At 68.2% G+C, this 53,507-nt stretch carries 50 protein-coding genes, 1 tRNA gene and 1 pseudogene; 33 read left to right on the top strand and 19 right to left on the bottom strand.

Features of this window, described 5'->3' with window-relative positions; genetic code table 11:
- A partial coding sequence (locus tag ACTJI2_RS14180) for a fumarate hydratase (RefSeq protein ID WP_440842530.1) occupies positions 1 to 1,157 on the bottom strand: 1,157 nt, incomplete at its 3' end.
- A 112-nt stretch (positions 1,158 to 1,269) separates the two neighbouring features.
- Here ACTJI2_RS14180 and ACTJI2_RS14175 point away from each other — a divergent pair.
- From ACTJI2_RS14175 to ACTJI2_RS14150, 6 genes are all read left to right on the top strand, one after another.
- A complete protein-coding gene (locus tag ACTJI2_RS14175) occupies positions 1,270 to 2,166 on the top strand; it encodes an RNA polymerase sigma-70 factor (RefSeq protein WP_183642176.1) in 897 nt (298 codons plus the stop codon).
- Between the two features lie 36 nt (positions 2,167 to 2,202).
- A complete protein-coding gene (locus ACTJI2_RS14170; RefSeq protein WP_183642180.1) occupies positions 2,203 to 2,649 on the top strand; it encodes a carboxymuconolactone decarboxylase family protein in 447 nt (148 codons plus the stop codon).
- 81 nt (positions 2,650 to 2,730) lie between these two features.
- Positions 2,731 to 4,626, top strand: a complete 1,896-nt coding sequence (locus ACTJI2_RS14165) for an ABC transporter ATP-binding protein (RefSeq protein WP_440842529.1) — start codon at positions 2,731 to 2,733, stop codon at positions 4,624 to 4,626.
- Between the two features lie 24 nt (positions 4,627 to 4,650).
- Positions 4,651 to 5,850, top strand: a complete 1,200-nt coding sequence (locus tag ACTJI2_RS14160) for a PQQ-dependent sugar dehydrogenase (RefSeq protein ID WP_203322535.1) — start codon at positions 4,651 to 4,653, stop codon at positions 5,848 to 5,850.
- Positions 5,847 to 6,227: a hypothetical protein gene (locus ACTJI2_RS14155; protein ID WP_440842528.1), complete on the top strand. Its 381-nt coding sequence runs from the start codon at positions 5,847 to 5,849 to the stop codon at positions 6,225 to 6,227. The genes ACTJI2_RS14160 and ACTJI2_RS14155 overlap by 4 nt, the downstream gene beginning before the upstream one ends.
- Positions 6,224 to 6,664: a PaaI family thioesterase gene (locus tag ACTJI2_RS14150; RefSeq protein WP_440842527.1), complete on the top strand. Its 441-nt coding sequence runs from the start codon at positions 6,224 to 6,226 to the stop codon at positions 6,662 to 6,664. The genes ACTJI2_RS14155 and ACTJI2_RS14150 overlap by 4 nt, the downstream gene beginning before the upstream one ends.
- Positions 6,665 to 6,819: 155 nt before the next feature.
- Here ACTJI2_RS14150 and ACTJI2_RS14145 read toward each other — a convergent pair whose 3' ends face one another.
- From ACTJI2_RS14145 to ACTJI2_RS14135, 3 genes are read right to left on the bottom strand one after another with little or no spacing between them, the layout of a single operon-like run.
- Complete coding sequence (locus tag ACTJI2_RS14145; RefSeq protein WP_318288860.1) at positions 6,820 to 7,374, bottom strand: DUF488 domain-containing protein; 555 nt, start codon at positions 7,372 to 7,374, stop codon at positions 6,820 to 6,822.
- Complete coding sequence (locus ACTJI2_RS14140) at positions 7,367 to 8,164, bottom strand: amidohydrolase (protein WP_440842526.1); 798 nt, start codon at positions 8,162 to 8,164, stop codon at positions 7,367 to 7,369. Before ACTJI2_RS14140 ends, ACTJI2_RS14145 begins: the two co-directional genes overlap by 8 nt.
- Positions 8,165 to 8,194: 30 nt before the next feature.
- Positions 8,195 to 9,343 (bottom strand): pyridoxal phosphate-dependent aminotransferase, encoded by a 1,149-nt coding sequence (locus ACTJI2_RS14135; protein WP_183642198.1) that lies wholly within the window; start codon positions 9,341 to 9,343, stop codon positions 8,195 to 8,197.
- Positions 9,344 to 9,411: 68 nt separating this feature from the next.
- Between ACTJI2_RS14135 and ACTJI2_RS14130 the strand changes: the two genes are divergently transcribed.
- The 21 genes from ACTJI2_RS14130 (at position 9,412) to ACTJI2_RS14030 (ending at position 27,452) form a co-directional block, all read left to right on the top strand.
- Positions 9,412 to 9,888, top strand: coding sequence for a DUF3293 domain-containing protein (locus ACTJI2_RS14130; protein ID WP_440842525.1), 477 nt, complete (start codon positions 9,412 to 9,414; stop codon positions 9,886 to 9,888).
- A gap of 94 nt (positions 9,889 to 9,982) precedes the next feature.
- Entirely contained in the window at positions 9,983 to 10,627 is a 645-nt protein-coding gene (gene ccmA, locus ACTJI2_RS14125) for a heme ABC exporter ATP-binding protein CcmA (RefSeq protein ID WP_203322529.1), read from the top strand.
- Positions 10,624 to 11,307: a heme exporter protein CcmB gene (ccmB, locus tag ACTJI2_RS14120; protein ID WP_440842524.1), complete on the top strand. Its 684-nt coding sequence runs from the start codon at positions 10,624 to 10,626 to the stop codon at positions 11,305 to 11,307. The genes ccmA and ccmB overlap by 4 nt, the downstream gene beginning before the upstream one ends.
- A 13-nt stretch (positions 11,308 to 11,320) precedes the next feature.
- Positions 11,321 to 11,998, top strand: coding sequence for a TetR/AcrR family transcriptional regulator (locus ACTJI2_RS14115; protein WP_183642210.1), 678 nt, complete (start codon positions 11,321 to 11,323; stop codon positions 11,996 to 11,998).
- Positions 11,999 to 12,199: 201 nt separating this feature from the next.
- Positions 12,200 to 13,234 (top strand): DmsE family decaheme c-type cytochrome, encoded by a 1,035-nt coding sequence (locus ACTJI2_RS14110; RefSeq protein ID WP_225562219.1) that lies wholly within the window; start codon positions 12,200 to 12,202, stop codon positions 13,232 to 13,234.
- 13 nt (positions 13,235 to 13,247) lie between these two features.
- On the top strand, positions 13,248 to 15,779 hold the full coding sequence (locus tag ACTJI2_RS14105) for an MtrB/PioB family outer membrane beta-barrel protein (protein WP_440842523.1): 2,532 nt from the start codon (positions 13,248 to 13,250) through the stop codon (positions 15,777 to 15,779).
- Positions 15,776 to 16,600: a c-type cytochrome gene (locus ACTJI2_RS14100; RefSeq protein ID WP_440842522.1), complete on the top strand. Its 825-nt coding sequence runs from the start codon at positions 15,776 to 15,778 to the stop codon at positions 16,598 to 16,600. The genes ACTJI2_RS14105 and ACTJI2_RS14100 overlap by 4 nt, the downstream gene beginning before the upstream one ends.
- A 36-nt stretch (positions 16,601 to 16,636) precedes the next feature.
- The gene (azu, locus tag ACTJI2_RS14095; RefSeq protein ID WP_183642222.1) at positions 16,637 to 17,095 is read left to right on the top strand and encodes an azurin; all 459 of its coding nucleotides are present in this window, start codon (positions 16,637 to 16,639) and stop codon (positions 17,093 to 17,095) included.
- 140 nt (positions 17,096 to 17,235) lie between these two features.
- Entirely contained in the window at positions 17,236 to 17,985 is a 750-nt protein-coding gene (gene ccmC / locus ACTJI2_RS14090; protein WP_183642238.1) for a heme ABC transporter permease CcmC, read from the top strand.
- Positions 17,982 to 18,152: a heme exporter protein CcmD gene (ccmD, locus tag ACTJI2_RS14085; RefSeq protein WP_183642241.1), complete on the top strand. Its 171-nt coding sequence runs from the start codon at positions 17,982 to 17,984 to the stop codon at positions 18,150 to 18,152. The genes ccmC and ccmD overlap by 4 nt, the downstream gene beginning before the upstream one ends.
- A complete protein-coding gene (ccmE, locus tag ACTJI2_RS14080; protein WP_440842521.1) occupies positions 18,149 to 18,616 on the top strand; it encodes a cytochrome c maturation protein CcmE in 468 nt (155 codons plus the stop codon). Before ccmD ends, ccmE begins: the two co-directional genes overlap by 4 nt.
- A gap of 107 nt (positions 18,617 to 18,723) precedes the next feature.
- Positions 18,724 to 20,658 carry a heme lyase CcmF/NrfE family subunit gene (locus ACTJI2_RS14075; RefSeq protein ID WP_440842520.1) on the top strand — a complete coding sequence of 645 codons (1,935 nt, stop codon included), beginning with the start codon at positions 18,724 to 18,726 and terminating at the stop codon, positions 20,656 to 20,658.
- Positions 20,655 to 21,248: a DsbE family thiol:disulfide interchange protein gene (locus tag ACTJI2_RS14070; RefSeq protein WP_183642250.1), complete on the top strand. Its 594-nt coding sequence runs from the start codon at positions 20,655 to 20,657 to the stop codon at positions 21,246 to 21,248. The genes ACTJI2_RS14075 and ACTJI2_RS14070 overlap by 4 nt, the downstream gene beginning before the upstream one ends.
- Complete coding sequence (locus ACTJI2_RS14065) at positions 21,245 to 21,700, top strand: cytochrome c-type biogenesis protein (protein ID WP_440842519.1); 456 nt, start codon at positions 21,245 to 21,247, stop codon at positions 21,698 to 21,700. Before ACTJI2_RS14070 ends, ACTJI2_RS14065 begins: the two co-directional genes overlap by 4 nt.
- On the top strand, positions 21,700 to 22,725 hold the full coding sequence (locus ACTJI2_RS14060; protein ID WP_440842518.1) for a tetratricopeptide repeat protein: 1,026 nt from the start codon (positions 21,700 to 21,702) through the stop codon (positions 22,723 to 22,725). Before ACTJI2_RS14065 ends, ACTJI2_RS14060 begins: the two co-directional genes overlap by 1 nt.
- Before the next feature lie 43 nt (positions 22,726 to 22,768).
- Complete coding sequence (gene metX, locus ACTJI2_RS14055; protein ID WP_440842517.1) at positions 22,769 to 23,881, top strand: homoserine O-acetyltransferase MetX; 1,113 nt, start codon at positions 22,769 to 22,771, stop codon at positions 23,879 to 23,881.
- A gap of 74 nt (positions 23,882 to 23,955) precedes the next feature.
- Positions 23,956 to 24,546, top strand: a complete 591-nt coding sequence (locus ACTJI2_RS14050; RefSeq protein WP_203322521.1) for a cysteine dioxygenase family protein — start codon at positions 23,956 to 23,958, stop codon at positions 24,544 to 24,546.
- Positions 24,547 to 24,590: 44 nt separating this feature from the next.
- Positions 24,591 to 24,676 (top strand) — tRNA-Leu (locus ACTJI2_RS14045).
- Between the two features lie 299 nt (positions 24,677 to 24,975).
- Entirely contained in the window at positions 24,976 to 25,608 is a 633-nt protein-coding gene (locus ACTJI2_RS14040; protein WP_183642265.1) for a TetR/AcrR family transcriptional regulator, read from the top strand.
- Between the two features lie 48 nt (positions 25,609 to 25,656).
- A complete protein-coding gene (locus ACTJI2_RS14035; RefSeq protein WP_440842516.1) occupies positions 25,657 to 26,874 on the top strand; it encodes an NAD(P)/FAD-dependent oxidoreductase in 1,218 nt (405 codons plus the stop codon).
- Positions 26,875 to 26,939: 65 nt separating this feature from the next.
- Positions 26,940 to 27,452: a HupB gene (locus ACTJI2_RS14030; protein ID WP_440842515.1), complete on the top strand. Its 513-nt coding sequence runs from the start codon at positions 26,940 to 26,942 to the stop codon at positions 27,450 to 27,452.
- Between the two features lie 106 nt (positions 27,453 to 27,558).
- Here the strand turns inward: ACTJI2_RS14030 and ACTJI2_RS14025 are convergent, their stop codons facing one another.
- The 7 genes and pseudogenes from ACTJI2_RS14025 to ACTJI2_RS13995 form a co-directional block, all read right to left on the bottom strand.
- Positions 27,559 to 27,975, bottom strand: a complete 417-nt coding sequence (locus tag ACTJI2_RS14025; RefSeq protein WP_440842534.1) for a hypothetical protein — start codon at positions 27,973 to 27,975, stop codon at positions 27,559 to 27,561.
- A gap of 50 nt (positions 27,976 to 28,025) precedes the next feature.
- Positions 28,026 to 28,229: a PspC domain-containing protein gene (locus ACTJI2_RS14020; RefSeq protein ID WP_141453235.1), complete on the bottom strand. Its 204-nt coding sequence runs from the start codon at positions 28,227 to 28,229 to the stop codon at positions 28,026 to 28,028.
- 40 nt (positions 28,230 to 28,269) lie between these two features.
- The gene (locus tag ACTJI2_RS14015; RefSeq protein WP_440842514.1) at positions 28,270 to 28,659 is read right to left on the bottom strand and encodes a DUF5329 domain-containing protein; all 390 of its coding nucleotides are present in this window, start codon (positions 28,657 to 28,659) and stop codon (positions 28,270 to 28,272) included.
- Between the two features lie 104 nt (positions 28,660 to 28,763).
- Positions 28,764 to 29,831 carry a class III poly(R)-hydroxyalkanoic acid synthase subunit PhaC gene (locus tag ACTJI2_RS14010; protein ID WP_440842513.1) on the bottom strand — a complete coding sequence of 356 codons (1,068 nt, stop codon included), beginning with the start codon at positions 29,829 to 29,831 and terminating at the stop codon, positions 28,764 to 28,766.
- Complete coding sequence (phaE, locus tag ACTJI2_RS14005) at positions 29,828 to 31,126, bottom strand: class III poly(R)-hydroxyalkanoic acid synthase subunit PhaE (RefSeq protein ID WP_440842512.1); 1,299 nt, start codon at positions 31,124 to 31,126, stop codon at positions 29,828 to 29,830. Before phaE ends, ACTJI2_RS14010 begins: the two co-directional genes overlap by 4 nt.
- 52 nt (positions 31,127 to 31,178) lie before the next feature.
- On the bottom strand, positions 31,179 to 31,775 hold the full coding sequence (locus tag ACTJI2_RS14000) for a CDP-alcohol phosphatidyltransferase family protein (RefSeq protein ID WP_440842533.1): 597 nt from the start codon (positions 31,773 to 31,775) through the stop codon (positions 31,179 to 31,181).
- A 128-nt stretch (positions 31,776 to 31,903) separates the two neighbouring features.
- A pseudogene (locus ACTJI2_RS13995) lies at positions 31,904 to 33,645 on the bottom strand (3-hydroxybutyrate oligomer hydrolase family protein).
- Between the two features lie 198 nt (positions 33,646 to 33,843).
- On the opposite strand from ACTJI2_RS13995, the gene ACTJI2_RS13990 reads away from it, so the two are divergent.
- The 3 genes from ACTJI2_RS13990 (at position 33,844) to ACTJI2_RS13980 (ending at position 35,884) form a co-directional block, all read left to right on the top strand.
- Positions 33,844 to 34,608, top strand: a complete 765-nt coding sequence (locus tag ACTJI2_RS13990; protein WP_183642283.1) for a 3-hydroxybutyrate dehydrogenase — start codon at positions 33,844 to 33,846, stop codon at positions 34,606 to 34,608.
- Between the two features lie 130 nt (positions 34,609 to 34,738).
- Complete coding sequence (locus ACTJI2_RS13985) at positions 34,739 to 35,404, top strand: response regulator transcription factor (protein ID WP_183642286.1); 666 nt, start codon at positions 34,739 to 34,741, stop codon at positions 35,402 to 35,404.
- A 33-nt stretch (positions 35,405 to 35,437) separates the two neighbouring features.
- A complete protein-coding gene (locus ACTJI2_RS13980) occupies positions 35,438 to 35,884 on the top strand; it encodes a GNAT family N-acetyltransferase (protein ID WP_183642289.1) in 447 nt (148 codons plus the stop codon).
- Between the two features lie 454 nt (positions 35,885 to 36,338).
- On the opposite strand, the gene ACTJI2_RS13975 is transcribed toward ACTJI2_RS13980, so the two are convergent.
- The 3 genes from ACTJI2_RS13975 to ACTJI2_RS13965 all read right to left on the bottom strand — a co-directional run bounded on the left by ACTJI2_RS13975 (position 36,339) and on the right by ACTJI2_RS13965 (position 42,655).
- Entirely contained in the window at positions 36,339 to 36,827 is a 489-nt protein-coding gene (locus ACTJI2_RS13975; protein WP_318288847.1) for an NUDIX hydrolase, read from the bottom strand.
- 76 nt (positions 36,828 to 36,903) lie between these two features.
- Positions 36,904 to 40,260, bottom strand: coding sequence for a hybrid sensor histidine kinase/response regulator (locus ACTJI2_RS13970; RefSeq protein ID WP_440842511.1), 3,357 nt, complete (start codon positions 40,258 to 40,260; stop codon positions 36,904 to 36,906).
- Positions 40,261 to 40,435: 175 nt separating this feature from the next.
- Positions 40,436 to 42,655 carry a TonB-dependent receptor gene (locus ACTJI2_RS13965; RefSeq protein WP_440842510.1) on the bottom strand — a complete coding sequence of 740 codons (2,220 nt, stop codon included), beginning with the start codon at positions 42,653 to 42,655 and terminating at the stop codon, positions 40,436 to 40,438.
- Positions 42,656 to 42,847: 192 nt separating this feature from the next.
- Between ACTJI2_RS13965 and ACTJI2_RS13960 the strand changes: the two genes are divergently transcribed.
- The 3 genes from ACTJI2_RS13960 (at position 42,848) to ACTJI2_RS13950 (ending at position 47,825) form a co-directional block, all read left to right on the top strand.
- Positions 42,848 to 44,245, top strand: a complete 1,398-nt coding sequence (locus ACTJI2_RS13960) for a GntP family permease (protein WP_183642299.1) — start codon at positions 42,848 to 42,850, stop codon at positions 44,243 to 44,245.
- Positions 44,246 to 44,621: 376 nt separating this feature from the next.
- On the top strand, positions 44,622 to 46,343 hold the full coding sequence (locus ACTJI2_RS13955) for a DUF1800 domain-containing protein (RefSeq protein WP_203322513.1): 1,722 nt from the start codon (positions 44,622 to 44,624) through the stop codon (positions 46,341 to 46,343).
- A 9-nt stretch (positions 46,344 to 46,352) separates the two neighbouring features.
- Positions 46,353 to 47,825: a DUF1501 domain-containing protein gene (locus tag ACTJI2_RS13950; protein ID WP_440842509.1), complete on the top strand. Its 1,473-nt coding sequence runs from the start codon at positions 46,353 to 46,355 to the stop codon at positions 47,823 to 47,825.
- 109 nt (positions 47,826 to 47,934) lie between these two features.
- Here ACTJI2_RS13950 and ACTJI2_RS13945 read toward each other — a convergent pair whose 3' ends face one another.
- The 5 genes from ACTJI2_RS13945 to rbfA all read right to left on the bottom strand — a co-directional run bounded on the left by ACTJI2_RS13945 (position 47,935) and on the right by rbfA (position 53,481).
- On the bottom strand, positions 47,935 to 49,086 hold the full coding sequence (locus tag ACTJI2_RS13945; RefSeq protein WP_440842508.1) for an NAD-dependent epimerase/dehydratase family protein: 1,152 nt from the start codon (positions 49,084 to 49,086) through the stop codon (positions 47,935 to 47,937).
- A 234-nt stretch (positions 49,087 to 49,320) separates the two neighbouring features.
- Positions 49,321 to 51,429 carry a polyribonucleotide nucleotidyltransferase gene (pnp, locus tag ACTJI2_RS13940; RefSeq protein WP_183642313.1) on the bottom strand — a complete coding sequence of 703 codons (2,109 nt, stop codon included), beginning with the start codon at positions 51,427 to 51,429 and terminating at the stop codon, positions 49,321 to 49,323.
- Between the two features lie 184 nt (positions 51,430 to 51,613).
- The gene (gene rpsO / locus ACTJI2_RS13935) at positions 51,614 to 51,874 is read right to left on the bottom strand and encodes a 30S ribosomal protein S15 (RefSeq protein ID WP_183642316.1); all 261 of its coding nucleotides are present in this window, start codon (positions 51,872 to 51,874) and stop codon (positions 51,614 to 51,616) included.
- 147 nt (positions 51,875 to 52,021) lie between these two features.
- Entirely contained in the window at positions 52,022 to 52,969 is a 948-nt protein-coding gene (gene truB / locus ACTJI2_RS13930) for a tRNA pseudouridine(55) synthase TruB (RefSeq protein WP_318288841.1), read from the bottom strand.
- 140 nt (positions 52,970 to 53,109) lie between these two features.
- A complete protein-coding gene (gene rbfA, locus ACTJI2_RS13925) occupies positions 53,110 to 53,481 on the bottom strand; it encodes a 30S ribosome-binding factor RbfA (RefSeq protein ID WP_183642322.1) in 372 nt (123 codons plus the stop codon).
- Positions 53,482 to 53,507: the final 26 nt, after the last annotated feature.

Genomic DNA, 53,507 nt, shown 5'->3' with positions numbered 1-53,507 from the left:
CCCACCACTTCGTCGCGCACCGGATCGACCGGGCCGACGTAATAGATGAGGCGCCCCTTCAGATCCACCGGCAGCGGCTCGCCCTTGTTGAGCATGTCGACCATGCGCTTGTGCGCGGCGTCGCGACCGGTCAGCAGCTTGCCATTGAGCAGCAGTACTTCGCCGGGCTTCCAGTTGGCGACGTCCTCGCGGGTCAGCGTGTCGAGATCGACCCGGCGCCCCTTGGAGGCGTCGTAGGTCAGTTCCGGCCAGTCTTCCAGCGACGGCGGATCCAGCATCACCGGGCCGCTGCCGTCGAGGGTGAAATGGGCGTGGCGGGTGGCCGCGCAGTTGGGAATCATCGCCACCGGCAGGTTGGCGGCGTGGGTCGGATAATCCTTGACCTTGATGTCCAGCACCGTGGTCAGGCCGCCCAGTCCCTGCGCGCCGATACCCAGCGCATTGACCTTCTCGTACAACTCCAGGCGCAGTTCCTCGGCGCGGTTGGAAGCGCCGCGAGCCTGCAGGTCGGTGATGTCGATCGGTTCCATCAGCGCTTCCTTGGCCAGCAGCATCGCCTTCTCGGCGGTGCCGCCGATGCCGATGCCGAGCATGCCCGGCGGGCACCAGCCCGCCCCCATGGTCGGCACGGTCTTGAGCACCCAGTCGACGATCGAGTCGGACGGGTTGAGCATGGCGAACTTCGACTTCGCCTCCGAGCCACCGCCCTTGGCGGCGACGATGACCTCGACCGTATTGCCCGGGACAACCTTGACGTTGACCACGCCCGGCGTGTTGTCCTTCGTGTTGGTGCGCTTGCCGGCCGGATCCGCCAGCACCGAGGCGCGCAGCTTGTTGTCCGGGTGGTTGTAGGCGCGGCGCACGCCTTCATGGACCATGTCCTCCACGCCCATCGTGGCGTCGTCCCAGCGCACGTCCATGCCGATTTCCAGGAACACGGTGACGATGCCGGTGTCCTGGCAGATCGGGCGGTGGCCCTCGGCGCACATGCGCGAGTTGATCAGGATCTGGGCGATGGCGTCCTTGGCCGCCGGCGACTCCTCGCGCTCGTAGGCGGCGGCGAGGTTCCTGATGTAATCGACCGGGTGGTAGTAGCTGATGTACTGCAGCGCGTCGGCGATGGACTGGATGAGGTCTTCTTGCTTGATCGAGGTCATGGAGCTTGGAGCCGGGGGCTGCCGGTGGGTAGCGGGCGGAGCCTGCCATTTTAGGCCAAAGTGGCGGCCCGGCCGGTTGTCACGCCGTGCCGCCCTGCCCCGTCCTGGCCCCATGAACGCCGAAACCACCTTCCAGAGCCACCGTTCCCGCCTGTTTTCGCTCGCCTATCGGTTGCTGGGCAGCCGCAGCGACGCCGAGGACGTGGTCCAGGACACCTGGCTACGCTGGCGCCAGGCCGATACTGCCGCCATCCGGGATCCGGAGGCCTGGCTGGTGACCGCCGCCAGCCGGCTGGGCATCGACCGCCTGCGCGCCGCCAAGCTCCAGCGCGAACGCTACCCCGGCCCCTGGCTGCCTGAACCGGCCGAAATCGACGACCGTCCCGGTCCGGAACATGGCGCCGAACTGGCCGAGCAGGTCTCGCTGGCATTCCTGGCCGTGCTGGAGCGGCTGGGACCGGAGGAACGTGCAGCGTTCCTGCTGAAGGAAGCCTTCGACTACGACTACGGCCATATCGCCGAACTGATCGGCCACAGCGAGGCCAACTGCCGCCAGATGGTGCATCGCGCGCGCGAACGTCTGCAGGCCGCGCGGCCACGTTTCGATGTCGCGCCGGAACGCCACCGGCGCCTGCTGGAACGGTTCATGCACGCCGCGCGGGTGGGCAACCGGGAGGCGATCGCCGCGCTGCTGCACGAGGATGCGCGGCTGGTGTCCGACGGCGGCGGCAAGGCGACCGCGGCGATCCGCCCACTGCACGGCAACGAACGCATCGCACGCCTGTTCTGGGCTGCGTATCGGCGTCCGCAGCCCGATACCGAATGGCGCATGGGGCGGGTCAACGGCGAGCCGGCGGTGCTGCGCTACCGCGATGGCCGGCTGGTGTCGGCAATGGTGGCGATCAGCGATGGCGAACGCATCGCCGAACTGCTGACCGTCATGAATCCGGACAAACTTCCAGCCCACGGAAGTGTCACGCCCGCGAACAGACCACCGTCCCTGGGGTGAAGCGCGACATTCCGTCCGCGCATTCCGGAAACACCGATGTCGCTCCCCCGCGTCGATTACACCACCCTGGCCAATGAAGCCTACAAGGGCCTGTTGAAAGTCAGCCACGGCCTGCACCACGGTTCGCTGGACGCCGTCCTGCTGGATCTGGTCAAGCAGCGCGCCTCGCAGATCAATGGCTGCACCTTCTGCCTCGACATGCACGGCAAGGCCTTGCGCGAAGCCGGCGTCGAGCCGCGCAAGCTCGACACCCTCGCCGCGTGGCATGAAAGCCCGTTCTACGATCCGCGCGAACGCGCCGCGCTGGCCTGGACCGATGCCCTGACCCGGGTCGGCGAGACCCATGCGCCTGATGAGGTCTACGCTGGCCTGCTGCCGCATTTCGACGAAACCCAGATCGCCGAACTGACCTTCGTCATCGCCATCATCAACGCCTGGAACCGGATGGGCGTCGGACTGCGTTCGCCGCTTCCGGGAACCTGAACACCCGCCAGGCATTCCACGCGACGTGGCCACGCGGCCACGTCGTTTCCCGCGGGCCGGGCCGAGCAGGCACAATGCGCCATGGCTTCCGCCCCCGTTCCCCCCACCGCCGCCGGCACCAAGCCCCGGCGCGGTGAAAAGTCCGGCCCCAGCCTGCGCGATCGCTTCAACGCGATGCGCAACCTGCCGCCTTTCCTGAAACAGATCTGGGCGACCAGCCCCGGCCTGACCCTGGCCAGTCTCGGTCTGCGCCTGATCCGCGCGCTGCTGCCGGTCGCCACGCTGTATGTGGGCAAGCTGATCATCGACGAAGCGATCCGCCTGGTCGGGCTCGGGCTGCCGCAGGCCGGACTGGTCGAGGTTTGGCGCGATGGACAGCTCGACACCTTGCTCGGCCTGCTGGCGCTGGAGTTCGGCCTGGCGATCCTGTCCGATCTGCTGGGCCGGTTCGTCAGCTATGCCGATGCGCTGCTGTCGGAACTGTTCACCAACGCCACCAGCATCCGCCTGATGGAACACGCGGCGCGGCTGGACCTGGAGGACTTCGAGGATCCGGACCTGCAGGACAAGCTGGATCGCGCGCGCCGCCAGACCATGGGGCGGATGAACCTGATGAGCCAATTGTTCGGGCAGGCCCAGGACGCGATCACGGTGATCAGTTTCGCCGCCGGCCTGCTGGTGTACGCGCCCTGGCTGATCCTGCTGCTGGTGGTGGCGCTGGTGCCCGCGTTCGTCGGCGAGGCGCATTTCAACGCGCTGGGCTATTCGCTCAACTTCCAGTGGACGCCGGAACGGCGGCAACTGGAATACATCCGCCAGACCGGCGCCAGCGTGGAAACGGCCAAGGAGGTGAAGATCTTCAACCTCCACCGCTTCCTGATCGATCGCTACCGGCAACTGGCCGAAGGCTTCTACCGTGCCAACCGTGCGCTGGCCCGGCGCCGCGCGTTGTGGGGCACGCTGCTGGCCGGCCTCGGTACGCTGGGTTACTACGTGGCCTATGCCTACATCGCCTGGCGCACCGTGCGCGGCGATTTCAGCATCGGCGACCTGACCTTCCTGGCCGGCAGTTTCCTGCGCCTGCGCCAGTTGCTGGAAGGCTTGCTGATCGGTTTCTCGCAGGTCGCCGGGCAGGCGCTGTACCTGGACGATCTGTTCTCGTTCTTCGAAATCCGCCCGGAGATCGTCTCGCCGCCCGAGGCCGCGCCGGTGCCGCGTCCGATCCGCGAAGGCTTCCGTTTCGAGAACGTCGGCTTCCGCTATCCCGGCGCCGAGCGCTGGGCGGTGCGTGGCCTGGACTTCCAGCTGCGCGCCGGCGAGGTGCTGGCGCTGGTCGGCGAGAACGGCGCCGGCAAGACCACCCTGGTCAAGCTGCTGGCGCGGCTGTACGACCCGGACGAGGGCCGCATCCTGCTGGACGGGCGCGATCTGCGCGAGTACGACATCGACGATCTGCGCGCCAGCATCGGCGTCATCTTCCAGGACTTCGTCCGCTACCACCTGACCGCCGGCGAGAACATCGGCGTGGGCCAGGTCGACGCGATGGACGACGACGCGCGCATCCGCGAGTCCGCGCGCCGTTCGATGGCCGACGAGGTGATCGCCTCGCTGCCGAACGGCTACGACCAGTTGATCGGCCGCCGCTTCAAGACCGGTGTGGACCTGTCCGGCGGACAGTGGCAGAAGATCGCCATCGCCCGCGCCTACATGCGCGATGCGCAGGTGATGATCCTGGACGAGCCCACCGCGGCGCTGGACGCACGCGCGGAGTTCGAGGTGTTCCAGCGCTTCAAGGAACTGTCCAGCGAGCGTACCGCGGTGCTGATCTCGCACCGCTTCTCCAGCGTGCGCATGGCCGATCGCATCCTCGTGCTCAATGAAGGCCGGCTCGAGGCCAGCGGCACCCACGATCAGCTCATGGCCGAAGGCGGCCGCTACGCCGAACTGTTCGAACTGCAGGCCGCCGGTTACCGTTGACCCCAACCCCCAGGGAGATTTCCGATGCCCCATCGTTCCGCCCTCGCCCTTGCCCTGTTCGCCGTCACCGCGCTGTCCGCCTGCCAGGCGCGCGATGGCGATTCCCAGCCAGCCGCCGCCGCGAAACCCGCGCCCGCGCAACCGCCGGCCGCGCGTGCCCTGTCCAGCGCACTGGGCAACATCCAGGTCAGCGTGCTCGCGCAGGGGCTGGATCATCCCTGGGGCCTGGCGCTGCTGCCGGAAGGCGGCTTCCTGGTCACCGAGCGCTCGGGGCAACTGCGCCGGGTCGGCGCCGATGGCGCGATCTCCGCGCCGCTGGCGGGCGTGCCGAAGGTGTTCGCCGAAGGCCAGGGTGGCCTGCTGGACGTCGTCCTCGCGCCGGATTTCGCCACCAGCCAGCGCATTTACCTGAGCTACGCCGAACCGGGCGACAACGGCACCGCCGGCACCGCGGTGGCCACCGCCACGCTGGGCGCCGATGCGCTGACGGAGGTGAAGGTCATCTACCGGCAGGAACCCAAGCTGGAGGGGCCCAACCATTTCGGCTCGCGGCTGGCTTTCGACGGCCAGGGCCACGTGTTCATCAGCCAGGGCGAACGCAACCATCGGCCCACCTCGCAGGAACTGGGCAAGCTGCAAGGCAAGCTGGTCCGGCTGAACCTGGACGGCAGCGTGCCGCAGGACAATCCCTTCATCGGACAGGCCGATGCGCGTCCGGAGATCTGGAGCTACGGCCACCGCAACATGCAGGGCCTGGCCATCGATCCGCGCACCGGCAAGCTGTGGGAATCCGAGCATGGTCCGCGCGGCGGCGACGAGATCAACCTGCCGCAACCCGGCCGCAACTACGGCTGGCCGATCATCACCCACGGCATCAACTACTCCGGTCTGCCGATTCCGGAAGCGCAAGGCCGCGAAAAAGCCGGCTTGGAACAGCCCTATCACGTGTGGGAGAAGTCGCCGGGCCTCAGCGGCATGGCGTTCTACACCGGCCATGCCGGCTCGCCCTGGAACGACAGCCTGTTCCTCGGCTCGCTGGCCGAGCGCAACCTGATCCGCCTGAGCCTGAAGGGCGATGCGATCGTGTCGGAGGAACGCCTGCTCAACGAAATCGGCGAGCGCGTGCGCGACGTGCGCGTTGGGCCGGACGGCAGCGTCTATGTGCTGACCGACGAGAACGACGGCAAGCTGCTGCGGCTCGCGCCGCCGGAGGCCAAGCCATGACCCGTGCCGGCCTGTTGCTCGCCCTCGCCCTGCTGCCGTTCGCCGGACCCGCGCAGACACCGCAGGGTTTCGGCGATGCCAAGGCGCAGGCGGATCGCGACGAGGCCTCACTGGATCCGGTGAAGCGCGCGGCCTTCCAGCAGGCGCAGTCGCGGCAACTGGAAACCAGCGTCGCCAACTGCGCCGATCCTCGCCACGATACCGCCGCGTTCGTGATCGTCGTCGAGGTGGACGCGCGCGGCCGCATCGTCCGCACCTGGCGCCAGGGCGACACCGCGCTGGCGGTCTGCGTGGAGAAGGAACTCAACGGGCGCTTCCTGGAGCCGCCGCCGCGCGCGCCATTCCTGGCCGCGTTCGAACTGAGCTTCACCCCATGAGCGTGGTCGACATCAATGCGTTGTTGCGCGCGCGGCTGCCGACGGGCGCGCCGTTGCAGATCCCGCCGCCCTGCCTGCTGGACATGCAGGGCGAGGTGGTCGAGTACGTCGAAGGCGAATTGCTGCGCATGCGCTTTCCGGTCCTGGCGCGCTACCAGAACCCGATCGGCCACATGCAGGGCGGTTTCATCGTCGCGGCGCTCGACAACACCCTGGGTCCGTTTTCCTACCTGATCGCCCCGCCCAGCGCGACCACCTCGCTCAATACCCAGTACCTGCGCCCGGTGACGCCGGAAATCGGCCACATCGTCTGCACGGCACGCCTCGTCGAACGCACCCGCGGCCAGTTGCACCTGGCCGGCGAGGTGCGTGGTCCCGACGGCAAGGTGCTGGCGCTGTGCCAGGCGGTGTGCCAAATCCTGCCGGAACGCACATGATGTCGCGCTGTAGGAGCGACGTCAGTCGCGACCGGAAATCCTGAACACCCGTTCTAGATTCCTGGCCGTTCCTGGACAGGCCATGAGAAATCCCTGTGTCCGGCGTCGGTGACCATCCGGTCGCGACTGACGTCGCTCCTACAGTGGTGCCGGGCTCAGAACAACTCGCCCTGTGGCGGCACCGGCAGGGAGTAGTCCAGATGGCCGTCCACCAGGCGCGCGGCGCGGGTCAGCGGATGGATTTCGTGTCGTCCATCGTCGAGCAGATGGCGGACTTCCCAGCCATCGGCGGTGAAGGCGTCGGCGATCAGGCCGCGATGGCAGTTGCGCCAGTCCGCTTCGGCGCACAGGAACGCGGTCGGCCGGCGCCCGGCGACTTCGGCCAGCGCGGCGCGGGCATCGATGAAGGCCGCCGTCTGCATGTAGTCCGCATAGCCGCGGAAGCCCGGCTGTCGCCAGGCGGTGTTCACCGAGTCCGGGCGCGGTTCGCGGCGTCCGCCCAGCGAAGGCATCGGCCGGTAGTCGATATCCAGATCCGACAGGCCACGCATCAGCGCGGCGCCTGCGAACTGCGGATACCGTTGCGAGGCGGCGTAGCGGCGCACATCCGCCACGACCTCGATGCCCGCGGCAGTGAGTATCGCCGCGAAGGCATGCCAGTCGCGGCTGGAATGCCCGATGGTCCAGATGCGGCGCGGCGCTTCAGGCAAGCTCGAACCGGTCCGCGTCGAGCATCGCCGGGAAGCGCTCGCGGTGCGTCGCCAGCGCGTCGGCCGAGATGGTCGTGGTGGTGACGCTCTCGCCGGGCCCCAGCTCCACCTGCGGTTGGCCGAGGAAATCGATCACCGCGCTGTCGCCGGAATAATCGAGGTTGTTGCCGTCGGTGCCGGCGCGGTTGACCGCCGCGACGAAGCACAGGTTCTCGATGGCGCGCGCGCGCAGCAGCGTGCGCCAGGCATGGGCGCGTGCCGCCGGCCAGTTGGCGACGAAGATCTGCAGATCGAAATCCAGCTGCCCCGGCCGCTCCACGTCGTAGCGGTTGCGGCAGAACACCGGGAAGCGCAGGTCGTAGCAGACCTGCGGATTGATCCGCCAGCCCTTCCATTCCACGGTCAGGCGCTCGCGGCCGGCGGCGTAGCGCTTGTGCTCGTTGGCGTAACGGAACAGGTGGCGCTTGTCGTAGCTGCGCAGTTCGCCATCGGGCGTGGCCCACAGCAGGCGGTTGAACACGCCCTCGCCGGTGCGCAGCTGCACGCTGCCGGTCACCGCCGCATCGAGCTTGCGCGCCTGCGCGCGGATCCAGGCGACGGTTTCACCGTCCATGCCTTCGGCGCGGTCGATGGCATCGTTGCTGAAGCCGCTGGTGAAGGTCTCCGGCAGGATCACCAGATCCGTCTGGCCCGCCAGCGGCGCGATCAGGTCGCCGTAATACGCGCGGTTGCCGGCCGGGTCATGCCAGCGGGTGATGCCCTGGACGAGGGAAAGGCGCAGGTCCTGCATGTCGGTCTGGATCCGTCTGGTGATGGAAAACTACAGCTTCTTCAGGCGTTCGATGGCCGCGTCCAGCGTGGCCGCATTCTTGGCGAAGCACAGGCGCGCCAGGCGCTGATCCGCCGGCGCGTTCTCGTAGAACGGCGACAGCGGAATCGCGGTGACGCCATGTTCGATGGTCAGCCAGCGCACGAACTCGGTGTCCGGCAGATCGCTGACCGCCGAATAGTCCACCAGTTGGAAATATCCGCCCGGCACCGGCAGCGGCTTCAGGCGGGTTTCCAGCAGCTGCGCGCGGAAGCGATCACGCTTTTCCTGGTAGAACGCGCCCAGTTGCTCGTAATGCTCCGGTTCGTCGCGGATCATCGCCGCGAACGCATGCTGGGCCGGCGCGAACGTGCAGAACACGTTGTACTGGTGGACCTTGCGGAATTCGGCGCTCAGCGCGGGCGGCGCGATCGCGTAGCCGATCTTCCAGCCGGTGCAGTGGTAGGTCTTGCCGAAGCTGGACACCACGAAGGCGCGCTCGGCCAGTTCCGGGTAGCGCAGCACCGATTCGTGCCGGCGACCGTCGAACACGATGTGCTCGTAGACCTCGTCGGAGATCAGGAAGATGCCGGTTTCGCGCAGGATCTCGGCCAGCGCCTTCATGTCCGTTTCGCCCAGCATCGCGCCGGAAGGATTGTGCGGGCTGTTGATGATCAGCAGGCGGGTGCGCGGCGTGATCGCGGCGCGGATCTTGTCCCAGTCCACCGCGAAGCTGCGCGGATCCAGCGCGACATGGACCGCGCGCGCACCGGCCAGTTCGATCGCCGGCTCGTAGCTGTCGTAGGCCGGATCCAGCACGATCACTTCCTCGCCCGGGCGCACCACCGCGTGGATGGCATTGAACAGGGCCTCGGTGGCGCCACTGGTGACGGTGATTTCGGTGTCCGGATTGACCTGGCGACCGTAGCAGCGCAGCACCTTCCCGGCGATCGCCTGGCGCAGCGGCGCCACGCCGGTCATCGGTGCGTACTGGTTGTGGCCCTCGCGCATGGCGCGGTCCAGTTCGTCGACCAGCCGTTGCGGCACCGCGAAATCGGGGAAGCCCTGCCCCAGGTTGACTGCCCCGTGCTCGGCGGCCAGTTGCGACATCACGGTGAAGATGGTGGTGCCCACCTTGGGCAGCTTGGTTTCGAGAGGCATCCGCCGGTCCGGTCTCACAGGGGGACTGCGGAGTGTACGCAATGAAGGTGTCCGGCGATGATGGGGCCATGAACGGATACAGCGTTCCCGATCCGGAAAAATGCCGGCTGGCGCGGGCCTGGTCCGCGGCCCGCTACGAGGTGCTGCTGGACGAGCGCGTCTGGCCGCTGCGGATCGGCAAGCCGGCGGCGGCGCTGGAGGCGCGCCTGCCGGCCCGCGACTACCTGTGGATCACAGCCTGGAACCCGCCCCTGACCACGCGCACCGACGAGGACAACTGCGCGGCCGATCGGCACCTGCGGGCCCGCTTGGGCGAGGCCGGACATGTCCATGTGCCGGCCCGGGCCGGCGACGACCGCGGCGGCTGGCTCGAACCCGGCTGGCTGGTGCTGGATCTGGCACGCGAGGACGCCGATGCGCTCGCGCGCGCCTTTTCCCAGGGCGGCATCCTGCACTGGCGGCAAGGGCAACCGGTCCGGCTGAGGCTGATGTGGACGCGACCAGGCGATGCGCCGGATCTTCCGGCGGTGGAATGGGCCGGCTGAGCGCCAGCCGCGCAAGGAGCACCGCGTGGGGGCTCGCATACAATAGCCGGCTGATTGCCGCCCGAGACCCGCCTTCTTCGAAGGCTTCCGCCTGATGATCGATTCCGTTCCGACCCCTCCGCCGCTGCTGGCCGCCCGTGGCCTGGCTTTTTCGCGCAACGACGAACCGGTGTTCGGCCCGCTGGAATTCGCCGTCAATGCCGGCGAGGCATTGCTGGTGCAGGGCGGCAACGGCGCCGGCAAGACCACCCTGCTGCGCGTGCTGGCCGGCCTGCTGCGCGCCGACCGCGGCGACATCGAGATCGATGGCCGCCCCGCCAGCGCCATCCAGCGTTCGCGGGCGATCGCCTACCTGGGCCACCTGCCCGCGCTGAAGGCGGACCTGGACACGCTGGAGAACCTCAATTTCCTGTGCGGCCTGCACGGTCGCCGCGCCCGCCAGATGCCGGGCAACGCGCTGGCGATGGTCGGCCTGGCCGGTTACGAGGACGCGCTGGCGCGGCAACTCTCCGCCGGGCAGAAGAAGCGGCTTTCGCTGGCCCGGCTGTGGCTGTCGCCGGCGCCGCTGTGGCTGCTCGACGAGCCCTACGCCAATCTAGACCTGGAGGGCATCAACCTGGTCAACCGGATGATCTCCGCGCACCTGCGCAGCGGTGGCGCCGCGCTGGTCACCACGCACGGCGCCTACGCGGCGCCGCCGGTGCAGACCCGGATGCTGATGCTGGGAGGTGCGGCATGAGCACGCCCGGCCTGTGGTCCTCCGCGTCGGCGCTGGTCGTACGCGACCTGCGCCTGATGTGGCGCCGTCGCGGCGACGCGCTGCAACCGGCGCTGTTCGCTCTGCTGGTGGTGGTGGTGTTCGCGCTCGGCCTGGGCGGCGAACCCGAAGCGCTGGGCAAGGTCGCCTCGGCGGTAATCTGGGTGGCGGTGCTGCTGGCCGGCCTGCTGTCGCTGGACACGCTGTTCCGGGGTGATGCCGAGGACGGTTCGCTGGAACAATGGATCCTCGCGCCGGTGCCGCTGGCCTGGCTGGTCGCGGTACGCGTGCTGACCCACTGGGCGACCACCGCGCTGCCGCTGATCCTGGTGACCCCGCTGCTGGGCGAACTGCTGCACCTGCCGCGCCCGCAACTGCCGGCCCTGCTCGTCTCGCTCGCGCTGGGCACGCCGTTGCTGAGCCTGCTCGGCGCCGTGGTCGCCGCGTTGACGGTCGGCATGCGACGCTCGGGCATTCTGGTCGCGCTGCTGGCACTGCCGCTGTACGTGCCGATCCTGGTGTTCGGCGCCGGCAGCGTCGCCGCCAGCGCGCAGGGCCTGGACGGCAGCGGCGCGCTGCTGCTGCTCGGCGCCGGTCTGGTGATGGCGCTGGTGCTGGCACCGCTGACCGCCGCCGCCGCGATCCGCATCGCCCTCAACTGATTCCTCGCCGCCCATGACGGATTTCCCCGAACCGCCGCACCATCCGTCCGACAAGTCCTCGCGCCCGCGCACCGATGTGTCCGGGCGGATCGAACTGCGCATCGAGCGATTCATCGAGGCGGCCACCGAAGTGTTCCTGGAAAAGGGCTACCGCAATGCGCGCCTGAACGACGTGGTCGCGCGCTCGGGTGGCTCGCTGTCCACGCTCTACAACGCGTTCGGCGACAAGCACGGGCTGGCGCTGGCGATCATGAAGCGCAGCATCGCCGCCTTCGGCGAGGGCCTGGAAATGCTGTACCGCTCCGACCTGCCGCCCGAGCAGGCGCTGCCGCTGGCGGCCGAGCGCATGGTCGAGGAAATCCTGTCGCCGGGCCGCATCGTCACCCACCGCATCGTGGTCGGCGAGGGCTTGTGCTTTCCGGAGTTGCGCGACTGGTTCATGGAACATGGCGTGACGCCGGCCGAGCGCCTGCTCACCCAGTACTTCGAGCGCGAGAAACTGAGCGGACGGCTCATTCTGGAGCACCCCGCCATCGTCGCGGACCGCTTCTACATGATGGTGTTCGGCGGCGTGATCCTGCGTTCGGTCAACGGCCGCATCGGCGTGGCCGACAAGCCGCGGGTCAAGGTGGAAGCCCGCGAAGCGGTATCGATCTTCCTGGAAGGCGTCCTGCCCCGCCCACGGGCCTGATCCGGCATTCGTAGCGGAAAATCCCCTTCGCGTCCCGCCGGCCCACCGGGTCGCGCGCCGGCAAATGCTGCACCGCAGCTTGATCTCCATCACGCATTCATTCAGCGTTTATCGTAATGAACGTTACAAGCCCTGCGGCTAGCCAGCCTTGGCCAGCCAGGCGCAAGGGAGAACAGGATGCGGCGCGCATTGTTGGCTCTGATGTTTGTTCTGGCGGCGGCGGCCATGCTCGGGGCCAGTTGGCTGGCGCCGGTGATGGCGCAGAGCGCCCCGGCCGGTTTTGATCCCTCGAAGCTCCCCGCCACCCATTTCGGCAGCCAGGACGGCAAGGCCCACGATTTCGCCGACGCGCCGGGTTTCGCCTTCGCCACCGTACCGGCCAACCCGTTGCAACCGACCGCCAAGCCGATCGGCGAGGCGACCTGCACCGCCTGCCACGGCAAGGAACAGGCCAACTTCGCCCACAGCGTGCATGCGCTCGGCATGCAGGCCGCGCAGCAGGCCAATCCGGCCACCCCGACCTGCGAGGCCTGCCATGGTCCCGGTTCGGCGCACGCCCAGAACCCGACCGCCAAGGGCAGCATCATCGCCTTCACCCACGACGGCGGCACGCCGGTGTCGGCGCAGACCGGCAGTTGCCTGGGTTGCCACGCCGGCGGTCCGCGCGACAGTTGGCTGGGCTCGGTGCACCAGCGCAACGATCTGTCGTGCAGCGATTGCCACAATCCGATGGCGCGCCTGTCCGCCGAAGGACTGACCGCGCGCCAGTCGGTCAGCGAGACCTGCGCGACCTGCCACAAGGACGTCCGCCAGCAGTTCAACCGCCGCTCGCACATGCCGTTGCCGGAAGGCGAGATGACCTGCGCCGATTGCCACAATCCGCATGGCACCCTCAACGCCTCGCTGCTCAAGACCGACACCGTCAACGAGACCTGCTACCAGTGCCACGCCGAAAAGCGCGGACCGTTCCTGTTCGAACACGCGCCGGTGCGCGAGAGCTGCCTGAACTGCCACACCCCGCACGGCTCCAACCAGCATGCGCTGCTGGTGGCGCCGGTGCCGATGCTGTGCCAGCAGTGCCACTCGCACACGCGCCACCCGAACGATCTGCTGACCAGCGCGTCGCTGGGCACCGGTCCCGCGCCGGACGAGCGCCTGATGGGACGCGGCTGCCTGACCTGCCACGCGCAGATCCACGGTTCCAACCACCCGTCCGGTCCCCGTCTCCACAAGTAGCGGAGGGAGCATGATGGTCTCGACGTTCCGCACGCCCCGGTTGCCGCAAGTGGCCGCGCTGGCCATGGCGCTGTCGTTGGCCGCCACCGCGCGGGCCCAGGACAGCGGCCTGGGCACCGACCTGCATTTCGGCAACGCGCTGGACACCACCGGGATGCATGGCATCGGCTGCGATGCCGACGGCATGAGCTGGCTGCACGCCGGTTCCCGGCGCACGCCGACCGGTTTCCTGTATCCCTGCGCGCCCGCGTGGCCCGAGCTGAAACCGCACGGCGAATGGGCCTACGAAGGCAGCGTGGGTTTGGGTTACCTGCACGTGTCCGGCGACGAACGCGCGACCCAGTGGCGCCGCTTCAACGATTTCGATGATGGCGTGATGGTGGATGCGCGCTTCCGCCTGCAACGCGCCAGCGACGGCAGCTACCTGGATTTCCGTGCCAGCCGCATCAACGAGCACAACCAGTTCTATCGCGCGGTGTTCGGCCGCGCCGGCAAGTTCCGCGTACAGGCCTTCGTGCGCACCCAGCCCAACGTGACCAGTGGCAACGCGCGTTCGATCTGGAACGGCGTTGGCAGCCAGCACCTCACCCTCGCCGGTGGCCTGACGCCGGCCGCCAGCACTCCGGCGCAGGTGGCCGCGGTGGCGGGCGCGCAGCCCGAGCGCTTCCTGCGCGTGGTCCGCGACAAGCAGGGCTTGGGCATCAACTATTTCCTCAATCCACGCTGGGCGGCCTACTTCAACGCCAGCCACGAACAGCGCGAAGGCGCGCGTCCGTTCGGCGGACCGTTCTTCTTCAACTACCCGTTCCCTGCCAACGGCGGCATCTACGAGATCCCGCGCCCGATCGACGACAGCACGGTGAACGTCAACGGCGGCGTGCGCTTCACCGGCAACCTGTGGCGAATGGACGTCAGCTATACGGGTTCGTTCTTCCGCAACCGCTTCAACGGCTACGACTACCAGGTGCCGTATGGCCTGTACTCGGTGGTGCCGGGCGTGACCCCGCCGCCGCGCACCAGCGGCGAATTCGCCTACGAACCGGACAACGACTATCACCAATTACGTGCGGCGTTCACCCGCAAACTGCCGTGGAACGGCGAACTGACCCTCAACACCTCGCTGGGCACGATGCGCCAGAACGAACGCCTGCTGGCGCCGATGAATTGCCAGGGCCAGTTCGGCCTGCCGATCGGACCGGGCTTCCTGTTCGACTGCGCCGACTGGAACACGCCGGACGCGCTGTCGCGCAAGACCGCCGATCTCGGCATCGACACCCAGCGCCTGGACGTGCGCGCGGTGTTCCAGCCGCGTACCACGCTGACCGTGCGCGGGCAGGCCAAGTACTATCGCGAGGACTATGACGGCACGTACCAGGCCTACAACCCGCTGACCGGCCAGTGGGGCTATGTGGCGGAGAACGGTTCGCAGGGCAGCGTGGTTCCCGGCGAAATGGGCGTGTGGGATCCGCTGCTCGCGCCCTCGGTGATCACCCGCGTGCGCAACCTGCCGCTGGACAAGGAAACCCGGGAGGTTTCCATGGGCCTGGACTGGCGCCCCACCCAGCGCAACACGCTGGGCGTGACCTACACCCACACGGCCATTGAACGCGACCATCGCGAAGTCGCGACCACCCGTGACGACAGCCTGCGCCTGACCTGGAACAACCGCGCCCGCGAATGGCTGACCCTGCGCGCCAACTACACCTACCTGGATCGCAGCGGCAGCCGCTATTTCTACGATCCCTACGAATTCACCTTCTCCACCGACCTGCCCGGCTTCGTCGAGCCCGCCGGTGGCGTGCCCGCGCACACGGTGTCGGCGCTGCGCAAGTACGACCTCGCCAGCCGCAGCCAGCACAAGCTGGATCTGATGGCGACCTTCATCCTGCCGCGCGAGATGACCCTGTACGCATCGCTGCGCGGCGAACGCAACGACTACGACGCCGAGTTGGGCCGGCAGGACTACGACACCCGTGGCGCCAGCCTGCAATGGGAATGGCAGCCCGCCACGACCACGGTCGCCAGCGCCTGGCTGGGTTACGACCGCTCGGATCTGGGCATCGCCAACGTCAACGACGCGGCACTGACGCCGGATCCGACGCTGGGCGGCCCGACCTATCCGCAGGCCAACCGCTGGTGGCTCGACGATCGCCAGCGCAACCGTTACGCCGGCATCAACCTCAACCAGGCCATCGGCCGCGCCCAACTGGACGTGGCGTGGAACTGGACCGATTCGCGCGGCACCACCCGCTACCGCTTCGCCTCGCCCGGCGCGCTCGCCAATCCCACGCTGGCGGCCTCGGCCGATGGCCGCTATCCGCCGATGATCTACCGGGTCAATTCGCTGTCGGTGGGGCTGAGTTTCCCGCTCGGCGCGCGCACGCGGATGCGTGTGTTCGACACCTACGAACGCGGTCGCCTGTCGGACTGGCACTACCTGGGTTTCGACGAGGCTCGGGTATTCGATCATCGCGTCTATACCGATGGCGGCCCCGGCGACTACCGGGTCAATCTGGTTGGCGTGAGCCTGGAGGTGTCGCTATGAACCCGTCCACCGGCACCGGCCTGTTCACCGCCATCGTGTTCGCGCTGGGTGTGGCGGCGCTGGCCGGCACGAGCGAATCGGTCGCCCAGGATCCCGCCGCGCAGACGTCCCCGGAAAACACGCCGGCCGACACCGCGCCAGCCGAACCCGCCGCGACCGTGGCGCCCGCCGCCAAGCCGCCCGCTTACCGTGATCTGCGCCGGATCACCCGCCTGCGCGGCGACCCGGCGGCCGGCAAGGCCAAATCCGAACTGTGCGCGGCCTGCCACGGCGCCGCCGGCATCTCGATTGCGCCGAACTTCCCCAATCTGGCCGGCCAGCGCGCCGAATACCTGTACTGGGAACTGGTCGAATACCAGAGCGGCGCGATGCCGGAATCGGCGATGACGCCACTGGCCGCGAGCCTGAACGAGCAGGACATGCGCGATCTCGCCCTCTACTACGCCAGCCTGCCCGCCGGCCGCGCGCCCGCGCAGGAAGAAGCGCCGGCACCGGATACGGCCCTGCTGGAACGGGGTCGGCAGTTGTTCATGGAAGGCGACCCCGGCAAAGGACTGCCACCTTGCCAGGGCTGCCACGGCGCGGACGCCGGCGGCCATCCGCTGGCCGCGCGCGACGATCGCGATGGCCATGCGCCATGGTCGGCGTATCCTTCGCTGCGTGGACAGAACGCGATCTACCTGCAGGTGCGCCTGAATGCCTTCCGCACCGCCCAGCTCCATCATTCGACCAACGATTTCGTGATGGGCGGCGTCGGCCAGCGACTGGACGACGACACCATCTCCGCCCTGTCGGCCTGGCTGGCCGCGCAGGGTCCCTGAACCACCCGTCCCAACCCCACGTCCCGGAGAATTTCCATGAACCACCGCTTTGCCTCCTGCCTCGCCCTGCTCGCCCTGGCCGCCTCGCCGCTGGCCGCCCGCGCCGCCACCTGCTCGGTCAACCTGGAGGGCAACGACGCGATGAAGTACAACCTGTCCAACATCGACGTCAGCAAGAGCTGCACCACCTTCACCATCAACCTGAAGCACACCGGCAAGCTGGCCAAGAACGTCATGGGCCACAACGTGGTGGTCGCCAAGACCGCCGACATCGCCGGCATCGACACCGACGGCATCAAGGCCGGGCTGGCCGCCGACTACATCAAGGCCGGCGACACCCGCGTCATCGCCCACAGCAAGGTGGTCGGCGGCGGCGAAACCACCTCGGTTCAGATTCCGGTCGCCAAGCTCGCCGGAACCGGACCGTTCTCGTTCTTCTGCAGCTTCCCCGGCCATTCGGCGCTGATGAAGGGCACCTTGACCCTCAAGCCTTGACCTGGGTCAAGACCAGCGGGGCCCCGCGCGGTTGGCGCGGCGGCCCCAAGTCTGGGAAAATGGGGTGATTTCACAGAACAGAGCTGCGGAGCGGGCCAGGGTGGCGCGCTCCATCGACCGCGAGCGATGAAACACCGTCCATGAATCCCCTCGTCCGCTGGTTCCACCAACTCGGTTCGCCGCCCTATTTCGATCGCTTCGCCGCCCGCTGGACGCCCTGGTGCTACCTGGCGGCGCTCGTGCTGTTCGGCTTCGGCCTGTGGCAGGCGCTGTTCGTGGTGCCGGCCGACTACCAGCAGAGCGACAGCTTCCGCATCCTCTACATCCATGTGCCGTCGGCGTGGATGAGCCTGTTCGTGTTCGGACTGATGGCGTTCTATGCGGCCATCGCGCTGATCTGGCGGATCAAGCTGTGCGAAATCCTCGCCATGGCCTGCGCGCCGATCGGCGCCGCCTTCACCGTCATCACCCTGGCCACCGGTTCGATCTGGGGCAAGCCGATGTGGGGCACCTGGTGGGACTGGGATCCGCGCCTGACCACGGAACTGATCCTGCTGTTCCTGTACCTGGGCGTGATGGGCCTGTACAACGCCATCGACGATCGCCGCGCCGCCGCGCGCGCCGCCGGCCTGCTGTCGATCGTGGGCGTGGCGCTGCTGCCGATCATCCGCTACTCGGTGGTGTGGTGGAACTCGCTGCACCAGGGCCAGACCATCAGCCTGATGGGCGGCTCGCGGATGGATCCGAGCATGATGCTGCCGCTGTGGCTGATGGTGGCGGCGACCAAGTTCTGGTTCGCCGGATCGCTGCTGGCGCGCGCCCGCGCCGACAACCTGCGCCGCGAGGCCGGCAAGGACTGGGTCGCGCGGCTGGCGGGGAGCAAGCCATGAATTACCTGCATTACGTGGTCGGCGCCTACGCCGTGTTCGCCGTGGTACTGCTGTGGGACTTCATTGCCCCGCGCCTGCAGATCCGCCGCGAACTGCGTGCCGCCCGCCTGCGCGCCGCGCGCGAAGCCCGCGCCGCCGCGCCCTCGCCGATGGAGTTGAACCGATGAATCCCGTCCGCCGCCGCCGCCTGATCTGGGTGCTGCTGCTGGTACTCGCCGCCGGCGTCGCCGCCTCGCTGATCGCGCTGGCGCTGCAACGCAACGTCGCCTACCTGTACACCCCCGCCGAAGTGCTGCGCGGCGAAGCCGGCGAGCATGCGCGCTTCCGCCTGGGCGGCATGGTCGAGAAGGGTTCGTTCAAACGCGAAACCGGCTCGCTGCAGGCGCGCTTCCGGGTCACCGACGGCGATGCGCAGTTGCCCGTGGTCTACGACCGCATCCTGCCGGACCTGTTCCGCGAGGGCCAGGCGGTGGTGGCGACCGGTTCGATGAAGGACGGCGTGTTCGTCGCCGAGGACGTGCTGGCCAAGCACGACGAGACCTACATGCCCAAGGAAGTGGCCGACAAGATGGGCAAGGCACACCAGAAGCACGATGTGCCGACCGCCCCCGCGGCGGGGTCGACGAATTGATCCAATCCACGCCTCGCCAGGCCACGCCGTCGGGCGTGCGCTTCCGCCATCGCGTTGCAGCCCCGGCTGCGGGCATCTCCCTCCCTTTTTCCGGATCCCGTTGAGCCATGCTGCCTGAACTCGGTCAAGTCACCCTGATCCTGGCACTGCTGGTGTCCCTGCTGCAGGCCATCCTGCCGTTGGCCGGCGCCCATCGCGGCAAGGCGGCGTGGATGGCGGTGGCGCGCCCGGCGGCCTACGGCCAGTTGTTCCTGCTGCTGGCGGCGTTCGTGGTCCTCACCGTGGCCTTCGTCACCCAGGATTTCTCGGTCAAGTACGTGGCGGAGAATTCCAATTCGCTGCTGCCGATGATGTACCGCTATTCCGCGGTATGGGGCGCGCACGAAGGTTCGCTGCTGTTGTGGGTGCTGGTACTGGGCATCTGGACCGCCGCGGTCGCCGAGTTCTCCCGCCATCTGCCGGAAGCGGTGGTCGCCCGCGTGCTGGGCGTGATGGGCGTGGTCAGCGTCGGCTTCCTGGCCTTCCTGATCTTCACCTCCAATCCGTTCGCGCGGCTGCTGCCGGCGCCGCTGGAAGGGCGCGATCTGAATCCGCTGCTGCAGGATCCGGGCCTGATCATCCATCCGCCGATGCTCTACACCGGCTACGTCGGCTTCGTGGTGCCGTTCGCGTTCGCCATCGCCGCGCTGCTGGACGGCCACATCGATGCGCGCTGGCTGCGCTGGACCCGTCCCTGGACCAACGTGGCCTGGGCATTCCTGACCCTGGGCATCGCGCTGGGCAGCTGGTGGGCCTATTACGAACTGGGCTGGGGCGGCTGGTGGTTCTGGGATCCGGTCGAGAACGCCAGCTTCATGCCGTGGCTGGCCGGCGCCGCGCTGCTGCATTCGCAGGCGGTCACCGAGAAGCGCGGCAGCTTCGGCGGCTGGACCCTGCTGCTGGCGATCGCCACCTTCTCGCTGTCGCTGCTGGGCACCTTCCTGGTCCGCTCGGGCGTGCTGACCAGCGTGCACGCGTTCGCCGCGGATCCTTCGCGCGGCCTGTTCATCCTGATCTTCCTCGGCGCGGTGGTCGGCGGTTCGCTGGTGCTGTACGTGCTGCGCGCACCGCGCATCGCCGGCGGCGCCTTCGTCGCCAGTTCGCGTGAAACCCTGCTGCTGGCCAACAACGTGCTGTTGGCCGCGGCCTGCGGCATGGTCCTGCTGGGCACCTTGTATCCGTTGCTGGCCGACGCGCTGGAACTGGGCAAGATTTCGGTCGGCCCGCCCTACTTCGGCCTGCTGTTCGTGGTGCTGATGACGCCGCTGGTGATGCTGCTGCCGTTCGGCCCTTTGACCAAGTGGCAGAAGGACCAGCCGCGCAAGCCGCTGGCGATGCTGGTGCCGTGGCTGGTGGCGACGCTGGCGCTGGGCGCCATCGCCTATTTCATGGCGCCGCAGGGACCACTGAAGACCGCGGCCGGCGTTGCCGCCGGTGCGTGGGTGGCGCTGGGCACGCTGCGTTTCGTGTGGACCCGGCTGCGCGCCAACGGCAAGTTCACTCCGGAAATGCTCGGCATGGTGCTGGCGCATTTCGGCATCGCCGTGTTCCTGATTGGCGCGCTGCTGGTGGAAGCGCAGAACGTGCAGCGCGAACTGGCGATGAAGCCCGGCCAGACCATCGAGCTGGCCGGCTACGGCTTCCGCTTCGAGGGCGTGGAGGAAACCCGCGGCCCCAACTACCTGTCCGACCTGGGACACGTGCAGGTGCTGCGTGGCGACAAGCCGCTGGTGCGGCTGAATCCGGAAAAGCGCGCCTACGCCAGCGGCGGCCAGGTGATGACCGAGGCCGGCATCCGGCCCAGCCTGTTCGGCGATGTCTACGTGGCCCTGGGTGAACATCTTGGCGATGGCGCCTGGGCGGTGCGCGTGCACATCAAGCCCTTCGTGCGCTGGATCTGGCTGGGCGCCCTGCTGATGGCGCTGGGCGCGTTCGTCACCGCCACCGATCGGCGTTTCCGCCGCAAACCCGAAGCGCCCAAACCCGAGGCCCAACCGGCATGAATACCCCTTCCGACACTCCCGGCCAGAACAAATCGCGCGGCGCGCTGGTGTTCGCCGCGGTCATCATCGGCCTGTTCTTCGTCGGCCTGATGGGCCTGCTGGCCTACGGCGTCAAGCAATCTGGCCGCGCGGATCGCGAAGCCCTGCCCTCGCCGCTGATCGGCAAACCGGCGCCCGCCTTCGATCTGCCGCTGCTGCATGATCCGGCCACCCGCATCGACAACGCCGATCTGGCCGGCGCGCCTTACGTGATGAACGTGTGGGGCAGCTGGTGCCCGGAGTGCCGGGTCGAGCATCCGGTGCTGACCAAGTTCGCCCTGACCAAGCGCGTGCGCTTCATCGGCTACAACCTCAAGGACGAGCGTGGCGAAGCGCTGCGCTGGCTGGAGCAGTTCGGCAATCCCTACGTGCTGGTGATTGCCGACGAGGACGGCCGCGCGGCGATCGACTGGGGCATCTACGGCGCGCCGGAAACCTTCCTGGTCGACGCCAAGGGCATCGTGCGCTGGAAGCATGTCGGCGCGGTCACCGACGAGATCATCGCCAGGGAACTGATTCCGGCGCTGGAAAAGGCGGAAGCGCAGCAATGACCGCCCTGTCCCGTCACCTGCGCGCGCTGACACTGGCGCTGCTGCTCGGCATCGCCGCTCCCGCGTTCGCCCAGGCCAGCGATCCGACCCCGCTGCAATTCAACGACAACGCCGAGGAAACCCGCTTCCACCGGCTCACCGCCGAACTGCGCTGCGTGATGTGCCAGAACCAGTCGCTGGCCGACTCCAACGCGCAGATCGCCCACGATCTGCGCCGCGAGGTGCTGGACCTGATGCGGCAGGGCAAGTCGGATGCCGAGATCAAGCGGTTCCTGGTGGATCGCTATGGCGAATTCGTGCTGTACAAGCCGGAGATGTCGCCCGGCACCTGGTTGCTGTGGTTCGGGCCGGTGCTGCTGGTGATCGCCGGCGGCGTGGTGGTGCTGCGCATCGTCAGGCGCAGGAGTGGCGGTCGCGACATCGCCGAAGCCGACGACAACCAGGAGTGGTGATGACCGCTTTTTCCGCCATCGCGGCGCTGTTGACCCTGCTCGTCCTGGTGGGCGTGCTGTGGCCCCTGTGGCGCTCTTCGCGCCGGCTGTTCGTGGGCGCGGTCGCGACCCTGGGCATCGGCACCCTGGCGCTGTACCGGCTGCTGGGCACGCCGGCAGCCATCGAGATGCCCGCCACGATGCCGGAGGCGGCCATGCCCGCCAGCCTGGACGATGCGGTCAAGCAGCTGGAAGCCGAACTCAAGCGCAATCCCAACGAACCCGAGGGCTGGCGCCTGCTCGGCCGCTCCTACCTGAGCATGGAGCGCTACGCCGAGGCGCGCACGGCTTTCGAGACCGCGCTCAAGCTGGCCCCGGACGACGCCAACCTGCTGGTCGAGAACGCGCAGGCCCGCCTGTACGCGAGCCCGGACAAGCAGCTCGACGCGCAGGCGGTCGGCCTGTTGCAGCGCGCGTTGACCATCGAACCGCAGCACCAGCGCGCGCGCTGGTTCCTCGGCGTGTCGCAGCGCCAGCAGGGCCAGCCGGCCGAGGCCGTGCGCACCTGGGAACCGCTGCTGGCGCAGGTCGACGGCGGCACCGCCACCACCCTGCGTACCCAGATCAACCAGGCCCGCGCCGAAGCCGGGCTGGAGCCGCTGCCCGAACCCGCCGCCGCCCCGGCCATGGCCAATGGCAAGGCGCTGCTGCGGGTCAGCGTGGACATCGCGCCGGAACTGAAGGCGCGGCTGAGCGGCGGCGAGACCCTGTTCGTGTTCGCCCGCCAGGCCGGCGGGCCGCCGATGCCTGTGGCCGCCAAGCGGGTGCCGGCCACCTCGTTCCCGATCACCCTGGAACTGGGCGACGGCGACAGCCCGATGCCGACCCTCAAGCTCTCGCAGGTCGCCAAGGTCGAACTGGGCGCGCGGATCTCCCGCGCCGGCGACGTGATGGCCAAGGCCGGCGATCTGGAAGCGGTGGCGGTGCCTGCCGACGTGGGCGCCACCGATGCCTATTCGTTGCGGATCCAGCGCATCGTGGAATGAGCGGCGCCGGCCCGCGCCGGCGGCCGCAGGCTAAACTTGCGGGATGACCGAATTCATCCCGCCCGGCACGCGTTTCCACACGCTGCCCTCGCCCTTCCCGATGAAACGCGGTGGCGCCCTGCACGGTGCGCGCATCGCCTACGAAACCTGGGGCCGGCTCAACGCCACCGGCGACAACGCGATCCTGATCGTCACCGGCCTGTCGCCGGACGCGCACGCCGCGCGCAACGAAGGCAACGGCGAGGAAGGCTGGTGGGAGGCGATGCTCGGGCCGGGCAAGCCGATCGACACCGATCGCTGGTTCGTGATCTGCGTGAACTCGCTGGGAAGCTGCAAGGGTTCGACCGGTCCAGCCTCGAGCAATCCGGCCAGCGGCGAACTCTACCGGCTGGATTTCCCGGAACTGTCGATCGAGGACGGCGCCAATGCCGCCCATGCGGTGGTGCAGGCGCTGGGCATCGGGCAACTGGCCTGCATCATCGGCAATTCGATGGGCGGCATGACCGCACTGGCCTACCTGCTGCTGCATCCCGGCAGCGCGCGCGCGCACATCAACATCTCCGGCAGCGCCCAGGCCCTGCCGTTCTCCATCGCCATCCGTTCCCTGCAACGCGAGGCGATTCGCCTGGACCCGGCATGGAACCAGGGCCACTACGACGACGAGCGCTATCCCGAATCCGGCATGCGCATGGCCCGCAAGCTGGGTGTCATCACCTATCGCTCGGCACTGGAGTGGGATGGCCGCTTCGGCCGGGTGCGGCTGGAATCGGACCGCCCGGACGAGGATCCGTTCGGGCTGGAATTCCAGGTGGAAAGCTATCTGGAAGGCCATGCGCGCCGTTTCGTGCGCCGTTTCGACCCCAACTGCTATCTCTACCTGAGCCGTTCGATGGACTGGTTCGACCTGGCCGAGTACGCCGGCGGCGACGTGATGCGGGGCCTGGCCCGGATCCGGGTGGAGCGGGCGCTGGCGATCGGCGCGGTGACCGACATCCTGTTCCCCCTCCAGCAGCAGGAACAGATTGCCCAGGGGCTGGCACGGGGCGGCGCGCAGGCCGAGTTCGTGCCGCTGGAATCGCCGCAGGGCCATGACGCCTTCCTGGTGGATTTCGCCCGGTTCGGCCCGGCGGTCGCGGGTTTCCTGGCCGATCTCTGAGGCGCCGCCATACCGTCGCGACCGGGACCCGCCCGGACTAGAATGGCAGCACCACTATTTTCCGGGTGCCTTCCATGTCCCTCGATTTTCCCGGCCACGATCGGCTGGTCGCCACGCTCGACGCCGCCGTCGCGCTGGGCGACGATCGCGCCATCACCGATGCGCTGCGCAAGTCGCTGTGCGAACTGATCCGCGACGAATCGGTCGCCCTGCCCGGCTGCGTGCTGGAGCCCATCGCCGACCACTACGCGCGACGCGAGCTGTACACCAGCCCCGAGTACGGCTACAGCGTCATTGCCATGACCTGGGGCCCCGGCCAAGGCACCAAGATCCATGACCATTCCGGCATGTGGTGCGTGGAAGGCGTCTGGCGTGGCCGTCTGGAAATCACCCAGTACGAGCTGGCCGAACACGACGAGGAGCGCTACCGCTTCGTCGCCGCCGGCACCATCGAGGCCGGCACCGGCTCGGCCGGCAGCCTGATTCCGCCCCACGAGTACCACACCATCCGCAACCCCAGCGACGACGCCATCGCCGTGTCCCTGCACGTCTACCAGCGCACCATGGTCCGCTGCGGCATCTACACGCCGGAGGCCGACGCCAGCGGCGCGGAAGGCTGGCAGCGCCGCGGCGAGCGCCTGCTCGGCACCGACCGCGTGGTCTGACGGGCTGTCGGGGTCCGCTGGCCTCGGCTATACTCGCTCCCCTTGCCGAAGTGGCGGAATGGTAGACGCAGCGGACTCAAAATCCGCCGCCCTTAAAAGCGTGTGGGTTCGAGTCCCACCTTCGGCACCAGACCCGGAAGAGGCCCGACGAAAGTCGGGCCTCTTTTTTTGTCCCCGATTTGGACCGGTCGAAAATTGATGTTGGGAAAGTGGCCAAAGGTGTGCTATACCTGAATCGTCACAGTACGAGCAGAACAGATGCGCGTCATTCATGCCAAATGGCAGTTGACAAACGGGGAGCGCATTCATGTCAGACCCAACTCAATCAGCCCTTCGGGACGCCCAGCCAACCTTCCGGTACCGCCAGTGAGCAACTCGACCGATTTCCGTGGCACCGTTTCTTCCCGCTCCGTGAGTTCCAGCGCATTCATGCGCACCCGCCGCAACGTCGAACTGTGCAAACGGGGCGAGATGCGGGCCGAACGCTTCCTGGATGCCGCCACCGAGGTCTTTGCCGAAAAAGGCTACCAGCACGCCAAGCTGAGCGAGATCGTCGCCCGCGCCGGCGGCTCCCTGGCCACCCTGTACCGGATCTTCGGCGACAAGGAAGGGTTGGCCTACGCCATCCTGGAACGCCGCCTGGAGAACCATGTCGGCATCCTCAACGACATGAATTTCTCCGACCTGCCGCCGGAGCAAGCGCTGCGCGAAGTCGCCATCCGCATCGCCGATTCGATGGTCAAGGCGGAATCGCGGGTGGTCTACCGCATCGTGATTGGCGAGGGCGAGTCGTTCCCCGCCCTGCGCGACTGGTTCTTCGAGCATGCCGTGGCCGAGACCCGCGGCATCCTGACCCGTTTCTTCCAGCAGGAAATGGACAACGGCCACCTGAAGCTGGCCTCGGCCGAGGCGGCCGCCACCCAGTTCTACATGATGATGTTCGGCAACCTGATCATCCGGGTCGCCAGCGGCTATCTGGACAAGCTCGACCCCGCCTCGCTGCGCGAGCAGGCCGTGGCCAACGTCGACCTGTTCCTGCAGGGTGCGCTGCCGCGCGGGTAATCCCGTGGCCGTCCCGGTGATCCAGGTGGTGCGGGCATCCCCTTCGCGATGGACCTGAAGAGCGGTTATCCCTACTGGGCCATCAAGAATGGCCTGCTGTCTCCCTTTCCCGCGCTGGCCGGCGATCTCGCCTGCGAGGTCGCGGTCATCGGAGGCGGCATCACCGGCGCGCTGATCGCCGATCACCTGCAGGCGGCCGGGCATGAGGTCGCGGTCATCGAGCAGGGCGAAATCGGCTGGGGCAGCACCGCCGCCAGCACTGCCCTGCTCCAGTACGAAATCGACACCCCTCTGCTCGATCTCGCGAATCGGGTGGGCGCGCAAGACGCCGCTCTGGCCTATCTGGCCTGCGCGCAGGCGCTGGTTCAGCTGCGCGGCCTGGCCGCCGGGATCCGCGACGTCGGGTTCGCGTGGACGGACAGCCTGTACCTGGCGACCCGGCGGCGGGAGTGCGACGGATTGGCGCAGGAAGCCGCGGCCAGGCATCGGTTGGGCCTTCGGATCGACTATCTGGGTTCGGGTGCGCTGGCCGAACGGTTCGGGATATCGCGGCCCGGTGCACTGCTGAGCCATCAGGCCGCGCGTGTGGATCCCTACCGCATGGCCCATCGCCTGCTGCAGCGCCTGCAGGCACGCGGCGCCAGCGTCCACGGGCACACTCCGATCGTCGAGCTCCAGCCGCAGGCACGCTCGGTCCGGCTGCGGACCGGGCATGGCGGCTGGGTGCGTGCCCGCCACGCCATCCTCGCCACCGGCTATGCGGCACAGCAGTGGCTGCGCGAGCGCGTGGCGCGCAACCACAGCAGCTACGCCTTCGTCAGCGATCCGATCGCGCCCGAGGCCCTTGGCTTTCTCGAACACACCGTGCTGTGGGAAACCGCCCGTCCCTACCTGTACCTGCGCACGACGCCGGATCACCGGCTCATCGTCGGCGGCGAGGATGATCGCATCGACATCCCGGCGCGCCGGGATGCACGGGTGATGAAGAAGGCGCGCGCGCTCAGCCGCAAGCTGGGCAAACTGCTGCCGCATCTCCAATGCGCGCCCGCTTTCGCCTGGGCGGGCACCTTCGCCGAAACCGAGGACGGCCTGCCGTTTTTCGGCCCGCATCCGCAGTACGGCCCGCGCGTGCATTTCGCGATGGCCTACGGCGGAAACGGCATTACCTACAGCCGGATTGGCGCCGACCTGCTGCTGGCCGCCATCGAACGGCGTCGGCATCCGCTGGCGGAGTTGTTCTCCTTTGCCCGCCTCGCGCGATCCTGATCCGATTTCATCCGGCGACGACGCCACCGCGCGTAGGTTCGAACCTCCCATCCCGGAGCATTCCAATGCCACGTGGAGAGAAGAGCGCCTACAGCGATCGGCAGAAGCGCAAGGCCGAGCACATCGAGGAAAGCGAGCGCGAGCAGGGTCGTTCCGAAGAGGACGCCGAGCGTATCGCCTGGGCCACGGTCAACAAGCATGAAGGCGGGGGCGCGAAAAAGAAGAGCGCCCGCAAGACCACCAGGAAGGTCGCAAAGAAAACCACGCGGAAGGCGCCTCGCAAGGCCGCGAAGAAAGCCACGAAGAAGAAAGCCACAAAGAAGTCGGCGAAGAAGGCCACGAAGAAGGCTGCGAAGAAGACCGCACGCAAGGCGGCCGGGAAAACCACGAAAAAAGCGGCCAAGAAAGCACCTCGCAAGGGCACCAGGAAAGCGGCCCGGAAGGTGGCCAAGAAGGCGGCAAGGAAGTCCACCCGCAAGACGGCGAAGAAAACGGCACGCAAATCCGCGCGGAAAAGTCCCCGCAAGGCCGCGAAGAAAACCACCCGCCATTCGAATGGACATACCCGCGGGGATTGAATGCGTTCGCCCCGGGAACGGCAAGGAGCGTCCGTTCGCCGCATCGCGATACCGGCCTCTTCGCATTCCCGCAGGAAGCCGCGACCACCCGAACCTTCGTGGGGAACTATCGCTTCGCGGCTTCTCCGCCCGGCCACCAGCCGCGACCGGTCAGCGCGTAGCGGTCGGCGGCGCGTTCGAACGGATTGCGCACGCTGACCCCGCCGCACAGCAGGTAGATTGGCAGGAACAGTGGCCCCAGCACCATGTACTGGAACACATGCGCGCGTTCGTGGTCGCCCAGCCTGATCGGCGGATGTTCGCGGTGGCCGGCGCGCTGCTCGTAGGTGATGCAGGCGGAATCGAGGCTGTCGCCGGTATGCAGGATGGTGTTGCCGAAAGTGATCGCGCCACCCGGCCCCCACGGCCAGTGGTGGAACACCAGCGCGCAGTCACGCCGGCTCCAGCGCGCGCGCGCGCCGAACGCCAGTCCCAGGCTCCCCGCCAGCAGGCCGACCAGCGTGTTCGGCAAGGCCCAGAGCATGCCCAGCCCGCGCAACGCGGGCAGCCAGACGGGCGTTCGCGCCCGCTCGTTCAATCCGCCTCGTTGGGCATCAGCAGCCACAGGATGAGATAGACCAGGATGCCGGGGAACGCGGCCGAGGCGATCGAGACAATCACGAACACGGCGCGCAGCAGCGTGGCATTCCAGCCGAACCGGTGCGCGATGCCGCCCATCACGCCGGCGAGCATGCGGTCGTTCAGGGACCGGGCCAATGGCTTGGACGCGGTGTTCATGGTGATCGGCTCCCCACAGTCGTCGCGGCCAGTCTAGCGCTCAGCGCGGCGGCGCACCTGAACCACGCAGCGCCTTCAACCGTGCCAGGAACCAGGCGCTCGCGTCGGCCTCGGGCTGGCCGGGACACCGCACCCGGTAGGCGCGTCCGCTCATGCTGCTCTTGCTGGCGGCGCGCTCAATGAACTGTTCGGCGGTGTCGACCAGATCCCGCTTCAGCAGGTACTCGTACTTGCGCTGCAGGTGCGCGCGCGCGTCGGCCCGTCCATACCACTTGCCGTTGCGCTGGAACTCGCACGCGGAGTTGGACAGTCCATCCATCAACTGGGTGATCTCGCGCCGGGCCTGCTCGCCAGGCGCCGCCGACACGGTCATTGCCTGCGAGGCCAGGCCGATGCCGCACACGAATGAAAGAAGAATTCCCTTGCGCATGTTGGTGTCCCGCACTCAGTCCAGGCCGCGCAGCCTAAGCGACCGTCGGTTAACCGGCCGCAACCGCGGGCGGCATGCGGCCGCCAGCGGCCCCCGCCTCGTACTTACGTGCGCTGCGCCAGCCACTGGTGGATCGCGCCGGGCACCTCGCGCTGCGCGCGGCTGGAGACGTAGATGCCGATGTGGCCACCCTTGAAACTCAGTTCCGTATAGTCCTCGGTGCCGACCAGATCCCGCAGCGCGCGCGAGGCGTTCGGCGGCACCAGGTGATCCTGTTCGGCGTAGATGTTCAGTACCGGCATGTCGACGTCGCCCAGATGCACTTCCTCGCCATCGATATCGATGCCGCCATTGACGAAGCCGTTGCCCTGGTAGAACTGCTTGATGAACTGGCGGAACGCCTCGCCGGCCAGATCCGGTGAATCGAAGATCCACTTCTCCATCCGCAGGAAATCCTCCAGGCCCTTGCGATCGTCCAGTACGTCGACCAGGCCGACGTACTTCTGCAGGTTCAACCGGAACGGCTTCAGCATCAGGTAGCAGGCATTCATCATGTCGGCCGGCACGTTGCCGATCGCATCGACGAACAGATCCACGTCCATCTCGCGGGTCCAGTGCGAGAGCATGTTGTCCGGGGTGTGGAAATCCACCGGCGTGACCATGGTGATCAGATTGCGCACCCGCTCCGGATGCAACGCCGAATAGCACAGCGAGAACGCGCCGCCCTGGCAGATGCCCAGCACGTTGATTGCCGGGAGGCCGTGCTGCCGGCACAGGTGCTCCACCGCGCCGTCGATGAAGCGGTTGATGTAGTCGCCCAGTGTCAGGAAGCGGTCCGAACGATCCGGATAGCCCCAGTCCAGCACGTAGACGTCTTCGCCCAGCGCCAGCAATCCCTTCACCAGCGAGCGATCCTCCTGGAGATCGACCATGTAGGGACGGTTGACCAGCGCGTAGACGATCAGCAGCGGCACTTCCGCGGTGGGCGCCTTGGGACCGACGAACCGGTACAGCACCGCGCGGCCGTCACGCCAGGTTTCCTGGCGCGGGGTGGCGCCGTAGTCGACATCCTCCACCTGCGGCAGGGTCTTCAGCCCGGCGGCGAGCTTCTGCTGCGCCTGCAACGTTTCCTGCGCGAGTTCGTCGACGCTGATGTTCAGGGGACCGTTCACTTGCGTCCTCCCTGCCCGCGCTTGCCCTTGCCGCGTCCGGCGGTGGCGCCGCCGTCATGGGCGTTGCGCGCCACCCAGTCCTTCATCGACACCACTTCGCCGTCACCGCCACGCGCGGAACGGACCGGAGCCTTCTCCGCCGACTTTGCCGCCTTTGCGGTGCCGGACGGCTTCGCCGGTTTCGCTGGCTTCACCGCCTTGGCCGGCTTCGCGCCGGTGGCGCCACGGGAGATCTTCGCGGCCGTCGCGGTTGCCGCCCGCGGGGCGCTGGCAGGTTTCGCATCGCCACGCGGTTTCGCCGGACGCGTCGCGCGCGCGGCCGGAGCATCCTGTCCTCGGCGCCCTTCACCGCCGGCACGCGGTGCCTGCCGGCGCGCGGGCTGCGCGGCGTCGCGCGGATCCAGTGCGTCGTCCCGGCGGCTCATCCGGCGCAATTGGCGTTCGAGTTCGGCGATCTTGCGGTGCGCCGAATCCACCTCGGTGCGGCCGGGCATGCCCAGGGCCACGCAGATCTGCTCGATTTCCGTCTGCACGCCCAGGCGCAGACGCATCTGGGTGTTGGTGAGGTGGCCATAGACGTGGCGGAATTCCGGTGACAGCGCCACTTCCGCATAGGCCTGTTCGGCGGCGTCGATCCACAGGTCGAACAATGCACGCGCGCTGGTGATCTGCTGGCCGGGCTCGGCACGCGCATCGAGCAGCGATTCGAACCGTTCGAACGCCAGCCCCGCGACCTTCAGCATCACCCGCTCGTATTCGCCGAGGGCCTGCTGGTAGTCCTGCTGGGCCTGCGCCAGCGCCTGCCAGCGCTCCTGGTGTTCACGCGCGGGGCCGAACGCGGGCAGATGCAGCCAGCGCTCGTTCTCGCGGCGCAGGTTGTCCATGTACGGCGAAACCTGCCGGTACCAGTGTTCGAACCCGCCCGCCCCGCCGCCCTGCAGGCCACGGAAGAAATCCATCCATGGCCCCTGCCCGGCATCCATGCCCAACGCCTGCTTCCAGGCCGCGGTCACGTCGCCGGCACCGGCGTTCTGGCCCGCGAACCGCGCGGCCACCTGCTGCATGAGCCCGTACCAGTCGCCGCTCTGCTGGCGGAACCGGTGCAAGGCATCCTCGGCCGGACCTCGGCCGCCGGGCATCAGCCGGCTCCACCAGTCCAGCGCCTGCGTCCAGGCGGGCGCCGGTGCCGGCGCGGCCGCGCCGGAAGCCTGTCGCAGGGCGTCGCCCCACAGATTCCAGAACTGGCGGGCCATCGCTTCGAAGTCGCCCGCGCCCGGTGGTGCATGCTCGGCCATAAATCCTCCTGTGCCCCGATTCTAGCCGCGCGCGGCGACGCGCGGGTGACGGTCAGGGCTTGGGGATGCGCAGGGTCTTGCTGATCATCAGCGTGCCGGACACGGCATACAGCAGCACCAGCGGGTGCAGCAGCCACGGCCCCAACCGCCAGCCGCCGAGCCACAGCGCCTCGCCGATGTGGCCCAGATAGGCCGCCACCGCCAGCACCACCACCAGCACCAGGCTGGTCGGAATCGGCGTGCCTTCGAAGTACTTCACCTTGTCGTCGTCACCCGCCAGCGACTCGGCGGTGACGTTGTAGCGCGCCAGCCGGCTGACGCCGCAGGCGACGAAATACGACAGCACCAGCCAGTCCCAGCCGCCCTGCATGCCGCAGGCGTAAGCGAGCGCGGCCGGGGCGACGCCGAAGGAAATCACGTCGGCCAGCGAATCCAGTTCGCGCCCCAGCACCGACGCCTGCTTGCGCCAGCGCGCCACCCGGCCGTCCAGGGCATCGAAAATGAAAGCCAGGGGAATCAGCGCCATGCCGATCATCAGATCGCGGATCACCCCGTCCTGGAGGAAGCGCATCGCCGCGAAGATCGCACCGGTGCCGCAGAACGCGTTGCCCAGCGTGAACCAGTCCGCAAGCTGGAAATCGCGAAGCATCGAAAAATGGCGGGACACGGAAACACCCGGAAATGGCCAGCCGACAGGTTAGCCCAATCGCGCTGGAGACGGTGTCCTGGCCATCGTCGCGCCCCGCCGGAACCGGGCGGAGTCGCGGACGCCCGATATCAGGGCGACGACGGCAGCGTCAATTGCGCGGCGTCGAGCCGGCCGGCACCGCGGCCACGAGCCCCGATGACCCGGTCCATGGGTGCGCCCGCCCGCCCGTCCAACCGCGCCGACACCTGGTCCAGCGCGGCATACACGTGCGGCAGCAGCGGCGCATAGCGGGCCGCATACGCCGGCAGTGCCAGGAACCCGTCGAAATGCTGTGCGTTGCTGACCTGCCAGTACGCCACCTCGCGGCCGGCCGCCTTCGCCTGCGCCACGTAGGGCGCGCTGCTGAAGGCTGGCGGTACCAGGCCGTCGTCGCTGCCGTGCACCACGATCACCGGCAGTCCCGCGCNCGCAGTTCGGCGATACCGCGCTGCACGCGCCGTGCCGCCTCGTCCTGGCCGTCGTTGAGCGCGCGCAGGCATTGCAGGCCCGGCAGGGTGAAATCGGGCGCGGCCAGGCGGGTGTCGACGATGCCTACGCCGGCACCCGGTGGAATCCCGCTGCCGTCGGACCACCACGCCGCGCGCTCGCTGGCGGTGGCGGCGCGCGCGCTGAAATCGGGATTCAACGCCGCGAAGGAGAATCCGCAGGGATGCGCGCCGACGCCATGGCGCCCATAGGCGGAGGCGTAGGTGACCGCGATTGCGCGCCATAGATCGAAACCCACGCTCAGCGCGCCGGCGGTCAGTGCGGCGTCGGTCCAGCCGTGTTCGCGCAGCTTCGCGTGGGCCGAGCGCGCCTGCGCGGCCACGTCGGCGCCTTCGATCAGGCCGGCCGCCTTCAGCGAGGCGCAGCGCGCCTGCCACAGCGGTTCGGCCTGCGCGCGCAGCGGCGGTTGCGGCAGGCTGTCCGCCGGCAGCGCGAGCAATGCGCACGGCATCAGCAGCGCCGCTTCGGTGGTGTAGTCGTACAGCGAACGTGCGCCGGGACCGTCCGTGTGGATGTTGGGCTCGCCGGCCACCACCGCGTCCAGCCAGTCGCCGTCCAGTTCGGCGGCGCGCAGCACCGCACCGCCGCCATTGGAGATGCCGACCGCGATCACCCGGGTATTGTCGAAACGGAACGGCGCGGCCTGCGGAAACGCGCGATCCAGCGCGGCCAGGGCGAAGTCCGCGGCCTGCTTCACATGCCGCCCCCAATCGGCCTCGGGATTGTCCTGCGAATGGGCGTGCTTGACCGCCACGCCGGTGGCGCCGACCGGGGCATCGGGGACGAACGCCAGCGGTTCGCCCAGCGCGCCGCCGCTGCCGTCCTCGCGCATGCCGCTCTGCGTGTCCAGATCGAAATAGTCGGTACCGGCGCCCTTGTCGGTGTAGGCGACCGCGCAGCCCTTCGGCAGGCCCCAGGCGCCGGCCACCGCGATGGCGCCGTAGACGCCGCGCGAACCCGACGAGGCGGTGACCACCACGCAGCGCCGCTTCAGATCGAAACCATCGGGCACCTGCACCAGTACGCGATGCGGCTGCTTCGCGCCGGGCAGTGTCGCCAACGCGCTGTACTCGCGTCCGGGCACCGCGGCGGTGCTGCCGTAGACCTCGCCGTAACCGCCGGTGGCGGACAGATCGGCGATGCCGCGCCAGTTGTTCCAGAGTGCGCGCCGGCGCAGTTCCGCCGGGGTCGGATGGGCGGCGTCGGCGAAGGCCGGCGGGGTCATCGCCTGCAGGCCGGCCAGGCCCAGGCCGGCGGTCAGCAGATCGTCGCTGCCGCGGTGCTCGGTGACGCGCTGCGGTTCGATCACGGTCTCGTGGGTCATGGTTCGGGTCGGGGAACTGCCGCAGGCGGCCAGCGCCAGGGTCAGGGCGGCGGCCAGAGCGATACGCGCCATCGGGAGAATTCCAGGTCCGGGTGATGCGACCAAACTAGTCGTCGCGGTGCGGCCCGTCATCGTACTTTGGTACCACGGGGACCGCCGCCATCGGCTGCTAACCTAGCACTTTCAGGAGGTTCCCCCATGCAGACCCTTTCAATCCTCGTCACCGGCGCGGCCAGCGGCATCGGCGCCGGCGTCGCCAGCCGGCTGGCCGAAGCCGGCCACCACCTCATCATCAGCGATCTGGACCCGGCCGCCGCCGAGACCGTCGCCGCCGGCATCCGCGCCGCCGGCGGTTCGGCCGAGTCGGTGGCGCTGGACGTGACCTCCGACGACAGCGTCGCCGCCGCACTGGCCGCGATCTCCCGGCCGGTCGATGTGCTGGTCAACAACGCGGGCCTGCAGCATGTCTCGCCGCTGGAGGAATTTCCGCTGGGCAAATGGGATTTCCTGATCCAGGTGATGCTGGTCGGCGTGGCGCGGCTGACCCGCGCGGTCCTGCCGGGCATGCGCCAGCGCGGATTCGGCCGCATCGTCAACATCGGCAGCATCCACGCGCTGGTCGCCAGCCCGTACAAGAGCGCCTACGTCGCCGCCAAGCACGGCCTGGTCGGCTTCTCCAAGGTAGTCGCGCTGGAAACCGCCGACACCGACATCACCATCAACACGGTCTGCCCCAGCTACGTGAAGACCCCGCTGGTGGACAAGCAGATCGCCGACCAGGCGCGCACGCGCGGCATTCCGGAAGCCGAAGTGGTCAGCCAGATCATGCTCAAGCCGATGCCCAAGGGCGTGTTCATCGAAATGGACGAACTGGCCGGCATCACCGCCTTCCTGTGCTCCCCCGCCGCCCGCAACATGACCGGCCAGACCCTGGTCGTGGACGGCGGCTGGACGGTGCAGTGAGAACCGGGATTCGGGAGTCGGGATTGGGGAATCGAAAGAGCGAAGAGCTCCGTTCGCCTTGTTTCCGCGCTCGTGGCCAAACGCTTCTACGATTCCCGATTCTCCATTCCCGAATCCCGGCCTCAACCCCATGCCTACCCTGCTGATCGCCGACGACCATCCGCTGTTCCGGGCCGCGCTGCGCGGCGCGGCGGCCGATGCCGTGGCGCGGATGTCGGTGCTGGAGGCCGAATCGCTGGACGGCGTGCTGGCGGCGCTGGACGCGCACGACGACGTGGATCTGGTGTTGCTCGATCTGCACATGCCCGGCAACCACGGGCTGGCCGGACTGGCGGCGATCCGCGCGCAGTTTCCCGCCGTCGCGGTGATCGTGGTGTCGGCCAACGATGACCCACGGGTGGTCCGGCGCGCGCTGGACCACGGCGCCGCCGGCTACCTGCCCAAGAGCGCGGGGCTGGAGGAACTGCGCGATGCCATCCGCAGCGTGCTTGCCTGCGAGCAATGGCTGCCGCCTGCGCTGCGCGCCACCGTCGCACGCGCGCAGTCCTCGCGCCACGACGCCGAACTGGCCGCGCGCCTGGCCAGCCTGTCGCCGCAGCAGTTCCGGGTGCTGACGCTGGTGGCCGAAGGCCTGTTGAACAAGCAGATCGCCGATCGCCTGGACGTGCAGGAGCGGACGGTCAAGGCGCACCTGTCGGCGATCTTCGATCGCCTGGGCGTGCGCAACCGCACCCAGGCGAGCGTGATCCTGCGTGAACTGGAACTCAGCGACCCCGCCCGCCAACTCGAGGCGTGAGACGATGATGGCGTGCCAGCCCCGGATGCACGCATGAACGCCGCTTCCGCACCACGCGCCGCCACGATCGACGATGCCACCGAGATTGCCCGCCTGTCGGGGCAGCTGGGCTATCCCGTCGATGCACCCGTGATGATGGAACGGTTGCGGTGCTTGCTGCCGCGCCAGGATCACTTTATCCGGGTGGTCGCTGACGGGCCTGGCCTGCTTGGCTGGATCGTCGCCGAACGGCGCCTGTCGCTGGAGGCCGGCGACAGCTTCGAAATCACGGGGCTGGTGGTGGATCGTGATGCCCATCGTGGCGGCGTCGGCTCGGCACTGGTCGCCGTGGTCGCGGACTGGGTCCGCCAGCAGGGCGGAGCGCGACTGGTCGTGCGCTCCAACGTGGTCCGCGCGGAGTCGCATCCATTCTACGAACGCCAGGGGTTCATCCGCATCAAGAGCCAGCACGTCTATCGACGGGATCTCCAGGCACCGTAGGCTTTGGGGCCGGGATTGGGGATTGGGGATTGGGGATTGCGTCGCCGGAGTCGGGATTCGGTTCAGTCGGAGATCCCTTCTTCCACGTTGGTAGCAACACCTGCCTCGGCATTCCCGCGAACGCTGGAATCCATTGGGTGCGATCCGGTGTCACGCCCCGGTCCCGGCCTGGTCATTTTTTCGCCATCCATCTTGACAGGTCCGTGGCGCAAGGGCCGCGCGGGCTTATCCACATGTTTGTCCGCGAACCATCCACATGCGCTGTGGAAAACCTGAAACATTCGTTTCACGGACGTGAAACGCAATGGTCATTTTTTCGCCAACCTGCTTGACAGCCTTGCCGCGCAAGGCCGGCCGGCGCTTATCCACATGTTTCTCCGGAATCGGTCCACACCGGATGTGGACAACCTCGCCGCATCTTTCCGCGTAATGCGGATGACGCGCCGGCGCGTGGTCAGATGCGCGAGTACTGCCAGGACACCATGCGGCCCCCGCGATACGGCATCACCCCGTGGAACCCGCGCGGATCCGCGTCGAACACCAGCGGCAGGAAATGGCGGTCGCCGTCCCACAGCGGCAGATCCAGGATCCGCTCCACCGGCACCCATTCCAGCGCGCCTTCCGGATTGCGCTCGTGCGGCGTCCCCGAATACGCGGTGATCAGGAACACGAAGCCCAGCCAGTCCTCGCCCTGCTTGCCGAAGCCCGGCCAGCTGATGGTGCCGCGCAGCGCCAGCTCATCGCATTCGATGCCGGCCTCCTCGCGGATCTCGCGGCGCATGCCGGCGACCACATCCTCGTCCGGCTCGATCTTGCCGCCCAGACCGTTGTACTTGCCCAGATGCTGATCGTCGGGCCGCGCATTGCGATGGATGAGCAATACCTGCGAGCGATCCGGCGACAGGACATAACCGAGCGTGGCGACGATGGGGGTATACGGCATGGCGGGAGGTGGGTCGGAAAACCGCCATTCTAGCCGCGCGCGCCGTCCCGCTCCCGGTCAAGCGGAGAAACAAGGCTCACGACACGCCGGCCACGCTGCCCGCACGCGCCGCCAGCAGGCGGTCCAGCACCGACTTCAGCGCCAGCGGGCGCACCGGTTTCGCCAGCAGCGACAGGTCCGCTTCGCGCACCGCGCGGCGGACGGCGTCGGTCTGGTCTGCGGACAGGATCAGGCAGGGACTCGCCTCGAAGCGTGCCGACAAGCGCCGCCATAGCGCCACGCCGGTGTCGCCTGCGTCCAGGTGGAAGTCGAACAGCCACGCATCAGCCGGCGCACGCGCCAGTTGCGCCTCCGCAGCCGAACCATCGGCGGCACAGGCGACCTCGCAGCCCCATCCCAGCAGGGTCTGGCGGAGCGCGTCGAGCGCGGCCGGATCATTGTCCACCGCCAGCACGCGCAGGCCGGCCAGACGGGCGCGCGACGCGCCCGTCGAAACCTGCACCGTGGCCGGCGTCGCGACCATGGGCAGATCGACGGTGAATGCGGACCCGCGTCCCGGCCGACTGCGCAAGCCCAGCGGCGCTTCCAGCAGGCCGGCAATGCGATCGGCGATGGACAGGCCCAGCCCGAGTCCCTGCCCGACCGCTTCCTCGCCACGCCGGAATTCGTCGAAGATCAATCGCCGCTCCGGCTCGCGGATGCCGGGACCGGTATCGAGCACCTCGATCCGCAAGCGTCCGCGCGCGCCGCGGCGCACGCCCAGCAGCACGCCGCCCTGGGCGGTATAGCGGATGGCGTTGGCAAGGAAATTCTGCAGGATCCGCCGCAGCAACTGCGGATCGCTGTGCACCCAGAGGCGCGTTGGCCGGTAACGGAAACGCAGGCCGTGTTCCGCGGCCAGCACGCCGAATTCCGACGCCAGCGGTTCCAGTACCTCGGACAACGGAAAATCGCGCGGCTCCGGCACCAGGCCGCCGGCTTCCAGCCGCGACATGTCGAGCAGGCCGGTCAGCAGATCGGTGGTGGAATCCAGTGCGCCGCGGATCTGCCGCGCCGACTGGCGCGCGCCGTCGTCGGGCAACTGCTGCGCGAGCGCGTCGGTGAACAGGTGGGCGGCATGCAGCGGTTGCAGCAGGTCGTGGCCGATCGCGGTGAGGAATCGGCTCTTGGCGTCGTTGGCGTGCTCGGCTTCGCGCTTGGCGGTTTCCAGCAGCGCGGTGCGCTCGGCCACGCGCTGTTCCAGGGTCTCGTTGGCGCGCTTGAGATCGCGTTCGGCGTGGCGCGAGGCGGTGACGTCGGTGTAGGTGGCGACGAAGCCGCCGCCGGGCATCGGATTGCCTCGGATTTCGACGATGCTGCCATCGGGGAACACCCGCTCGGTCAGGTGCGGCGTGCCGGCGCGCATGAACGCGATGCGCCGCTGCAGCGCGCGTTCGTCCTGGCCTCGGTGCGGCATGCGTTGCAACGCCCAGCGGGTCAGGTCGGCGATCGGCCGGCCGACCTGCAGCAGCTCTTGCGGGAATCCGAACATCTGCTCGTAGCGGCGGTTCCACGCCACCAGCCGCTGCTCGCGATCGACCACGCTGATGCCCTGGCTCATGTTGTGCAACGCGGCCTCCAGCACCTGCTGGTTGAAGCGCAGATCCTGCGAGGCCTCGCCGACGATGGCCGCGACGGTATCCAGATCCCGGCTCTCGCGCCGCGCCGCGTCCAGCAGCAGGCGCGCCGACGCAGAACCCAGCACCGCCGACAGTTCGCGTTCCAGCCGCGCCTCCATCGCCGCCGGCACCGGTCCGTTGCGTGGCGCGCCCGCCAGCAGTTCCTCCACCCGCTCGCGCGGGAGGAAACGCCGCCCGGCTTCGCCCAGGGTCTGCCGATCCAGGTTGCGCTGCCGCTGGTGCGGCGCCTCCCGACGCCACGCCATCGCCAGCAGGGTGGCGACCGTGCCGACGAACAGGCTCACGCCCACCGCGCGTCCCAGCGGACTCCAGCCGGTCAGGCCGAACATGCCTTGCGGCGACAGCCAGGCTTGCCCGAACGGCCCTTCCCGCAGCCACTCGGGTGCGCTGCCGGACGCCAACAGTAGGGTCGGCAGCAACAGCACCCAGGCCCAGGCCAGGAAACCGGCGACCACGCCGGCGATCGCCGCGCGCGGCGGCGTCTGCGGGCGCCACACCGCGAACGCCAGCACCGGCGCCAGCGTGGCCAGCGCCGAGAACGACACCGCGCCGACGTCGGCCAGTGCGTCGCTGCCGGTTACCAGCCGGCTGTAGGCCCACGACAGCAGCATGATCACGGCGATGCCGGTGCGGCGCAGGGCGAGCAGTGCACCGCGCTGGTCGCCACCGTCGCGGCGCGACCAGGCGCCGCGCAACAGGCCGGGCGCGAACCAGTGGTTGCCGATCATCAGGCTGAGGGTCAGCGTGCTGACGACCACCATGCCGGTGGCCGCGCTCAGTCCACCGAGGAAGGCGAACAGCGCCAGTCCCTCGTGGCCCTGCGAGAACGGCAGCGCCAGCGCGTACATATCCGACGGTACCGCGCCACCCAGCAGCGCCATGCCGGCCTGCGCCAGCGGCAGTCCGGGCAGCGCGATCAGCACCAGGTACAGCGGAAACAGCCAGCGCGCGGTGCGCACGTGTCGCTCGTCGCGGCATTCGACCACCGCCACGTGGAACTGGTGCGGCAGGATGAACATCGCCAGCGCGCCCAGCAATACGAACGGCGCGAACCCGCCGGATGGCTGCGGCGGCAGCGGCGCAGGCGGCAGCTCCGGCCATTCGCGCAGGCCGAACCAGACGAAGGCGCCGAGCGCCAGCATCGCCGCCAGCTTGAAGATCGACTCGAACGCCATCGCCAGCACCAGCCCGCGATTGTGCTCGGCCGCGCTGGCCCGGCGGGTGCCGAACAGCATCGCGAACAGCGCCATTGCGAGCGCCACGTACAGACCACTGTCGCGCCAGAACGGCAACGCCTGGCCCGCCTCGCCGGCCTCCAGGGTGAGCGTGGCGAAACTCATCGCCACCGCCTTCAATTGCAGCGCGATGTAGGGAATCAGGCCCAGCGCGGCGACCAGGGTGACCGTGCCCGCCAGCCAGGCATCGCGGCCCAGCCGGGTGGCGATCAGATCCGCCAGCGAGGTCGCGTTGGTCTCGCGCGCCAGCCGCACCAGCCGCATCAGGAACGCGACCGCCAGCGCATAGAACAGGATGGCGCCGAGGAAGGTCGGCGGCAGCGGCCAGCCATAACGGGCGGCCTGGGTGACGGTGCCGTAGAAGGTCCACGAGGTGCAGTGCACCGCCAGCGACAGCGCGTAGACATGTTGCCAGTGGCGGGCGAATACGGCGGGACGCCGCTCGCCGTACAGCGCGGTGCCGAACATCAGCGCCAGCCAGGCCAGTCCGGCCAGCGCGACCACCCACAGGCTCAGCATGTGACGACCCGGGCGGTCGGCGGTCCGTCGATGGCTCCGCCGCGATGCGCGCCGGCATCGAAGCCGATCCCGGAAAACACTCGACGCGGCGGAGTACATGCTGGCATCGGCGGAGCATAACGCAGCGGCGGCAGNCCTGCCGCCGCCGTTTTCCCATCGTTTGCCGCCATCGACCTCAGAAGTCGTAGCGCGCGGTCAGCGTGTACTGGCGCGGCGGACCATAGAAGCCGGTCAGCACGCCGTAGGCGCCGATGTTGTAGCCGGTGGTGCGGTATTCCTTGTCCGCCAGGTTGCTGCCTTGCAGCGAGAACGACCAGGCGTCGTTGACCTTCCAGATCACGCCCGCGTTGAGCAGGCCGTAGCCGTCCTGCCTGATCAACGGGCTCAGATCGGTGGTCGGCCACACCTCGCTCTGGTAGGCATAGCCCACCCGCGCGGACAGGTTGCCGCCATTGGCCAGATCGGTGCGGTATTCCACGTTCAGCGCACCGGAGAATTCCGGGGCGTTGGTGAACTTCTGCTGGTCGGCGACGTTGACGCCGCGATCCATGTACTCGTCGTACTTGGCGTCCAGCCAGGCGAGGTTGCCGCTGATCAGCCAGTTGACCGTCGGCAGCCACTGGTACTCCACTTCCAGGCCCTGCACCGTGCCCTTGCCGGCGTTGGTGAAGTCGCCGAAGAAGCTCTGCGCGCCGTTCGGCAACGTGTACGAGGTGAACACCGACAGCTGGATGTCCTCGTACTTGTTGTAGAAGTAGGCCAGGTTGAGGAACATGCGCTGATCCAGCAACGACATCTTGCTGCCGATCTCGAAGCTGTCGACCTTCTCGTCGTCGAACGGCTCACCCGAACGCGGCACCGCGGTGGTGTTGGCGCGGATGTTGTAGCCGCCGGACTTGAATCCGCGCGAGGCCAGGCCGTAGATCATGACGTCGGGCGTGATCTGGTAATCCAGCGAGACCTTGGGCGAGAAGTTCTTGAAATTGACCGTCTTGTCGAAGTTCGCCGCCGTGCCCCATGCCGTGCCGTAGTCCAGCCCGGTGTAGAAGCGATTCAGCGCGATCGCGTGCTTGTCCTCGTCGGTGTAGCGCGCGCCCACGTCCAGCTTGAGCCTGTCGGTCAGGTCGAAGGTCCAGTCCGCGTACACCGCGATGCTCTGGGTATTGACCACGCCCTGGGTATCGCCGAACAGCGGGTTGGTCAGCGCGTTCGGCAGGGCCGGGTTCCAGAAGTGGTTGAGCACCTGGCCGCCGGCGTCGCCGTCGAAAGCATAGATGCCCATCACGCCGCGCGCGCGGCCGCCGCCGTCGTAATTGGCCTGCACTTCGTGGCTCACCTGGCTGTCGTTGTAGAACGCGCGCACGTCCACCAGCGTCAGCGGCGTGGTGTCGAAGTCGATGTTGGTCTCGGTGTCGGACTCGCGCTTGGCCACGACGTACTTCAACGCCCAGTCCTCGTTGACCCGCCAGTTGAAGGTGGCCGAGGCGCCCTTCATGGTGGTGTCGTTGACGTTGCGCATCGCGCTGCGGATGTCGTAGCGATCCGAAGTCGGCGGATACGCCGGTGCCAGCGGATTGGCCGCCAGCATCTTGGCGCCACGCACGCCCGACTGGTCGTCCATCCAGTCGAACGCGAACTGCACGTCGAAGTTGTCGCCCGCATAGGCGCCCAGCTGCAGGCGCGCGGCATTGATTTCCTTGTCGCTGACATCCTGGCGGGTATGGGTGTTCTCGCCGAAACCATCGCGGTTCATGCTGGCCACCGCCACCCGTCCGCGCAGCCCGCTGTCGGCCCCGCCGAGGGAGCCGCCGATGGCGGCCTTGGCGTCGAGCTGGTTGTAGTTGCCGACGGTGATCGAGGCGAAGCCCTGGGTCTCGGTCGGCAGGCCGCGCGAGACGTACTTGATGGCGCCGCCGATGGTGTTCTTGCCGTACAGGGTGCCCTGCGGACCGCGCAGCACCTCGATGCGCTCGACATCGAACACGTCCAGCAGGGCGCCCTGCGGACGGGCGATGTAGACGTCGTCCAGATAGATGCCCACGCCCGGATCCACACCCCACAGGGGATCGGCCTGGCCGATGCCGCGGATATAGGCGGTGACCGTGCTGGTCGAACCGCGAGCCGCGTAGATGGTCAGGTTGGGCACCTGCGCGTCCAGATCGCCGATGTCGCGGACATTCATCTTGTCCAGGCTCTCGGAAGTGAACGCGGTGACCGCCACCGGCACGTCCTGCAGGGTTTCCTCGCGCTTGCGCGCGGTCACCGTGACCGAATCCAGGGTGGTCGCCCGGCTGGCCGCCTGGCCGCTGTCTGTCCCCGTGTCCTGCGCGAACGCGCAGGGTGCCGACGCCAGCAACACGGTGCCGATCGCCAGGCTCAAATGCTTCCGCTTCATGGATATCCCCTCCTCCCGGGAATGCGTGCGGCGGACGGTTGTCGCCGATGCTGGAGAAGGCTAGAGGCGGACCGGACGGACCGGCATCGTACCTTCGTACAGTGGGCCGCCGCCGGGGCGCTGTCGATACTCCCGCCATCTGTCCGGCCATTGGCGGCCGACCCATCGAACACCGGCGCCGAGGAGCCACGGATGTCTTTCCTGATTGTGTTGGCCGCGCTGTGCTTCCTGATGTTCGTGGCCTACCGCGGCTACAGCGTGATCCTGTTCGCGCCGATCGCGGCATTGGGCGCGGTCCTGCTGACCGATCCCTCGCTGGTGGCGCCGATGTTCACCGGCCTGTTCATGGACAAGATGGTCGGCTTCCTCAAGCTGTATTTCCCGGTGTTCCTGCTGGGCGCGGTGTTCGGCAAGCTGATCGAGATCTCCGGCTTTTCCAAGTCGATCGTCGCCGGCACCATCCGCCTGGTCGGCCGGCAGCGGGCGATGCTGTCGATCGTGCTGGTGTGCGCGCTGCTGACCTATGGCGGGGTGTCGCTGTTCGTGGTGGTGTTCGCGGTGTATCCGTTCGCCGCCGAGATGTTCCGCCAGAGCGACATCCCCAAGCGGCTGGTGCCGGGCACCATCGCGCTGGGCGCGTTCACCTTCACCATGGACGCGCTGCCGGGCACGCCGCAGATCCAGAACATCATCCCCACCTCGTTCTTCGGCACCACCGCCTGGGCGGCGCCGGTACTGGGCACGCTGGGCGCGGTGTTCATCCTCATCCTGGGCATGGGCTACCTGGAATGGCGTCGCCGGGTGGCGCAACGCGCTGGCGAAGGCTACGGCGGCGATCTGCGCAACGAACCCGAACCCTTCCGTGGCGATCGCCTGGCGCATCCGCTGATCGCGGTGCTTCCGCTGCTGCTGGTGGGCGTGGCCAATTTCCTGTTCTCGCGCTGGATTCCGGGCTGGTACGGCGAGAGCCAATCGTTCGTGCCGGCGGTGATCGGCAATCCCGCGCCGGTGGTGCAGGAAGTCTCCAAGGTCGCGGCGATCTGGGCCGTGCAGGGCGCGTTGCTGGTCGGCATCGCCAGCGTGCTGCTGTTCGCCTGGAGGCCGGTGTTCACCGGCTTCGCCGAGGGCACCAAGAGCGCCATCGGCGGCGCGCTGCTGGCATCGATGAACACCGCCTCCGAGTACGGCTTCGGCGCGGTCATCGCCGCCCTGCCCGGCTTCCTGGTGGTGGCCAACGCGCTGCAGGCGATTCCCAATCCGCTGGTCAACGAGGCGATCTCGGTGACCGCGCTGGCCGGCATCACCGGCTCGGCCTCCGGTGGCATGAGCATCGCGCTGGCAGCGATGGCCGACAGCTTCATCGCCAACGCCAACGCGGCGGGCATCCCGATGGACGTGCTGCACCGGGTGGCATCGATGGCCTCCGGCGGCATGGACACGCTGCCGCACAACGGCGCGGTCATCACCCTGCTGGCGGTCACCGGCCTGAGCCACCGCCAGTCCTACAAGGACATCTTCGCCATCACCCTGATCAAGACGATGGCGGTGTTCTTCATCATTGCCCTGTTCTACCTGACCGGCTGGATCTGAATCCGGGCGTCACCACGCGGCTGGGCATCGTCGCTTCCTCCCGGTCGACGGACGATTTCCGGGACGCCTGCCGCTGGCCGCGCTTGCGCGGAAGGGAAACGAACGAAGGACCGGCGCGCGCCCGCCGTCCCGATGCCACCCGCTCCGCGCAACGGACGCATCGGCCTGTGCGCGCGGTCGCAGTCGTGTTCGCCCCGCTTGCCGAATACTGGCGACGATTCCGGGGAAACCAGCCACCACGATGACACGCCGAGCCTTCACGGTCCGTCCGACCGCGTTCCGTACCCGTACCCCACTGGCATTGCGGCGAGGCCGCGGGTCGCCCCCCGCGGAACCGGCGAGCTCCGCACCATCCGCCGAATCGCAGCGGGCCGCCGTGCGCGAACGCCATCGGCGCCTGTACGGCCTGCGCGGCGGTGAACGCGGTACGCTCGCCGGCGCTCCGGAGCGCGAATCCGCGACGGGTGGCCAGGTCGCCCAGGACATGAGCGAACCGCGCCTGCTGACCCTGCCGGCGCCGCCGTTCGCGGTGAGGATGCTGAACCGGCTCAGCTATGGCGCCACCGCGACCACCGTGGCCGAGTTCAACGCACTGGGCGACAACGATCGCCAGCGCCTGGCCAACTACGTCGACTGGCAACTGGACTGGGAGGCCATCGACGATGGCGCGGTGGAGAACCGGCTCGCCGCCGCGGGCTACACCACCCTGGGCAAGTCGCTGGCGCAGCTGTGGGCGGATCATGTGGCCGCCGATCCCGACTATGCCATCCGCATGCGGCCGGCCAACGAGGTGCAGCGCGCGGCCTTCGTGCGCGCGGTGCATTCGCGTCGCCAGCTGCGTGAACTGGTGGTCAACTTCTGGCACGACCATTTCAACGTGCTGGTCACCGAATTCAGCGCCGGCCCGCTGTTCCCGCATTACACCCGCGACGTGATCCGCGCGCATGCCAAGGGCAATTTCCGTGCCCTGCTGGAAGCCGTCGCCACCAGCACCTCGATGCTGTACTTTCTGGACAACATCAACAACTCGCGCTCCGGTCCCAACGAGAACTGGGCACGCGAACTGCTGGAACTGCACACGCTGGGCGCCGAGAACTACCTGGGTTTCACCGATCCTTTCGAGGTGCCGCCCTGCCCGGAGGATCCGTCCTATCCGATCGGCTACACGGACATCGACGTGTACGAAACCGCCGCGGCCTTCACCGGCTGGTCGGCGAAGAATGGGCACTGGGAGTTTCCCGCCGAGAACGACGGCACCTTCGTCTACCGGCAGTCCTGGCACGACGCCGGGCCGAAGTTCCTGCTGGGGCGGATGCTGTACCCGGAGCAGCCGGCGATGAAGGACGGGCGCGACGTGCTGGATCGCCTGGCCAGCCATCCGCGGGTGGCGAAGTTCATCTGCCGCAAGCTGATCCGGCGCTTCGTCACCGACACGCCGCGACAGGCGCTGGTCGACAGCGCAGCCGCGCTGTTCCGGGCCAACTGGCAACGCCCGGATCAGATCGAAATCGTGCTGCGCCACATCCTCAACTCCGATGACTTCATCAACGGCTGGGGCTGGAAGAATCGCCGCCCGTTCGAGGCCACCGTGGCGGCGATGCGCGCCCTGGGGCACGACTGGACCTTGCGGCTCGATCACGAGAAGAGCGACGAATTCATGTGGCGGATGGGGTTCACCGGCCACCTGCCCTACAACTGGGCCGCGCCCAACGGTTATCCGGACACCGGCCTGGCCTGGTCCGGCGCCAACTCGCTGGCGATGACCTGGAAGCTGCTCAACTGGCTGACCGAGACCAGCGACGGTGGAGTGCCACTGAGTCCGATCCTGGCCGCCACGCGCGCCGGCGTGCCGGCGGCGCAATGGACCGCCAATACGTTGGTGACGTTCTGGTGCAACCGCCTGCTGGGTTACCAGCCCGAGGCGGCGCGCCGACAGACGCTGGTCGGCTTCATGGCGCAGAACGGTGATCCGGCCAGCTACGTGATCACCGACACCGATGCCTGGGCGGTGAACGATCTGAAGCGCCACTACAACCATCAGCGCCTGCGCAGCCTGGTCTCGCTGATCCTGATGTCCCCCGAATTCATGGCCCGCTGAGGTGACCGCATGAGCCGATTCACCCTGACCCGCCGTGAATTCGTGAAGGGCTGCTGCGGCGCCGCCGTGGTTGGCGCAGCAGGTTCGATCCTGGCGTTCTCCGAGGACGCCAGCGCGGCCACCAACGCCTACGACACCGTGGTGCACCTGTTCCTGCGCGGCGGCATGGACGGCCTGAACCTGGTCGTGCCGATCAGCGGCGACGACCGCACGTTCTACGAACAGGCGCGGCCGGACCTGTCGATTCCGATCAGCGGCACCTACGCCGCGTTGCCGCTGACCCTGGCCGGCGGCGCCGCCACCGGCTTCGGCCTGCATCCTTCCGCAACCGGCCTGCGCGATCTCTGGAACAGCGGCCACCTGGGCATCGTGCACGCCGCCGGCATGGCCACCTCGGTCACCCGCAGCCATTTCGATGCGCAGTTGTCGATCGATCTCGGCACGCCGGGCAAGTTCGGCACCGGCAGCGGTTGGATGACGCGCGCCTGGGACAGCCGTCCCGCCGGCACGCCGGCGGCAGCCCTGCCCGCGCTGGGCATCGGCACCACCCAGCCGGCCGGACTGCTCGCCTCCACCGCCGCGCTGACCCTGGGCAGTGCGTCGGACTTCCGGCTCAATGCGGGCGCCTACGCCTGGCAGGAACGCCGCCCCGATTCGCCGACCGGTTTTCGCGGCGTCAACGAGACCCTGGCCGATCTGTGGAGCGGTCGCACCGGCCTGCAGCTGAGCGGCCAGCGCGCCGACGCGTCGCTGCGCCTGATCGCCCAGCAGAGCTATGGCTCCCTGCCGGCTGGCTGGCCGACCGGCAACTTCGCGCAACAGCTGTGGACCATCGCCCAGTCAATCCGCTTCAATCTCGGCCTGCGCTACGCCACCCTCGACCTGGGCGGCTGGGATACCCACGAGGGCCAGGGCACCGCCGGCAGTGGCTACCACTACTACCAGAACAAGATCGCCGAACTTTCCTCGGCGTTGCAGGCGTTCTTCAACGAACTCGACGCCGGTGGCGAGATGGCGCGGGTCACGGTGGTCGTGCAGTCCGAGTTCGGCCGCCGGGTGCGCGCGAACGCCAATGGCGGCACCGATCACGGCTACGGCAATCCATTGCTGGTGCTCGGTGGACCGGTCAACGGCCGCCGCTTCTACGGCAGTTGGCCGGGACTCAATCCGGAAACCCTGTCACCCACCTTTGGCGACGTGCCGGTGACCACCGACTATCGGCGGGTGATATCCGAAATCCTGATCCGGCGGATGGGCAACGCCAATCTGTCGCAGGTATTCCCCGGCTACGGCGGCTACGCGCCGCTGGGCATTGTCCAGGGCAGCGACCTGGCGGCCAGCGCGATGGCGATGCAGGCGACCCCGCGCTCGGCGCCTCTGGCGGGCACCCGCGCCGTCGCCGACCACGGTGCATCCGCGTCCGCGCCTGACTGGCAGCGGCGCGGTCGGATCGACCGCTTCCTCACCCGCCGCGAACGCTGACACCACCCGGCAGCATCGCGATCGGCGCCAAGGCTTGCCCCGCGCCGTTGGCGATGACGGACATCGGCCCGTCATCGCCGCGCTTGAGCGTTCGTGACCTGTCCGGCGCTCAGGCCTTGGCCGCGTGCCAGGCCTTGAGCAGTTCGGTTTCCTTGTCGCGGCTGATGCCCGCGCGCAGTTTGGCCTGGCGCTCGGCCGGTTGGCTGCGGAACCAGGCCATCAGGTCGGTGATGGTGTTGGTGAGCGGGCGATAGGTCAGGCCGGCGGCCACCGCGCGCGCGTTGCTGACCGCGCCATAGCCGGCATACGGGCCGCTCTTGGCGGACACCCAGATCGGAAGTTCCTCGACCTTCTGCGCTTCCAGGAATTCCGGCGTCACGTGGGTGTAGGTGGGCTTGCCACCGGTCGCCGACTGGCAGGCCTGCAGCATCGCGTCCATCGGCAGCAATTCCTTCGGGCCGACCGCGTTGAACACGCCATAGGTGCGCGCCTCGGCCAGCCGGATCATCCATTCGCCCAAATCGCGGCCATCGATGACCTGCACCGGATCCTTGCCGTCGCCGGGGACCAGCACCTCGCCGCCCTGGGCGACGCGATGCGGCCAATAGGTGAAGCGGTCGGTCTCGTCGCGCGGGCCGACGATGTAGCCCGGGCGCACGATGGTCACCCGTTCGCCGAACTGCTTGTGCGCCTCGGCTTCGCTGAGCGCCTTGAGCGGGCCGTACAGGCCCTCGATATCGGCGCGCAGCGATTCCTGGGTCTCGGCCATCGCATCCTTGCCCTTGTACTGCGCCAGCGCGTCGGTTTCGCTGATGCCGGGCTTGCTGCCGTCGGCGTACACCGAGATCGTCGAGATGAAGAGATAGTGGCCGACATTGCCCTTCAGCACCTTGCCGGCGTCACGGACCCAGAACGGCAGGCTGGTCGGGTTGTCGATGCAGACATCCCATTTGCGACCTTCCAGCGCCTTCAGGTCGCCGGTATTGCGGTCGCCGTGCAGCTGTTCCACCTCGCCCGGCCATTCCGGCGAGGGGCGCTTGCCGCGATTGAACAGGGTGACCTTGTGGCCGCGCTCCAGCGCGTAGGCGACCTGGAACGGACCGGTGAAACCGGTGCCGCCGAGAATGAGGATGTTCAGTGGCTTGGCGGCCTTGCCGACCTTGCCGGATTGTTGGCCGGCGGCGGCCCAGGCCAGCGAAGGCATCGCGGCGGTGGCGGCGGCAAGCGCACTGAGTTTGAGCAGATCACGGCGGCTGGTCATGGATGGCTCCGGGGTGGTGGTATGGCCGGGGGAAGCCGCACTAATACCACCCACCGCCGCCGCGGCGCGTATGGCGAAAGTCGGGGCTGGTTTGCCGCACCGCGCCATCACACGGGCTGGCGGCGAGCCGCCGCGGGGCCGGACCGGCGTGCGGGCGAGGCGCGGGCAAGCCCCGCGCAAACAAAAAGCGGGCCAAAGCCCGCTTTCTGCTGTCCGTGAAAGGAAGGGACCGGCTTACTCGGCCGGCACGCCTTCGCCTTCCTCGACGGCCTTGATCGACAGGCGGATGCGGCCCTGCTTGTCGACTTCCAGCACCTTGACCTTGACCACGTCGCCTTCCTTCAGCTTGTCGCTGACCTTCTCCACGCGCTCGCTGGAGATCTGCGAGACGTGCACCAGGCCGTCCTTGCCCGGCAGGATGGTGACGAACGCACCGAAATCCATGATCTTGGCGACCTTGCCTTCGTAGATCCGACCCGGCTCGACGTCCGAGGTGATCTGCTCGATGCGGGCCTTGGCGGCCTGGGCGGCGGCGGCATTGACCGAGGCGATGACGATGGTGCCGTCGTCCTGGATATCGATCTGGGTGCCGGTTTCCTTGGTGATGCCCTGGATGGTGGCACCGCCCTTGCCGATCACTTCGCGGATCTTGTCCGGATGGATCTTGATGGTCAGCAGGCGCGGGGCGTAGTCGCTCAGCTCGGCGCGCGGGCTGGTGATGGCCGAGGCCATCTCGCCCAGGATGTGCAGACGGCCGGCCTTGGCCTGCTGCAGCGCCTGCTTCATGATCTCTTCGGTGATGCCCTCGATCTTGATGTCCATCTGCAGCGCGGACACGCCGTCGGCGGTACCGGCCACCTTGAAGTCCATGTCGCCCAGGTGATCTTCGTCACCCAGGATGTCCGACAGCACGACGAAGTTGTCGCCTTCCTTCACCAGGCCCATCGCGATGCCCGCGACCGGTGCCTTCACCGGCACGCCGGCATCCATCAGCGCCAGCGAGCTGCCGCAGACCGAGGCCATCGACGAGGAACCGTTGGATTCGGTGATTTCCGACACCACGCGGATGGTGTACGGAAACTCTTCCAGGGTCGGCATCACCGCCAGCACGCCACGCTTGGCCAGGCGACCATGGCCGATTTCACGGCGCTTGGGCGCGCCGAAACGGCCGCACTCGCCCACCGAGAACGGAGGGAAGTTGTAGTGGAACAGGAAGTTTTCCTTGTACTCGCCGCTGACCGCGTCGATCACCTGGCCGTCACGGGCGGTGCCGAGGGTGGCGACCACGATCGCCTGGGTCTCGCCACGGGTGAACAGCGAGGAGCCGTGGGTACGCGGCAGCACGCTCACCTTGGAGCTGATCGGGCGGACGGTGTCCAGCGCGCGGCCGTCGATGCGGACCTTGGTGGCCAGCACGGAGTCGCGCATGGTGCGGTATTCCAGCTCGCCGAATTCCTTCGACAGCTCGGCGCCGCTCCAGCCTTCGGCCTCGGCGCGACCGGCCAGGCGCTCCACCACGTCCTTCTTGATCGCGGCGATGGCGTCGCGGCGCTGCAGCTTGTCACGCACCTGGAACGCATCGGCCAACTGGTTGCCGATGGCTTCCTTCAGCGCCGAGATCAGGGCGGTGTTCTTGGCCGGGGCAGTCCATTCGGACGGCTTGGTGCCGGCTTCGACGGTCAGCTCGTTGATCGCGTTGATGACCTTCTGCATCTCGCGATGGCCGAACATCACCGCGCCCAGCATCACGTCCTCGGACAGGATGGCGGCTTCGGATTCGACCATCAGCACCGCGTTGGCGGTACCGGCGACGACCAGCTCCAGCTGCGATTCCTTCAGCTCGCTGGTGGTCGGGTTGAGGATGTACTCGCCGTTCTTGTAGCCGACCTTGGCGGCGCCAATCGGGCCCATGAACGGGGTGCCGGCCAGGGCCAGCGCGGCGGAGGCGCCGATCAGCGCCGGGATGTCACCATCCACTTCCGGGTTCAGCGACATCACCGTGGCGATGATCTGGACCTCGTTCTTGTAATCCTCCGGGAACAGCGGACGGATCGGACGATCGATGAGGCGCGAGATCAACGTTTCCTTCTCGGTCGCACGGCCTTCGCGCTTGAAGAAGCCACCCGGGATGCGGCCGCCGGCGTAGAACTTTTCCTGGTAGTCGACCGTCAGCGGGAAGAAGTCCTGGCCTTCGCGGGCCGACTTGGCGGCGACGGCGGAGACCAGCAGTACGGTGTCGTCCATCTTCACGATGACGGCGCCGCTGGCCTGGCGGGCGATTTCGCCGGTTTCCAGGGTGACGGTGTGCTTGCCGTACTGGAAGGTTTTGGTGATTTTTGCCACGTGGTTTCCTTGAATATTGCCTGTTCGGATTCTGGGCCGCCCGCGGCCCTTGCCGCCGGCGGTTGGCCGGAGTGCCCGGCCGGTGTTCTGGGAGAAAAGCGACGTGCCCTATCGGCACTCAACCGGATTTCCTTCCCTCAAATGCAAACCGCGGCGCATTTCTGCGCCGCGGCGGGGTATTGCATCAACGACGCAGGCCGAGCTTTTCGATCAGGCTCTTGTAGCGCTCGTTGTCTTTCTTCTTCAGATAGTCGAGCAGGCTGCGGCGGCGGTTGACCAGCTGCAGCAGACCGCGACGGCTGTGGTGATCCTTCTTGTGGACCTTGAAGTGGCCGCTGAGCTGCTCGATGCGGGCGGTCAGCAGGGCGACCTGCACTTCCGGCGAACCGGTGTCGGCAGCGCCGCGCTTGTTTTCTTCAATGATCTTCTGGGTATCGATGGACATGTGGTTTCTCTGGAGATGCGAAGCCTGCAGGAACGCCGGGAGATACCGGAGTAGACCGGTGCACCGCGTGGCTCGCCGTGAACGAAAGGAAATGCCGGACAAAACCGGCGGCGTAGTGTAGCCGCCGAGGCCTTTTGAAACAAGGTTTTAATGTTTGGGCCGCGCCGCCGACGGAGCGTTGCGGACCGCCCAGCTGAACAGACGCTGGGGGACCAGCAGCCCCTCGCCGTCGACGCTGCCCAGGCCCAGCACACGTCCCTCGGGCCCGCGCACGGCCACCATTTCCGCCGGTTCACCCTGCCCGCGCAGGCGCTGGCCCATGCCGAAACGGCGCGCGCCGTCGGCGTCCAGGTCGCGCCGGGGGAATCCGGCCAGGCCGGCCTCGACCGGCAGCAGGGCGCCCAGCAGCGCCGCTTCCCCCGTCCCGGCCAGCGCATCCAGCGCCTCCAGGGTGTACATGCGCGGGGCCAGGAACGGCTCGACCCATAGCCGGCGCAGCTCGGCGACGTGGGCGCCGCAGCCCAGCGCCTCGCCCAGGTCGCGCACCAGGCTGCGCACATAGGTGCCGGAACCGCACTCGACCCGCAGCCGGATCCGGTCGCCTTCGGCGGCTAGCACCTCGATGGCATGGACCTCGACCTCGCGCTCGGGCGCCTCGATGGCTTCGCCCCGGCGGGCCTTGGCGTACAACGGCTCGCCGCCCTGCTTGAGCGCCGAGTAGATGGGCGCGCGCTGGCGGATCGACCCGCGCAGCGGTGCCAGGGCGGTCTCCAGATCGGCGGGGGCCAGCGTCGGCACCGGCCGTTCGCGCAGGACCGCGCCGTCGGCGTCGTCAGTATCGGTGGTCACGCCCAGCACCGCGGTGGTCTCGTAGGCCTTGCGCGAGCCCAGCAGCAGGCCGGCGATCTTGGTGGCCTCGCCGAAACACAGCGGCAGCAGTCCGGTGGCGAGCGGGTCCAGGCTGCCGGTGTGCCCGCCCTTCTCCGCGCGGAACAGGCGCCGCGCGGCCTGCAGGGCGGCGTTGGAGCTGAGGCCCTGCGGCTTGTCCAGCAGCAGCAGCCCATCCAGCGGACGGAAGCGAATCTTCGGGGGCATCCCTCTCCGGGTTCCTTTCAGAGTCATCGGGCACGGCCGGCGCCTGCATGGCGGCCGCGACGGCACGATGGTCGGCGGGGCCAGGCCCGCCCAGTATCAACGAAAAATGGCGCCGGCGCGGTGCGCGCCGGGACCGGCCATCAGCCCTGGTCGTCGCCGGAACCGTGTTCCGGCAGGTCGCGCAGCAGCTGGTCGATGCGCTCGCCGCGATCCACCGAATCGTCGTAGTGGAAATGCAGTTCCGGCACGTGGCGCAGCTTTACCCGGCGGGCCAGCTCCATGCGCAGCTCGCGCGCCAGTTCACGCAACCCCTTGATCGCATCCGCCGAACGCTCCGGCAGCAACGCCGTCACGTAGACCTGCGCGTGCGCCATGTCGCGGGTGACCTCGACATCGGACACGCTCACCGACGGCAGCCCGTACTCGCGGACGGCCTCGTGCACCAGCGTGCCCAGCTCGCGGCGGAGCTGTGCGGAGATGCGGTCGGTACGGTGGAAGGATTTGCTGGGCATTGGTACGGGAATCGGGAATGGAGAAT

This window comes from Pseudoxanthomonas sp. 22568, assembly GCF_052044485.1.
Taxonomy (GTDB): Bacteria; Pseudomonadota; Gammaproteobacteria; order Xanthomonadales; family Xanthomonadaceae; genus Pseudoxanthomonas_A; species Pseudoxanthomonas_A beigongshangi.
Note: the sequence above shows the minus strand (reverse complement) of the source record. Positions and strands in the feature narration are given on the sequence as shown.

Excerpts from the sequence above, each read along its gene's own strand:
- ACTJI2_RS13975 (WP_318288847.1), bottom strand. The coding sequence starts at position 36,827 with ATGCCGTATACCCCCATCGTCGCCACGCTCGGTTATGTCCTGTCGCCG.
- ACTJI2_RS14135 (WP_183642198.1), bottom strand. The coding sequence starts at position 9,343 with ATGCCTCTCGAAACCAAGCTGCCCAAGGTGGGCACCACCATCTTCACC.
- ACTJI2_RS14035 (WP_440842516.1), top strand. The coding sequence starts at position 25,657 with ATGGACCTGAAGAGCGGTTATCCCTACTGGGCCATCAAGAATGGCCTG.
- ACTJI2_RS14165 (WP_440842529.1), top strand. The coding sequence starts at position 2,731 with ATGGCTTCCGCCCCCGTTCCCCCCACCGCCGCCGGCACCAAGCCCCGG.
- ACTJI2_RS13945 (WP_440842508.1), bottom strand. The coding sequence starts at position 49,086 with ATGACCAGCCGCCGTGATCTGCTCAAACTCAGTGCGCTTGCCGCCGCC.
- ACTJI2_RS14110 (WP_225562219.1), top strand. The coding sequence starts at position 12,200 with ATGTTTGTTCTGGCGGCGGCGGCCATGCTCGGGGCCAGTTGGCTGGCG.
- ACTJI2_RS14065 (WP_440842519.1), top strand. The coding sequence starts at position 21,245 with ATGACCGCCCTGTCCCGTCACCTGCGCGCGCTGACACTGGCGCTGCTG.
- ACTJI2_RS14170 (WP_183642180.1), top strand. The coding sequence starts at position 2,203 with ATGTCGCTCCCCCGCGTCGATTACACCACCCTGGCCAATGAAGCCTAC.
- phaE (WP_440842512.1), bottom strand. The coding sequence starts at position 31,126 with ATGGCCGAGCATGCACCACCGGGCGCGGGCGACTTCGAAGCGATGGCC.
- ACTJI2_RS14160 (WP_203322535.1), top strand. The coding sequence starts at position 4,651 with ATGCCCCATCGTTCCGCCCTCGCCCTTGCCCTGTTCGCCGTCACCGCG.
- ACTJI2_RS13965 (WP_440842510.1), bottom strand. The coding sequence starts at position 42,655 with ATGAAGCGGAAGCATTTGAGCCTGGCGATCGGCACCGTGTTGCTGGCG.
- ACTJI2_RS14030 (WP_440842515.1), top strand. The coding sequence starts at position 26,940 with ATGCCACGTGGAGAGAAGAGCGCCTACAGCGATCGGCAGAAGCGCAAG.
- ACTJI2_RS14025 (WP_440842534.1), bottom strand. The coding sequence starts at position 27,975 with ATGCTCTGGGCCTTGCCGAACACGCTGGTCGGCCTGCTGGCGGGGAGC.
- ccmD (WP_183642241.1), top strand. The coding sequence starts at position 17,982 with ATGAATTACCTGCATTACGTGGTCGGCGCCTACGCCGTGTTCGCCGTG.
- ACTJI2_RS13970 (WP_440842511.1), bottom strand. The coding sequence starts at position 40,260 with ATGCTGAGCCTGTGGGTGGTCGCGCTGGCCGGACTGGCCTGGCTGGCG.
- ACTJI2_RS14070 (WP_183642250.1), top strand. The coding sequence starts at position 20,655 with ATGAATACCCCTTCCGACACTCCCGGCCAGAACAAATCGCGCGGCGCG.
- rbfA (WP_183642322.1), bottom strand. The coding sequence starts at position 53,481 with ATGCCCAGCAAATCCTTCCACCGTACCGACCGCATCTCCGCACAGCTC.
- ACTJI2_RS14175 (WP_183642176.1), top strand. The coding sequence starts at position 1,270 with ATGAACGCCGAAACCACCTTCCAGAGCCACCGTTCCCGCCTGTTTTCG.
- ACTJI2_RS14140 (WP_440842526.1), bottom strand. The coding sequence starts at position 8,164 with ATGCAGGACCTGCGCCTTTCCCTCGTCCAGGGCATCACCCGCTGGCAT.
- ACTJI2_RS14155 (WP_440842528.1), top strand. The coding sequence starts at position 5,847 with ATGACCCGTGCCGGCCTGTTGCTCGCCCTCGCCCTGCTGCCGTTCGCC.
- ACTJI2_RS13980 (WP_183642289.1), top strand. The coding sequence starts at position 35,438 with ATGAACGCCGCTTCCGCACCACGCGCCGCCACGATCGACGATGCCACC.
- rpsO (WP_183642316.1), bottom strand. The coding sequence starts at position 51,874 with ATGTCCATCGATACCCAGAAGATCATTGAAGAAAACAAGCGCGGCGCT.
- ACTJI2_RS14115 (WP_183642210.1), top strand. The coding sequence starts at position 11,321 with ATGACGGATTTCCCCGAACCGCCGCACCATCCGTCCGACAAGTCCTCG.
- ACTJI2_RS13950 (WP_440842509.1), top strand. The coding sequence starts at position 46,353 with ATGAGCCGATTCACCCTGACCCGCCGTGAATTCGTGAAGGGCTGCTGC.
- ccmE (WP_440842521.1), top strand. The coding sequence starts at position 18,149 with ATGAATCCCGTCCGCCGCCGCCGCCTGATCTGGGTGCTGCTGCTGGTA.
- ACTJI2_RS14100 (WP_440842522.1), top strand. The coding sequence starts at position 15,776 with ATGAACCCGTCCACCGGCACCGGCCTGTTCACCGCCATCGTGTTCGCG.
- ACTJI2_RS13990 (WP_183642283.1), top strand. The coding sequence starts at position 33,844 with ATGCAGACCCTTTCAATCCTCGTCACCGGCGCGGCCAGCGGCATCGGC.
- ACTJI2_RS13985 (WP_183642286.1), top strand. The coding sequence starts at position 34,739 with ATGCCTACCCTGCTGATCGCCGACGACCATCCGCTGTTCCGGGCCGCG.
- ACTJI2_RS14040 (WP_183642265.1), top strand. The coding sequence starts at position 24,976 with ATGCGCACCCGCCGCAACGTCGAACTGTGCAAACGGGGCGAGATGCGG.
- ccmC (WP_183642238.1), top strand. The coding sequence starts at position 17,236 with ATGAATCCCCTCGTCCGCTGGTTCCACCAACTCGGTTCGCCGCCCTAT.
- ACTJI2_RS14105 (WP_440842523.1), top strand. The coding sequence starts at position 13,248 with ATGGTCTCGACGTTCCGCACGCCCCGGTTGCCGCAAGTGGCCGCGCTG.
- ccmA (WP_203322529.1), top strand. The coding sequence starts at position 9,983 with ATGATCGATTCCGTTCCGACCCCTCCGCCGCTGCTGGCCGCCCGTGGC.
- ACTJI2_RS14060 (WP_440842518.1), top strand. The coding sequence starts at position 21,700 with ATGACCGCTTTTTCCGCCATCGCGGCGCTGTTGACCCTGCTCGTCCTG.
- ACTJI2_RS14075 (WP_440842520.1), top strand. The coding sequence starts at position 18,724 with ATGCTGCCTGAACTCGGTCAAGTCACCCTGATCCTGGCACTGCTGGTG.
- metX (WP_440842517.1), top strand. The coding sequence starts at position 22,769 with ATGACCGAATTCATCCCGCCCGGCACGCGTTTCCACACGCTGCCCTCG.
- ACTJI2_RS14150 (WP_440842527.1), top strand. The coding sequence starts at position 6,224 with ATGAGCGTGGTCGACATCAATGCGTTGTTGCGCGCGCGGCTGCCGACG.
- ccmB (WP_440842524.1), top strand. The coding sequence starts at position 10,624 with ATGAGCACGCCCGGCCTGTGGTCCTCCGCGTCGGCGCTGGTCGTACGC.
- ACTJI2_RS14020 (WP_141453235.1), bottom strand. The coding sequence starts at position 28,229 with ATGAACACCGCGTCCAAGCCATTGGCCCGGTCCCTGAACGACCGCATG.
- ACTJI2_RS13960 (WP_183642299.1), top strand. The coding sequence starts at position 42,848 with ATGTCTTTCCTGATTGTGTTGGCCGCGCTGTGCTTCCTGATGTTCGTG.
- azu (WP_183642222.1), top strand. The coding sequence starts at position 16,637 with ATGAACCACCGCTTTGCCTCCTGCCTCGCCCTGCTCGCCCTGGCCGCC.
- ACTJI2_RS14015 (WP_440842514.1), bottom strand. The coding sequence starts at position 28,659 with ATGCGCAAGGGAATTCTTCTTTCATTCGTGTGCGGCATCGGCCTGGCC.
- ACTJI2_RS14000 (WP_440842533.1), bottom strand. The coding sequence starts at position 31,775 with ATGCTTCGCGATTTCCAGCTTGCGGACTGGTTCACGCTGGGCAACGCG.
- ACTJI2_RS14130 (WP_440842525.1), top strand. The coding sequence starts at position 9,412 with ATGAACGGATACAGCGTTCCCGATCCGGAAAAATGCCGGCTGGCGCGG.
- ACTJI2_RS14050 (WP_203322521.1), top strand. The coding sequence starts at position 23,956 with ATGTCCCTCGATTTTCCCGGCCACGATCGGCTGGTCGCCACGCTCGAC.
- truB (WP_318288841.1), bottom strand. The coding sequence starts at position 52,969 with ATGCCCCCGAAGATTCGCTTCCGTCCGCTGGATGGGCTGCTGCTGCTG.